This is a genomic window from Roseovarius gaetbuli, assembly GCF_900172365.1.
Lineage (GTDB): Bacteria > Pseudomonadota > Alphaproteobacteria > Rhodobacterales > Rhodobacteraceae > Roseovarius > Roseovarius gaetbuli.
Map to the genome: position 1 here is coordinate 57,672 of NZ_FWFJ01000004.1, position 56,428 is coordinate 114,099.

At 60.9% G+C, this 56,428-nt stretch carries 58 protein-coding genes (2 of these 58 only partly in view); 31 read left to right on the forward strand and 27 right to left on the reverse strand.

The genetic code is table 11. The features are described 5' to 3' along the window. The 11 genes from ROG8370_RS03420 to ROG8370_RS03470 all read left to right on the forward strand — a co-directional run. Positions 1-710 carry the 3' portion of an SLC26A/SulP transporter family protein gene (locus ROG8370_RS03420; protein ID WP_085825678.1) on the forward strand. It extends 1,486 nt beyond the left edge of the window, so only the last 710 of its 2,196 coding nucleotides appear in the window; its start codon lies beyond the left edge, outside the window; its stop codon occupies positions 708-710. Between the two features lie 163 nt (positions 711-873). After that, positions 874-2,442, forward strand: coding sequence for an NAD(P)-binding protein (locus tag ROG8370_RS03425; protein ID WP_085825679.1), 1,569 nt, complete (start codon positions 874-876; stop codon positions 2,440-2,442). A 77-nt stretch (positions 2,443-2,519) separates the two neighbouring features. After that, complete coding sequence (locus ROG8370_RS03430) at positions 2,520-4,289, forward strand: adenylate/guanylate cyclase domain-containing protein (protein ID WP_245827194.1); 1,770 nt, start codon at positions 2,520-2,522, stop codon at positions 4,287-4,289. 15 nt (positions 4,290-4,304) lie between these two features. Further along, the gene (locus ROG8370_RS03435) at positions 4,305-4,658 is read left to right on the forward strand and encodes a CBU_0592 family membrane protein (RefSeq protein WP_212580051.1); all 354 of its coding nucleotides are present in this window, start codon (positions 4,305-4,307) and stop codon (positions 4,656-4,658) included. 21 nt (positions 4,659-4,679) lie between these two features. After that, the gene (locus ROG8370_RS03440) at positions 4,680-5,027 is read left to right on the forward strand and encodes a cyclic nucleotide-binding domain-containing protein (protein WP_281252690.1); all 348 of its coding nucleotides are present in this window, start codon (positions 4,680-4,682) and stop codon (positions 5,025-5,027) included. After that, the gene (locus ROG8370_RS03445) at positions 5,011-5,403 is read left to right on the forward strand and encodes a DUF3307 domain-containing protein (protein WP_085825682.1); all 393 of its coding nucleotides are present in this window, start codon (positions 5,011-5,013) and stop codon (positions 5,401-5,403) included. The genes ROG8370_RS03440 and ROG8370_RS03445 overlap by 17 nt, the downstream gene beginning before the upstream one ends. Before the next feature lie 42 nt (positions 5,404-5,445). Further along, entirely contained in the window at positions 5,446-6,342 is an 897-nt protein-coding gene (locus ROG8370_RS03450) for a LysR family transcriptional regulator (RefSeq protein ID WP_085825683.1), read from the forward strand. An 86-nt stretch (positions 6,343-6,428) separates the two neighbouring features. Then, on the forward strand, positions 6,429-7,241 hold the full coding sequence (locus tag ROG8370_RS03455; RefSeq protein ID WP_281252688.1) for a putative hydro-lyase: 813 nt from the start codon (positions 6,429-6,431) through the stop codon (positions 7,239-7,241). Between the two features lie 34 nt (positions 7,242-7,275). Further along, positions 7,276-8,313: a TRAP transporter substrate-binding protein gene (locus ROG8370_RS03460; protein ID WP_085825685.1), complete on the forward strand. Its 1,038-nt coding sequence runs from the start codon at positions 7,276-7,278 to the stop codon at positions 8,311-8,313. Positions 8,314-8,340: 27 nt separating this feature from the next. Then, positions 8,341-8,889, forward strand: coding sequence for a TRAP transporter small permease subunit (locus tag ROG8370_RS03465; protein ID WP_085825686.1), 549 nt, complete (start codon positions 8,341-8,343; stop codon positions 8,887-8,889). Continuing rightward, positions 8,886-10,169, forward strand: coding sequence for a TRAP transporter large permease (locus tag ROG8370_RS03470; protein ID WP_085825687.1), 1,284 nt, complete (start codon positions 8,886-8,888; stop codon positions 10,167-10,169). Before ROG8370_RS03465 ends, ROG8370_RS03470 begins: the two co-directional genes overlap by 4 nt. Here ROG8370_RS03470 and ROG8370_RS03475 read toward each other — a convergent pair. From ROG8370_RS03475 to ROG8370_RS03510, 8 genes are all read right to left on the reverse strand, one after another. Continuing rightward, positions 10,162-11,088 carry a hypothetical protein gene (locus ROG8370_RS03475; protein ID WP_085825688.1) on the reverse strand — a complete coding sequence of 309 codons (927 nt, stop codon included), beginning with the start codon at positions 11,086-11,088 and terminating at the stop codon, positions 10,162-10,164. The two genes, ROG8370_RS03470 and ROG8370_RS03475, sit on opposite strands and share 8 nt — an antisense overlap. A 5-nt stretch (positions 11,089-11,093) precedes the next feature. Next, on the reverse strand, positions 11,094-12,374 hold the full coding sequence (locus ROG8370_RS03480) for an amidohydrolase family protein (RefSeq protein WP_085825689.1): 1,281 nt from the start codon (positions 12,372-12,374) through the stop codon (positions 11,094-11,096). Further along, complete coding sequence (locus tag ROG8370_RS03485; RefSeq protein ID WP_085825690.1) at positions 12,374-13,318, reverse strand: ABC transporter permease; 945 nt, start codon at positions 13,316-13,318, stop codon at positions 12,374-12,376. The genes ROG8370_RS03480 and ROG8370_RS03485 overlap by 1 nt, the downstream gene beginning before the upstream one ends. 3 nt (positions 13,319-13,321) lie before the next feature. Then, the gene (locus ROG8370_RS03490) at positions 13,322-14,371 is read right to left on the reverse strand and encodes an ABC transporter permease (protein ID WP_085825691.1); all 1,050 of its coding nucleotides are present in this window, start codon (positions 14,369-14,371) and stop codon (positions 13,322-13,324) included. Next, positions 14,361-15,908 carry an ABC transporter ATP-binding protein gene (locus ROG8370_RS03495; RefSeq protein WP_085825692.1) on the reverse strand — a complete coding sequence of 516 codons (1,548 nt, stop codon included), beginning with the start codon at positions 15,906-15,908 and terminating at the stop codon, positions 14,361-14,363. Before ROG8370_RS03495 ends, ROG8370_RS03490 begins: the two co-directional genes overlap by 11 nt. Further along, a complete protein-coding gene (locus ROG8370_RS03500; protein ID WP_085825693.1) occupies positions 15,909-16,943 on the reverse strand; it encodes a BMP family protein in 1,035 nt (344 codons plus the stop codon). It abuts the gene before it with no gap. 195 nt (positions 16,944-17,138) lie between these two features. After that, on the reverse strand, positions 17,139-17,963 hold the full coding sequence (locus ROG8370_RS03505) for an HTD2 family dehydratase (protein WP_085825694.1): 825 nt from the start codon (positions 17,961-17,963) through the stop codon (positions 17,139-17,141). A 32-nt stretch (positions 17,964-17,995) separates the two neighbouring features. After that, entirely contained in the window at positions 17,996-19,177 is a 1,182-nt protein-coding gene (locus tag ROG8370_RS03510; RefSeq protein ID WP_085825695.1) for an acyl-CoA dehydrogenase family protein, read from the reverse strand. Positions 19,178-19,333: 156 nt separating this feature from the next. Between ROG8370_RS03510 and ROG8370_RS03515 the strand changes: the two genes are divergently transcribed. The 7 genes from ROG8370_RS03515 to ROG8370_RS03545 all read left to right on the forward strand — a co-directional run bounded on the left by ROG8370_RS03515 (position 19,334) and on the right by ROG8370_RS03545 (position 25,803). Next, the gene (locus ROG8370_RS03515) at positions 19,334-20,782 is read left to right on the forward strand and encodes an aldehyde dehydrogenase family protein (protein WP_085825767.1); all 1,449 of its coding nucleotides are present in this window, start codon (positions 19,334-19,336) and stop codon (positions 20,780-20,782) included. Positions 20,783-20,792: 10 nt separating this feature from the next. Continuing rightward, entirely contained in the window at positions 20,793-21,542 is a 750-nt protein-coding gene (locus ROG8370_RS03520; RefSeq protein ID WP_085825696.1) for an SDR family oxidoreductase, read from the forward strand. Positions 21,543-21,575: 33 nt separating this feature from the next. After that, positions 21,576-22,721, forward strand: coding sequence for a CaiB/BaiF CoA transferase family protein (locus ROG8370_RS03525; protein WP_085825697.1), 1,146 nt, complete (start codon positions 21,576-21,578; stop codon positions 22,719-22,721). Continuing rightward, entirely contained in the window at positions 22,714-23,403 is a 690-nt protein-coding gene (locus ROG8370_RS03530) for a class I SAM-dependent methyltransferase (RefSeq protein ID WP_085825698.1), read from the forward strand. The genes ROG8370_RS03525 and ROG8370_RS03530 overlap by 8 nt, the downstream gene beginning before the upstream one ends. 78 nt (positions 23,404-23,481) lie before the next feature. Next, complete coding sequence (locus ROG8370_RS03535) at positions 23,482-24,189, forward strand: ABC transporter permease (protein WP_085825699.1); 708 nt, start codon at positions 23,482-23,484, stop codon at positions 24,187-24,189. Beyond that, positions 24,182-24,946, forward strand: a complete 765-nt coding sequence (locus ROG8370_RS03540; protein ID WP_085825700.1) for an ATP-binding cassette domain-containing protein — start codon at positions 24,182-24,184, stop codon at positions 24,944-24,946. Before ROG8370_RS03535 ends, ROG8370_RS03540 begins: the two co-directional genes overlap by 8 nt. Before the next feature lie 32 nt (positions 24,947-24,978). Continuing rightward, the gene (locus ROG8370_RS03545) at positions 24,979-25,803 is read left to right on the forward strand and encodes an ABC transporter substrate-binding protein (protein WP_085825701.1); all 825 of its coding nucleotides are present in this window, start codon (positions 24,979-24,981) and stop codon (positions 25,801-25,803) included. A gap of 12 nt (positions 25,804-25,815) precedes the next feature. Here ROG8370_RS03545 and ROG8370_RS03550 read toward each other — a convergent pair whose 3' ends face one another. After that, positions 25,816-26,736, reverse strand: a complete 921-nt coding sequence (locus tag ROG8370_RS03550; protein ID WP_245827180.1) for a substrate-binding domain-containing protein — start codon at positions 26,734-26,736, stop codon at positions 25,816-25,818. A 124-nt stretch (positions 26,737-26,860) separates the two neighbouring features. On the opposite strand from ROG8370_RS03550, the gene ROG8370_RS03555 reads away from it, so the two are divergent. Both ROG8370_RS03555 and ROG8370_RS03560 read left to right on the forward strand, forming a co-directional pair. Beyond that, a complete protein-coding gene (locus ROG8370_RS03555; RefSeq protein ID WP_085825702.1) occupies positions 26,861-27,775 on the forward strand; it encodes an MBL fold metallo-hydrolase in 915 nt (304 codons plus the stop codon). Positions 27,776-27,779: 4 nt separating this feature from the next. Beyond that, entirely contained in the window at positions 27,780-28,724 is a 945-nt protein-coding gene (locus ROG8370_RS03560; protein ID WP_085825703.1) for an MBL fold metallo-hydrolase, read from the forward strand. Positions 28,725-28,843: 119 nt separating this feature from the next. On the opposite strand, the gene ROG8370_RS03565 is transcribed toward ROG8370_RS03560, so the two are convergent. From ROG8370_RS03565 to ROG8370_RS03625, 13 genes are all read right to left on the reverse strand, one after another. Next, entirely contained in the window at positions 28,844-29,908 is a 1,065-nt protein-coding gene (locus ROG8370_RS03565) for a YeeE/YedE family protein (RefSeq protein WP_085825704.1), read from the reverse strand. 102 nt (positions 29,909-30,010) lie between these two features. Beyond that, positions 30,011-30,439, reverse strand: coding sequence for a DUF302 domain-containing protein (locus tag ROG8370_RS03570; RefSeq protein ID WP_085825705.1), 429 nt, complete (start codon positions 30,437-30,439; stop codon positions 30,011-30,013). Between the two features lie 39 nt (positions 30,440-30,478). After that, on the reverse strand, positions 30,479-31,747 hold the full coding sequence (locus ROG8370_RS03575) for an NAD(P)/FAD-dependent oxidoreductase (protein ID WP_085825706.1): 1,269 nt from the start codon (positions 31,745-31,747) through the stop codon (positions 30,479-30,481). 28 nt (positions 31,748-31,775) lie between these two features. Next, the gene (locus ROG8370_RS03580) at positions 31,776-32,477 is read right to left on the reverse strand and encodes a c-type cytochrome (protein WP_085825707.1); all 702 of its coding nucleotides are present in this window, start codon (positions 32,475-32,477) and stop codon (positions 31,776-31,778) included. A gap of 9 nt (positions 32,478-32,486) precedes the next feature. Beyond that, entirely contained in the window at positions 32,487-33,524 is a 1,038-nt protein-coding gene (locus ROG8370_RS03585) for a c-type cytochrome (RefSeq protein WP_085825708.1), read from the reverse strand. Next, positions 33,508-34,779 (reverse strand): sulfite dehydrogenase, encoded by a 1,272-nt coding sequence (gene soxC / locus ROG8370_RS03590; protein WP_085825709.1) that lies wholly within the window; start codon positions 34,777-34,779, stop codon positions 33,508-33,510. Before soxC ends, ROG8370_RS03585 begins: the two co-directional genes overlap by 17 nt. Before the next feature lie 27 nt (positions 34,780-34,806). Further along, positions 34,807-36,504, reverse strand: a complete 1,698-nt coding sequence (soxB, locus tag ROG8370_RS03595) for a thiosulfohydrolase SoxB (RefSeq protein ID WP_085825769.1) — start codon at positions 36,502-36,504, stop codon at positions 34,807-34,809. Positions 36,505-36,605: 101 nt separating this feature from the next. Next, positions 36,606-37,463 (reverse strand): sulfur oxidation c-type cytochrome SoxA, encoded by an 858-nt coding sequence (gene soxA / locus ROG8370_RS03600; protein WP_085825710.1) that lies wholly within the window; start codon positions 37,461-37,463, stop codon positions 36,606-36,608. 25 nt (positions 37,464-37,488) lie between these two features. Beyond that, positions 37,489-37,818 carry a thiosulfate oxidation carrier complex protein SoxZ gene (gene soxZ / locus ROG8370_RS03605; RefSeq protein ID WP_085825711.1) on the reverse strand — a complete coding sequence of 110 codons (330 nt, stop codon included), beginning with the start codon at positions 37,816-37,818 and terminating at the stop codon, positions 37,489-37,491. A gap of 24 nt (positions 37,819-37,842) precedes the next feature. Further along, complete coding sequence (gene soxY / locus ROG8370_RS03610) at positions 37,843-38,259, reverse strand: thiosulfate oxidation carrier protein SoxY (RefSeq protein WP_085825712.1); 417 nt, start codon at positions 38,257-38,259, stop codon at positions 37,843-37,845. A gap of 40 nt (positions 38,260-38,299) precedes the next feature. Continuing rightward, a complete protein-coding gene (gene soxX / locus ROG8370_RS03615; RefSeq protein ID WP_085825713.1) occupies positions 38,300-38,770 on the reverse strand; it encodes a sulfur oxidation c-type cytochrome SoxX in 471 nt (156 codons plus the stop codon). 107 nt (positions 38,771-38,877) lie between these two features. Then, a complete protein-coding gene (locus ROG8370_RS03620) occupies positions 38,878-39,456 on the reverse strand; it encodes a thioredoxin family protein (protein ID WP_085825714.1) in 579 nt (192 codons plus the stop codon). A 15-nt stretch (positions 39,457-39,471) separates the two neighbouring features. Further along, positions 39,472-40,209 (reverse strand): cytochrome c biogenesis CcdA family protein, encoded by a 738-nt coding sequence (locus ROG8370_RS03625; protein WP_085825715.1) that lies wholly within the window; start codon positions 40,207-40,209, stop codon positions 39,472-39,474. 80 nt (positions 40,210-40,289) lie between these two features. Between ROG8370_RS03625 and ROG8370_RS03630 the strand changes: the two genes are divergently transcribed. From ROG8370_RS03630 to ROG8370_RS03640, 3 genes are read left to right on the forward strand one after another with little or no spacing between them, the layout of a single operon-like run. After that, the gene (locus tag ROG8370_RS03630) at positions 40,290-40,664 is read left to right on the forward strand and encodes a hypothetical protein (protein WP_085825716.1); all 375 of its coding nucleotides are present in this window, start codon (positions 40,290-40,292) and stop codon (positions 40,662-40,664) included. Between the two features lie 7 nt (positions 40,665-40,671). Continuing rightward, positions 40,672-41,013, forward strand: a complete 342-nt coding sequence (locus ROG8370_RS03635) for an ArsR/SmtB family transcription factor (protein ID WP_085825717.1) — start codon at positions 40,672-40,674, stop codon at positions 41,011-41,013. A gap of 27 nt (positions 41,014-41,040) precedes the next feature. Further along, the gene (locus ROG8370_RS03640; RefSeq protein WP_085825718.1) at positions 41,041-42,087 is read left to right on the forward strand and encodes a YeeE/YedE family protein; all 1,047 of its coding nucleotides are present in this window, start codon (positions 41,041-41,043) and stop codon (positions 42,085-42,087) included. Between the two features lie 30 nt (positions 42,088-42,117). On the opposite strand, the gene ROG8370_RS03645 is transcribed toward ROG8370_RS03640, so the two are convergent. The 3 genes from ROG8370_RS03645 to ROG8370_RS03655 form a co-directional block, all read right to left on the reverse strand. Continuing rightward, positions 42,118-42,534, reverse strand: coding sequence for a DUF6691 family protein (locus ROG8370_RS03645; RefSeq protein ID WP_085825719.1), 417 nt, complete (start codon positions 42,532-42,534; stop codon positions 42,118-42,120). A gap of 3 nt (positions 42,535-42,537) precedes the next feature. After that, entirely contained in the window at positions 42,538-42,978 is a 441-nt protein-coding gene (locus tag ROG8370_RS03650) for a YeeE/YedE family protein (protein WP_085825720.1), read from the reverse strand. Positions 42,979-43,112: 134 nt separating this feature from the next. After that, positions 43,113-43,898 carry an IclR family transcriptional regulator gene (locus ROG8370_RS03655; RefSeq protein WP_085825721.1) on the reverse strand — a complete coding sequence of 262 codons (786 nt, stop codon included), beginning with the start codon at positions 43,896-43,898 and terminating at the stop codon, positions 43,113-43,115. Positions 43,899-44,078: 180 nt separating this feature from the next. On the opposite strand from ROG8370_RS03655, the gene ROG8370_RS03660 reads away from it, so the two are divergent. From ROG8370_RS03660 to ROG8370_RS03695, 8 genes are all read left to right on the forward strand, one after another. After that, positions 44,079-45,596 carry an ABC transporter substrate-binding protein gene (locus ROG8370_RS03660; RefSeq protein ID WP_085825722.1) on the forward strand — a complete coding sequence of 506 codons (1,518 nt, stop codon included), beginning with the start codon at positions 44,079-44,081 and terminating at the stop codon, positions 45,594-45,596. Positions 45,597-45,728: 132 nt separating this feature from the next. Beyond that, positions 45,729-46,646, forward strand: a complete 918-nt coding sequence (locus tag ROG8370_RS03665; protein WP_085825723.1) for an ABC transporter permease — start codon at positions 45,729-45,731, stop codon at positions 46,644-46,646. Positions 46,647-46,653: 7 nt separating this feature from the next. Continuing rightward, positions 46,654-47,550: an ABC transporter permease gene (locus ROG8370_RS03670; protein WP_085825770.1), complete on the forward strand. Its 897-nt coding sequence runs from the start codon at positions 46,654-46,656 to the stop codon at positions 47,548-47,550. 3 nt (positions 47,551-47,553) lie between these two features. Continuing rightward, positions 47,554-48,549, forward strand: a complete 996-nt coding sequence (locus ROG8370_RS03675) for an ABC transporter ATP-binding protein (protein WP_085825724.1) — start codon at positions 47,554-47,556, stop codon at positions 48,547-48,549. After that, entirely contained in the window at positions 48,546-49,568 is a 1,023-nt protein-coding gene (locus ROG8370_RS03680; RefSeq protein ID WP_085825725.1) for an ABC transporter ATP-binding protein, read from the forward strand. The genes ROG8370_RS03675 and ROG8370_RS03680 overlap by 4 nt, the downstream gene beginning before the upstream one ends. A 2-nt stretch (positions 49,569-49,570) precedes the next feature. Then, positions 49,571-51,142 (forward strand): gamma-glutamyltransferase, encoded by a 1,572-nt coding sequence (locus ROG8370_RS03685; RefSeq protein ID WP_085825726.1) that lies wholly within the window; start codon positions 49,571-49,573, stop codon positions 51,140-51,142. Continuing rightward, the gene (locus tag ROG8370_RS03690; RefSeq protein WP_085825727.1) at positions 51,139-52,527 is read left to right on the forward strand and encodes a M20 family metallopeptidase; all 1,389 of its coding nucleotides are present in this window, start codon (positions 51,139-51,141) and stop codon (positions 52,525-52,527) included. The genes ROG8370_RS03685 and ROG8370_RS03690 overlap by 4 nt, the downstream gene beginning before the upstream one ends. A gap of 433 nt (positions 52,528-52,960) precedes the next feature. Continuing rightward, the gene (locus ROG8370_RS03695; RefSeq protein WP_085825728.1) at positions 52,961-54,154 is read left to right on the forward strand and encodes a Fic family protein; all 1,194 of its coding nucleotides are present in this window, start codon (positions 52,961-52,963) and stop codon (positions 54,152-54,154) included. A gap of 299 nt (positions 54,155-54,453) precedes the next feature. On the opposite strand, the gene repC is transcribed toward ROG8370_RS03695, so the two are convergent. Next, on the reverse strand, positions 54,454-55,509 hold the full coding sequence (repC, locus tag ROG8370_RS03700; protein ID WP_085825729.1) for a plasmid replication protein RepC: 1,056 nt from the start codon (positions 55,507-55,509) through the stop codon (positions 54,454-54,456). A gap of 238 nt (positions 55,510-55,747) precedes the next feature. Further along, positions 55,748-56,428, reverse strand: partial view of a plasmid partitioning protein RepB gene (gene repB, locus ROG8370_RS03705; RefSeq protein ID WP_245827182.1) — the 3' portion only. It continues 288 nt past the right edge of the window; only the last 681 of its 969 coding nucleotides appear in the window; its start codon lies beyond the right edge, outside the window; it ends in the stop codon at positions 55,748-55,750.

A 56,428-nucleotide genomic window follows, 5' to 3' on the forward strand; every position in this document is an offset into this window, starting at 1 on the left:
CGGTGATCCTTGATTTCAGCGCCGTGAACACCTTTGACAGTTCGGCCTGCGCCGCGCTTGAAAAGCTCGGGAACCTGATGCAGACCCAGAACATCGCCACCCATCTGACCGGCATGTCGCCCGCCTTGCTGGCGGTCTTTACCCGCTGGGGCCTGCCGATTTCCGAGACCGCAGAGGATGTGACGCCCGGCGGGTTTCGGCTCTGGCCGTCGCTTGACGCGGCGCTTGAGGCTTGTGAAACCGCGCTTCTGGCGGCGCTCGACGCCCCCGGCGAGACTTCCGATTTCGCAGAGCTTCTACGCCAGATGGGCCGTGATCATCCCCGGCTGTCCGATCTGATGGATCAGATGACGGCGCTTGATCTCTCCCCCGACGACACCCTGATTGCCGCCAACGACAGCCAGGCGGATATCTATTTTCTGGCCTCGGGCCGATTGGCCGTTTTGCTGCCACAGCGCGACGGCCCGGCGATCCGGGTGCGCTCGATGGGCCCCGGCGCGGTTGTGGGGGAGTTGGCAAGCCTGCTTGACACCCCGCGCAATGCAAATGTGATCTGCGAGGCCACGGCGCGCGTTTACCAGCTATCGGCCGATACGATCGCGCGGCTTGAACGCGAAGACCGCGATCTTGCCGCGCTTTTATGGCGGATTCTGGCGCGCTCGGTTGCGCTTAAAGTCATGCAGACAAACGCGTTGCTGACGCGCGGCTAGTCACGCAAAACCTTTCAGTTATTTGCTGATCACAGCCCGAGGCTGTGATATGGTTAACCTGTTCATGGCTCGCGCCATTGGTGTGTTGAGACCTGAAATCTCAATTCGTTTTGTCTCACGCGGTTTTAAACAGATATTTGACGACCACTAAAGGAGTTTCATTTTGAAAAATTCACCCACAAGCAATCCTGTTTCCCTTAGCGTTTCCATCGACGGCGGCGCGCAGGTGACCAAAACCTGCGACCTTCTGGTCGTGGCGTGCGAACCGCGCAACCTGATCGGCACCTGCGACTATACCCAGGCCGAGCTGGACCTGTTTTCAAAGTTCAAGAATTTCACCTTCCACACCACTTTGGTGAAAGTAAAAGTACCCGCCGTCAAACCGGAATTCGGCATCATCCTGTCGCCGCAGGAAATTTCGAACATGGCCGGCAATGTCAGCGGATACCGCAATGAAACGGCCAAGCAATTCTCGCTGGAAACCGCCAATGGCATGACCGAGAACCTTGTCACCGTCTATCAGCTAGAGGGCCCCGAAACCACGCCGATGACCGAGCAACAGTTTCTGGACAACCTGAATGCCACGCTGCCAACACTGTCTTGGTGGCCCTATCCCGAGTACGAGATCGTTACAGATCCAGCCAGCCTGCCGGTTGATCTGCGTACGCCCTATTTCGATCACTTCGACAATGCCGGTCTGCTTGCGGGCGGGCCATGGGATTACCTGGATCTTCAAGGCAAGAACAACACGATCTACGTCCATGGCTCGACCTGTTTTGAATCGGTTCTGCAATGCTGGCAATATGGCGGCATGCTGATTGAAAATCAGGGTCGGCTTGGCTGGTCTCTGCCCGAAGACAAGGACGCCTCGATCATCGTGCTTGGGGCGGGACCGTCCGGCATGATGTTTGCGCACCGCCTGAAAGAGCTGTGCTATACGAATGTTGAAATCCTCGAGTGCACGGACCGCTTTGGCGGCAAGACGCATACCGTCACCTATGACACACCCTCGCCGAACGGCGATCCGACCGCCTGCGAACTGGGCACCTGTTACCTTTCGCCAGCCTATGATGCCATGGCCAAGCATTTTGCCGCCTGCGACTTCATGCAGGGCAACATCCGCGAGGGCATGTTCCTGACCCCCTGCCATGATGACCCCAAAGGCAAAACCATCCGCGGCATGACCACCGCCGGTCAGTTTGACGGCGTTCCGATGACCAAGCCGATGATCGAATATACCGAATATACGCTGTTCAAGGGCTATTACGAGGCAAACCAACCCTTTGCCGAGCCAACCAAATGGCTGGATGGGTTTGATCCGGAAAAACTCACGCGTGATATGCTGCTCAAGCTTTTGGAATATGATGCCCTTTTGGCGCTTTATCGCGGGCTGACCCTGCCGATGCCGCTCAGCCCGCCGACCGAGTTGCTGCAATACGAAAGCTTCTACGATTTCCTTGAGAAAAACGACCTTCTGTTGCTGACCGGCATGCTTGAATATGCCTATTCCGTTCAGGGCTATGGGCCGTTGAAACAGATTCCGGCCTATTATGGATTGATCTGGATCTCGCTGCCGCTCACAGTTGGCATGATCTTTAGTGACAAACCGGCAGTCACGGTTCTGTCAAAGGGCTGGCTTGATATCTGGACACAGATGGCGCCGACGCTAGATATCACCCTGAATGCTCATGTTACGGGGATTGATCGGGGAGCGGTTGGCCAGGTGACATAAAGATACCCGCCCGCAGTTGGGGGGTCGCGGGCAGAGCATGCCAGCATGAACAGGCAAGGGAGAACCCTGTGAAGACGATGGAACGAAAAGCAACCACAATTGTTGCCGCTGACGTGGTGGGGTTCTCGCGTCTGGTTGCTCATGCCGAAGAAGAGGTTTTCTCGCGCCTGCATGATCTGCGCCACACTGTCATCGATCCCGCCGTGACCGCCGAGGGCGGGCGCGTGGTCAAGACCATGGGCGATGGCCTTTTGGTCGAGTTTCCCCAACCCGGCGCCGCCATTCGCGCCTCGACCGCCGTGCAACGCGCCGTGGCCGCGCATGAGGCCGACCGCCCTGAAGAGACCCGCATCCGATTTCGCGTCGGCATCAACCACGGCAGCGTTCTGGTTGATGGCGACGATGTGCTGGGCGATGTCGTCAACATTGCCGCGCGCCTTGAAACCCTGTCGCCGCCGGGCGGCATCTGCGTGTCGCGCAGCGTGCGGGATATGCTGATCAATGACGAGACCCTCACCATCACCGGGCAGGGCATGCAATACGTGCGCAACATCCCCACCCCGGTCGAGGTCTGGCAGGTCAGCACCGGCGTCGAGGGCGACAGCCCCGGCCAGGAACAACGCCGTAGCGACCGCCCGTCGGTGATCGTGCTGCCGTTTGACAATATGTCACCCTCGATCGAGGACGGGTTTCTGGCCGATGGCATTGCCGAAGACGTGATCAACGCCCTGTCGCGCTTTCGCTCGCTCTTCGTGATCGCCCGCGGGTCAAGCTTTGTCTACAAGGACCGCGCCAATGACGTGCGCCAGATCGCCCAGGACACCGGCGCACGCTATGTGGTCAAGGGCGCGGTGCGTCGCGCCGGGCAACGCCTGCGGGTCTCGGCGCAACTGATCGAGGCCGCCACCGGCCAGCAGATCTGGTCGGATAAATACGACCGCGACATCGAAGATATCTTTGAATTGCAGGATGACATCACCCGCTGTCTTGTGACCGGCCTAACGCCCGAAATCGGCGTGCACGAACGCAACATTTCCCGCAGCAAACCCACCGATAGCCTGTCGGCCTGGGAGCTGTGCCAAAAGGGTCTGACCGAGATCGACATGCGCACTGTCGGCAGCTTTCGCAACGCCTATGGCCTGTTCAAGGCCGCCGCCGAGGCCGATGTCACCTATGCGCTTCCACATGCCCTGTTGGGGCGGGTGCATGCCGTGCGGATATATTCCGGCCGAAGCACCGATCCCCAGAAGGACGTGGCAGAGGGCATGAAACACGCCACCCTCGCGGTGCAACTTGACGACCGCCTTGAACTTGGCCACGCCACCCTGGCCCAGCTCATGACCATTCAGGGCCGCGAGGCGGATGCCCGAGCGGCACTTGCCCGCGCCAAGGCGCTCAACGACAATGACGCCCTCGTCTATAGCGTCCAGACCTTTATCAACCTCTTTCAGCCAGAGCCCGACACCTACGAAATGGAAACCGCCGGGCTTGAGGCGGTGCGTCTTAGCCCGCAGGATCCGCTGGGCTGGTCGTTTCACTGGATGCTGGTGATGTCGATCTGGCTGCGCGATATGGAACTGGGCGAGAACGTGCGCCACTATCTTGATCCCGCCGCGCGCCTGCCGGGCGCGGAAACCTTTGTCCATATCGCCGTCGCAGTGACCGCTCTCAAGCGCGGCGATGAGGCGACGGCGCGCCTCGCGCTTGATGATGCCCTGAAGGTGCGGCCAAACCTTACGCTGCATACCATTCGGCACGCGTTTCACTTTCCCAAATGGCCCGCACTCGTGGCCGGTGTCGCCCCGCAGCTTGAAACCCTCGTTGAGATGGGATTGCCCAGCGAGTAAAGGATTTTTCCCAAGATGTTTTCCACGTTGCCGCCTTGGGTCTTCGACTGGTCCGGTCATCTGGGGGTGGCGCTTTATCTGGGGTCTTACGCGGCGCTTCAGGCCAGGCTGATCCGCGGCAGCAGCTATATCTACGCGCTCTTGAACCTTCTTGCGGCCACTTTTGTTCTGATAAGCCTGAGCTCGGCCTTCAACCTGTCTTCGGCCCTGATACAGGTGTTCTGGATCGCGATTAGTCTCGGCGGGCTTGCCCGGCTGATCTGGCTCAATAGCGGCCTGCGGTTTTCATCCGAAGACAAGGCTCTGATCGCACAGATCTTTGGCGTAATGCCCAAACCTCTGGCGCGTCAGTTTCTTGACAATGGCTAATGGCTGGATGGCGAGGCGGGCCTGGCCCTCACCACCCAGGGCGAACCGGTGAGCGCGCTTACCTTCATCCTGCGCGGTGAAGCCGAAGTGACAAGCGATGCGCGCCCGATCGGACGACTTGGGCAGGGCCTTGTCGGGGAAATGAACGTGCTTGACGGCGGGCCCGCCAGTGCCAGCGTCACCCTGACACGGCCCGCGCGCCTGTTCACCATCACCGGCGGCGCACTGAACCGCCTTATCCGGCGCGACAGCGATCTGCGCCTGCTGGTGGAAAACGCCATGTCGCGCGATACCCGCGCCAAGCTTGTCGCCGCCAATCAACGCCTTTCCACTGCGCAAAAAGGGGGCCACGATGATCACGAACCCTGAGATGATCGCTGTTCTGGTGCTTTTTCAGATCAAGCATTTCATCGGTGATTACCTCTGGCAAACCGATTGGATGCTGGCCAACAAGGGGCGTTATGGCCACCCCGGCGGGCTTGTGCATGCGGGGGTGCATGGCGCGCTTTCGGCACCGATCCTGATCTGGGCCGGGGTGCCGATTGGGCTGGCAGTCATGCTCGCGCTCGCCGAGGCCGCCGTGCATTACCACATTGACTGGGCCAAGGCCCGCGCGGTCAGACGGCGCGACCTCGATGCAGGCCAAACCGCCTCTTGGCGCTATCTGGGGGTGGATCAGGGGGTGGATCAGGGCGCGCATCAAGTGACCTATGTCGCGCTTTTCGCCGCCGCGCTTTACCTGTGAACCGGCCTTTCCTTTTGCCACGGCGCGCGCAATCATCGCGCGATGGCCAGAATCAACATCGAACAGCTTCGCACCTTTCTTGCCACGGTCCGCCTTGGCAGCGTCCGCAAGGCCGCGCTTGGCCTGAACATCACCCAACCCGCCGTCACCGCGCGGATCAAGAATCTTGAACACTCGCTGGCCGCCGACCTGTTTGATCGCACCGCAAGCGGTCTGCGCCTGACCAAACGCGGCGAGCGGCTGGTGAGTTATGCCGAACAGTTCGAGCACCTGTCGCAATTGGTCGAGGCCAATATCACCGACCCAGAGGGCATTGATTTCATCCTGCGCCTTGGCGTGTCGGAAACCATCGCGCAATGCTGGCTGCCCGAATTTGTCTCGGCACTGCACCGCGAATTTCCCAAAGTCGAGATCGAGATCAACGTCGATATCTCAACCAATCTGCGCGACGGGCTGCTGAACCGCGAGATTGATCTTGCCATTCTTCTGGGGCCGGTCTCGGAATATTCGGTCAATAATATCGAGCTGCCGGGCTTTGATCTTGCCTGGTACGCCGCCGCCGATATGCGGGGTGTGGGCGGCGACGACGCCACGCTTTTGGCCAGCAAGCCGATCATCACCTACGCCCGCAACACCCGCCCCTACCGCGAGCTGAAAACCGTTTTGTTTGAACGGGTCGGCCCCGGTGTGTCGCTGTTTCCCTCGTCGTCCCTGTCGGCCTGTTTTCGCCTCGTCGAGGCCGGGCTTGGCGTTGCCGCCCTGCCCCGCGCCCTTGGTGCGCCCTATCTCAAAGGCGGCACCCTGCGCGAGTTTGATCCCGGCTGGACCCCGGGACCGCTGCGCTTTTCGCTCTCTTATCTCGGTGATCCCAAAAGCCACGTGGTTGAATCCGCCGCCAAGATCGCGCTTGGCGTGGCGCGGGCCTCTGCAGATGCATAAATTTCCCTGATGCAAATGGGAAAAATATTTCGATTTGCCTTTATGCCCGTAACCCGTCAGCCTGTGCCCAACCGGGAGAGCCAGATTTGACAGCCGATTATCAATCCCTACGGACCATGCCCATTGAGGACCTGCGCGCCACCATTCGCGCCGGGGAATATACATCGCATACCGCCGGGCTTGGCGCGGGTCTTTTGCAGGCCAACCTTGCGATCATGCCAGAGCGCCATGCGCTCGATTTCATGCGGTTTTGCCAGAGAAACCCCAAGCCCTGCCCGCTGACGGGGGTGTCGGATACCGGCAATCCGATGATGGTCACCCTTGGCCGCGACATTGATATCCGCCGCGACGTACCCGCCTATAACATCTACCGCGACGGCCTGCTGAGTGAGAGCAAAACCGACATCACCGCCCTTTGGCAGGATGATTTCGTGGTCTTCGCCCTTGGCTGTTCCTTTACCTTTGAGAACGCGCTTGAACAGGCCGGCATCAGCCTTTGGCATATTCAGAATAACACCACCGTGCCGATGTATCGCACCAATATCGAAACCACCCCGGCCGGGCCGTTCTGTGGTCCGATGGTGGTCAGCATGCGGATGATCGATCCCGCGCGCCTTGAAGAGGTGCAAAACTTCTGCCGCCGCTATCCGCTGGCGCATGGCGCGCCGGTGCATTGGGGCGACCCCGCACAGATCGGCATCGCCAATATCGGCGCGCCCGATTGGGGCGATCCGGTGCCTGACGAGCCCGGCAAGATCCCGGTGTTCTGGGCCTGTGGCGTCACCCCGCAAGCGGCGGTGGCGCGCGCCAAGCTGCCGATTTGCATTACCCACAAGCCGGGTCATATGTTGATTACCGATATTGCCGAGGATGCCGAAGTACCGGTGTTCCGGCCCTGAAAAAGCAAAAAACAACCCAACAAGGAGAAGTCACATGAAAAAGACACTAAGCCTGCTTGCCACCACCGCGCTTGTTGCCGCCCCCGCCATGGCCGAGGATCTTTCGGTCGTCGGGAGCTGGTCGGGCCTGCCGCTGCACAAGCAATACGAGGCGCCGTTCTGGGGCGAGACCCTGCCCGCCGCTTCGGGCGGCGAGATCGCCACCGCCGTCACCACCCACGATCAGATGGGTCTGGGTGTCGGTGACATCTACCGCCTGCTTGGCGATGGCGTTTACGACGTTGCCATGACCGTGGCCGATTACGCCGTGGCCGACGCCCCCGAGCTTGAAGGCCTCGACGTGCCGCTTCTCGCGCTGACGGCGGATGAGGCCAAGGCGATGGTCGATGCCGCCCGCCCGATGGTCGAAGATATATATAACGCCCGCTTCAACAGCCATGTTCTTGCCATCGCGCCCTATCCGCCGCAGGTCGTGTTCTGTAACGCGCCGATTGCCGGTCTGGCCGACCTCAAGGGCCTCAAGGTGCGCGCCTCGGGTCGCATGACCGCCAAATTCCTTGACGCGCTTGGCGCCGAGGGCGTGAACGTGTCCTTCTCCGAAGTGCCGGGCGCCCTGCAAAAAGGCGTGGTCGATTGCGCCGTGACCGGTGCCGGCTCGGGCTATAGCGCCGGCTGGTGGGAAGTGTCCTCGCATCTTCTGACCCTGCCGCTTGGCGGCTGGGATTCGGTGGTAACGGCCATTAACCTCGACAAATGGAACAGCCTGAGTGGCGACATGCAAAGCCTGATCTCCTCCGAGATCAAGGCCAACTTCGAGGCCCCCGCATGGGCATCGGCCCAAGACGCGTTGGTCAATGACATTGCTTGCCTCACCGGCAATGGCGAATGCCCGGCGGGCGATGCGCGCTCGATGACCCTTGTCGAGGCAAGCGATGCCGATTTCGCCACCGCCCGCGAGATCCTTGAAACCGAAGTGCTGCCCGATTGGGCCGGTCGCGCCGGTGCGGATTGGGTTGCGCGCTGGAACGCATCTGTGGGCGAAGTTGTCGGCGTCAAAGTCACCGCCAACTGATCGCAAACGCTCCAGAGAGGGCCCCAAATGACCGATAGATTTCTGACAAGACTACGTGCGCTCAACCGGGTGGTGGCGGTGCTGATTGGCATCATGCTTCTGGCCTGCGCGGGCTTCGTTCTGCTTGATATCGTTCTGCGGCAAGTGGGGTCCTCTTTTGGCGGCACCGATGAGGTGTCTGGCTATGTCATGGCGATCGCCACCTCCTGGGGCATGGCCTATGCGATGCTTGAACTTGGCCATGTGCGCATCGACATCCTGCGGAGCCGCGCCGCCGGGCGCGGCCGATGCCTGTTTGATCTGGCCTCGCTGATGATCATGGCCGGCACGGTAAGCGTGATCGCCCTGCGCTGCTGGCCGGTGGTGGATCGCTCGATCTCCAATATGTCGCGCGCCAATACTGCGCTGGAAACGCCGCTCTGGCTGGTGCAACTGCCGTGGTTCGCCGGTTGGCTCTGGTTCGCCCTGATGGCATGGCTGACCTTTGTGACCGCGCTTGTGATGGTGCTTCAGGGCCGCTTTGATGCCTCTGAGGCAGCCATCGGCGTCTTTGGTGAAGAGGAGGCGTTTCAATGATCACCTATGTGTCGGTCGGCCTTCTCGCCCTGCTCAGCCTGTCGATCCCGGTCGGGATCGTGCTGTTCCTGCTCGGCTTTGGCATTGATGTGTTCTTTAGCCCCTTTCCCCTGATCAAGGGCTTGGGCCAGATGGTCTGGTCTTCGTCCAACAGCGCCACGCTTATCGCGATTCCGTTTTTTGTGCTTTTGGGCGAAATCCTTGTGCGAAGCGGCGTGGCCGCGCGCACCTATGAGGCGCTTGACCGGTGGGTGTCATGGCTTCCCGGCGGCTTGGTGCATGCCAATGTCGCCACCTCGACGATGTTCTCGGCGATCTCGGGCTCGTCCGTCGCCACCGCCGCGACCGTGGCCACCGTCGCCATGCCACAGGCCGAACGCCTCGGCTATGACCCCAAGCTGTTTTCCGGCGCGATTGCCGCTGGCGGCACGCTTGGCATCATGATCCCGCCGTCGATCAACCTGATCGTTTATGGCTTTCTCACCCAATCCTCTATTCCACAGCTGTTCCTTGCGGGGCTTTTGCCTGGTATCCTTCTGGCGGTCGGCTTTATCGTGATCACGGTGATCATCTGTCTCATCCGCCCCGATCTTGGCGGCGAGCGGCGGGTCTTTCCGCTGTCGCAAATGCTTGGTGCGCTTGTGCATCTTTTGCCGATCATCTTTTTGTTCACCATGATCATCGGCACCATCTACAAGGGCTGGGCCACCCCGACCGAGGCCGCCGCCGTCGGCGTTGCCGTGGCCTTTGTCATCGCCGGTTTCGCCAGCGGCATTTCTTTCAAGATGATCTCGGATAGCCTTTTGGGCACGATCAAGGTCACCTCGATGATCATGCTGGTGGTGATGGGTGCGTCCTTCCTCAACTTCACCCTGTCCTCGGCCGGGCTTGGCCGCGAGCTCAAGGACTTTCTTGAGGGGCTTGGCCTCTCGCCGCTCGCCTTTATCCTCGTGGTGGTGATGATCTATGTCGTGCTCGGCTTTTTCATCGAAACGCTGTCGCTGATGGTGGTGACGATCCCGATCATCGTGCCGCTGGTGGTGGCGCAGGGCTATGATCCGATCTGGTTCGGCATCCTGATGATCGTGCTGATCGAAATGGCGCTGATCACGCCGCCTGTGGGGCTTAACCTCTACGTGGTGCAGGGCGCGCGCAAATCCGGCAAGATGAGCGACGTAATGATCGGCTCGATCCCGTTCGTCTGTGTCATGCTGATCATGGCCGCCGCACTCATCGCCTTTCCGCAACTGGCGCTTTACCTGCCATCGGCGCTTAACTAGCGCGCCGCGTCAAAGGGCCGATAAGCATCGGCGTAAGATACATCGGCACCTGATAACAGCCGATAAACAACAGCATTGCCGCCCCAGTTTCAGGCGGCAATGCCCCGAGGAACAACGCAAGATTGCGATTGCCCGCGACAATCGCCAAGGCCGGGGCAGCCGTCACTTGACCGGCGCGGTGCATCAGCGCGAAAACCACGATCTGCGCGCCAAAGTTCAACCCGAAGACCACGGCCAAGGCCAGCCATAGCCCCGCATCCCCCGATAGGATCGCCGGACCAACCGCCGACATCAGCCCCACAACCACCACCGCCATCGCAAGCGTGATCACCCCGTCAACCGCGCCCTGCCCTTGCGGCCCGCGCAGCCACGGCACCGCCCGGCGCAGGATCATCGCCGCCCCACCGGCAAGCGCAATCACCGCCAAAAGCCTGAGCGCGGCAAGCGCCACAACCTCGGGCGCGCCAAAGACCGGCATCAGCCAGAACACCGGCAAGACCGTCAGCGGCAGGATCGCGGTGCCCACCACAAGCTGGCGCAGGGCCGGGCTTGGATCGGCGCCCGACAGGATCGCAAGACCGGGGCTTCCGGTCAGCGGCGCACCGGCCAGCACCAGAACCGCGCCGATCCCCAGGATCGAATTGAGCCCGCCAACCGCCCAAAGCACCGCGATTGCCAACACCGGCATGCCAACCTGCAAGGCCACGGCAAGCCCGACATAGCGCGGCAGATGCCGCCGATGCGGAAAGGCCGCAATCGGATCAACCCGAAGCGTGGCCAGAAACAGCAGGCAGACGATCATCGGAAAGATCAGCGGCGCAAGGAATTGGGCAAGCCCTGGTGCCGTAACCCCAACCACCAGCCCGGCAATCAGCACAAGCCGCCCATGCCGCGCAAGCCCCTGCAAAAGCGCGCTCATTGCGTTTAGCCGCCCTGCCGGTGCCGCCGCCTGATCGTTGCGGGGCGCCCCGGCAAGGCAAGGCTCGCATCCTGACGCGGGGTTTTGGCAATCACCCGGCCCTTGGAGACCACCGCAAGACGCGCCGGGCGCAGGCGCAGCGCCTCGATCGGATCGCCCGCATCGAGTACCACCAGTGACGCCTGCGCGCCGACGTGCAAGCCATAGCCCTCAAGCCCGAGAATGCGGGCGTTCTGGGTGGTGACCATGTCAAAGCAGCGCCGCATCTCGTCGGGGTGGGACATCTGCGCCACGTGCAGCCCCATGAAGGCCACGTCAAGCATGTCCGCCGTGCCAAGCGAATACCACGGATCAAGCACGCAATCCTGACCCCAGCCGACGGTGATACCCTGCGCCTGCATTTCCTTGACGCGGGTCAGGCCGCGCCGTTTCGGGAATGTGTCATGCCGCCCCTGCAACATGATATTGATCAGCGGATTGGGGATCGCCGCCACCCCGGCCTCGGCCATGAGCGGCAACAGTTTCGAGACATAGTAATTGTCCATCGAATGCATCGAGGTCAGGTGGCTTCCGGCGACCCGCCCCTGCAAGCCAAGGCGCTGCGCCTCAAAGGCGAGCGTTTCGATATGGCGGCTGTGAGGGTCGTCGGTCTCATCGCAATGCATATCGACGGGCACGCCACGCGCGGCGGCCAATTCACAGAGCTCGCGCACCGAGGCCGCGCCATCGGCCATGGTGCGTTCGAAATGCGGGATGCCGCCGGCCACATCCACCCCCATATCAAGCGCGCGAATGGTGTTGTCGCGCGCGGTCGGGTCGCGGTAAAACCCGTCTTGCGGAAAGGCCACCAATTGCAGGTCGATGTAACCCTTGACCTTATCGCGCACCTCCAGCATCGCCGCCACGCCAAGCAGGCGGTCATCGCAGGTGTCGACATGGCTGCGGATCGCCAAAAGGCCCATGCTCGCCGCCCAATCGCAATACTCCAGCGCGCGGCTGACCATCTCTTCCTGGGTCACGATCTCTTTCAATTCACCCCAAAGGCCAATCCCCTCAAGCAGGGTGCCGCTCGCGTTGACGCGCGGGGTGCCATAGCTAAGGGTCGCGTCCAGATGAAAATGCGGGTCGACAAACGGCGGGCTGACAAGATCGCCGGTGGCGTCAATCACCTCGCCCGCGTCCGCCTCTTGCAGGTTGCCGATCGCGGTGATCCTGGCGCCGGTGATGCCAATATCGGCCACCCGCCCATCGGGCAACGTTCCGCCCTTGACGATCAGATCGAACATCAGCGCTCTCCTTTGTTGAACGGCACCATCAACGCGCCCGGCACCTCGGCGCGTCGCGACATCACGATAAGCGCGAGGATCGACAGAACATAGGGCGTCATCAGGAAAATCTGATAGGGGATATCGGCGCCAAGCGGGGTCTGTTGCACCCGGATTTGCAGCGCATCGAACGCCGCGAACAAGACCGCCCCCAACAGGGCCTTGCCCGGCTTCCACGCGCCAAACACCACCAGCGCGATACAGATCCAGCCGCGCCCGTTGACCATCTCGAAGAAGAAGGAATCAAACGCCGACATGGTCAGGAACGCACCTCCCATCGCCATGAAGCCGCTGCCGACAATCACCGCGCCCATGCGAATACCGGTAACCGAAAGCCCCTGCGCCTCCACCGCCGAGGGGTTTTCCCCCGCCGCGCGCAACGCCAGCCCAAGCGGCGTGCGGTAAAGAACAATCGACACGAGCCCGACAAGCACAAAGGCCAGATAAGTCATCGGCGTTTGTGCAAAAAGCGCCGGGCCGATGAGAGGGATATCCGACAGGATCGGTATTTCGAACGGCTGAAACGCGGTGATCTTGGGCGGGCTTGTCACCTCTGGCAGGGCAAGGCGATAGGCGTAATAGGTGCTTGAGGTCGCCAATAGGGTCACCCCCAATCCGACCACATGCTGCGACAATCCAAAGGGCACGGTCAGCACGCTATGGATCAAGCCGAACGCCATGCCGACCACCATCGCCACCATGACACCAGTCCAGAGGCCGGTACCGGAATAGACCGCCATCCAGCCGGCAAAGGCCCCGGCAACCATGATCCCCTCGATGCCGAGGTTCAGCACGCCGGCACGCTCACAAATCAATTCGCCCAGGGTGGCAAAGATAAGCGGGCTCGCGATGCGGATCGCGGCGGCCCAAAAGCTGGCGGACAGAAGGATGTCGAGCATGTCCATGATCTATTCCCTCACCACCCGGAACCGGGTGAGCAATATCGCCAACACCATGAGCAAAAGCGCCGTCGCCAGCATGATATCGGCAAGATATGTGGGCACGCCAACCGCGCGGCTCATGCTGTCTGCGCCCACGAAAATACCCGCCACGAAAAGCGCGGCGGCGACCACCGCCAGCGGGTTGAGCAGCGCCAGCATAGCCACGATGATACCGGTGTAGCCAAAACCGGGCGACAGATCGAGCGTCAGGCTCCCCTTGACGCCGGCCACCTCGGAAAAGCCCGCCAGTGCCGCCAATCCACCCGACAAAAGCGCCGTCTTGATCAGCACGCCATTGACCGGAATGCCGACAAAGCGCGCCGCATCACGGTTTAGACCGACGGCGCGCATTTCATAGCCAAGGGTCGTGCGCCGCTGAATAACCCAGACTAGAGCGGCGGATATGATCGCAAGCCCGAACCCCCAGTGCAGGCGTAGCCCCTCCGCCATTCGCGGCAGGCGCGCCTCGGCAATCAGGCGCTCGGATTTCGGCCATCCCATGCCCATCGGATCCTTGAGCGGCCCTTCCAGAAGCATCGAGATGAACAGCAGAAAGATGAAGTTGAACAAAAGCGTCGTGACAACCTCGTCGACGCCAAAGCGCACCTTCAACAGCGCCGGCACCAAAAGCACAAGCGCCCCGGCCAGCATCGCGCCAAGCGCCAGCGTGGGCAAAAGCGCCCCCGCGCCCCAAGGCAGCGCGCCGGTGCCAAGCACGACGGTGATCAACGCCCCGGCGTATAACTGTGCCTCGGCCCCGATATTCCAGAGCCGCGCGCGAAACGCCACCGCGACCGAGAGGCCGGTAAAGATCAGCGGCGTGGCGCGGTTAAGCGTCTCTAACGCGGCGAATTTCGAGCCAAACGCGCCCTTGAGGATCAGCCCCAGAACCGAAAACGGATTGGCCCCGGCCAGCATCGCCAAAAGGGAGGCCACCACAACCGTCGTCATGATCGCGATCAGTGGCGGCAGGGTTGTGCGCGCAAGGCTCGGGTTGGCAATCGGCTCAAGACGCATGCGCCATCCCCTCATCAAACCCATGCCCGGCCATCCACACGCCAAGATCGGCGGGGGCCATGCTGCCACGGGCAAATTCGGGCGACAGCCGCCCCTCGGAAATCACGTGGATCACATCCGACAGGGCCATGATCTCATCCAGATCCTCGGAAATCAACAACACCGCCGCGCCGCGCGCCCGCGCCGCGAGAAGTTGCGAATGCACATAATTGACCGCGCCTATATCAAGCCCGCGCACCGGCTGATTGGCGAGAATGATGCGCGGTGCGGCCTCAAGCACCCGACCAAGGATAAGCTTTTGCATATTGCCGCCCGACAACAGCCTGATCCGCGCCTCTGGCCCCGGACAGCGCACGTCATAGCGCGCGATGATCTCTTGGGTCGCGGCCTCGGCGCGGGGCCAGTTCATCCAGCCGTGCTTGCTCATCGGGGCCGTGTGATAGCTTTCGAGAATGGCGTTTTCGGTCAGGTTGAAATCGGCGATCGTGCCGGTTTTATGCCTGTCTTCGGGAATGCGCGCGATGCCGCTTTGCACGGCGGTGCGCGGCGACCACTGCGCAACATTGGCCCCGTCAAGATCAAGCTGCCCGCTTTGCGGCGCACACAGCCCGCCGATCAGATCGGCAAGCGCCGCCTGTCCGTTGCCCGACACGCCGGCAAGCCCGGTAATCTGACCCGCGCGCAGATCAAGCGAGACGGATTTGAGCCCCGGCGCATTGCCCTGATCGGGCGTGCTCACATCGCCAAGCCGCAAAAGCGCCGCACCGGGGGCGGCGGGGACAACCTTGGGGGCGCTCACCTCGGCACCGACCATGGCGGTGGCAAGGGCGTGGCGATCCGTGTCGCGGGTGGCCATTTCGCCCACAAGCCGCCCATGGCGCAGGATCACCACACGATCCGAGATATCCATCACCTCGTGCAATTTGTGACTGATGAAGACAATCGACAGGCCAAGTGCCACCGCCTTGCGCAGGGTGGCGAAAAGATCGTCGGTTTCCTGCGGGGTCAGCACCGCCGTCGGCTCGTCGAGAATAAGGATCCTGGCCTCGCGGTAGAGCGCCTTGAGGATCTCGACCCGCTGACGCTCGCCCACGGTAAGGCTTCCGACACGGGCATCCGGATCGACCGCAAGGCGGAAATCATCGGCCAGCTTGGTGATCTCGGCACGCACCGCCCCGCGATCAAGCCGGGGCTGCCAGAGCGGCACCGTGCCAAGGGTGACGTTTTCCAGCACGGTCATATTGTCGGCCAGCGTAAAATGCTGATGCACCATGCCGACGCCCGCATCGAGCGCCGCGCGCGGATTGCCGGGCGGCAGGGCACGCCCGAACACCTCAACCGCGCCACTGTCGGCGGTGTACTGGCCAAACAGGATGTTCATCAGCGTGGTCTTGCCCGCGCCGTTCTCGCCCAAAAGCGCGATCACCTCGCCGCGATGCAAGGACAAGCTGACCGCGTCATTCGCGACCAGCTTGCCAAAGGTCTTGGTAATGCGATCAAGGCGCAGAACGACCTGCGCCGCCTCTGCGCCCGTCATTTATGACGACTTCGGTTCTTCGTCGTTGATCTCGACCGTGAAGGTGCCCGCCTTGATTGCCGCGCTGCGCTCTTTGACAAGCGCCATGGCGGCCTCGGGCACTTTGCCCTCGAACGTGCCAAGCGGTGCCAGCGATGAACCGCCCTCGCTCATGAAGGAATAGACCCCATAATCGGCGGCCTTGAAGGTGCCGGCGTTCACTTCGGCAATCGCCTTGTCCAAGGTCGGCTCGAAATGCCAGATCGCCGAGGCGACAACCGTGTCGGGATAATCGGCCTGCGTGTCGATCACGTTGCCAATCGCAAGAATGCCCTTTTCCGCCGCTGCATCCGACACGCCAAAGCGCTCGGCATACAAGAGATCGGCGCCGTTCTCGATCATCGCAAAGGCGGTTTCCTTGGCCTTGGGCGGATCGAACCACGAACCGATAAAGCTGACCTGGAACTTGATATCCGGGTTCATCTCTTTGGCACCGGCCATGAAGGCATGCATCAAACGGTTCACCTCGGGGATCGGAAAACCACCGACCATGCCGATATTGCCGCTCTTGGTCATCGACCCGGCGATGATCCCCGAAAGGTAGGACGCATCCTGAATATAGTTGTCGAACACCGCGAAATTGGGCAACGCCTCGTCGGGCTTAAAGCTTGAACCGAGAAGGAAGGCGATATCGGGATACTCCGCCGCCACTTCGCGCGCTTCCTGTTCCACAGCAAAGGCCTCGCCGATGATAAGCTTGTAGCCCTGCTCGGCATATTCGCGCATCACGCGGGCATAATCGGTGTTGCTCACATTCTCCGAGAACACATAATCCACATCGCCGCGCTCCTGCGCGGTCATGGCGGCCTTGTGAATGCGGCTCACCCATTGCTGCTCGACCGGCACTGTGTAAATCCCGGCGGTCTTGATCGGCTCGGCAGCACGCAGCGGCGTGGCCAGCGTCGAGGCCCCGGCAACAAGCGCCACAGCGGCGGTGCTGGCCATGAACTGGCGGCGCGAGAGGGGCGCAGTGGTCCGTGTTTTGAGGGTGGTCATGGGTCTCTCCTTGTTGGGCAGCTTTTTTGTTTTACCAATTGGTAAAATTATTTTTGCGTATTGTCAGCAAATTTGTGCGCCGCCCGGTGAGAAACCGCAAGCTCTGCCTGCGAAATGGGCAAAGCTCATCTGCCGGTGTAAACTAGCGCGCCCAAAATTCGGTCACAAGCCGCAAAGCCCCTGAAAACCGGGGGGTCAGGGCGCGATGGCTGTCGCTTCCATCGTGGTGACTTGATCCGTTTCACACCGCACACGCAGGGCGAGAGAGCCCTCGCTTGCCCTCGCCTCGATCCGCACCGGAATGCCGCAGATCAACGGCGACAGCCCGCGATAGCTAAACCGCGCGGGCAGATGGCCGAACACCTCGCTCGCAAGGTTCATCATCCAGATCGCCTGAAGCGGGCCATGCACCACAAGGCCGACATAGCCCTCGACCTCGGTGGCATAGGGGTAATCGTAATGGATGCGATGGCCGTTGAAGGTCAGCGCTGAATAGCGAAACAACAGGGTCGAATCCGGCGTGATCGACCAGCTTTGCGCGCCGGGCCACTCCTCGGACGCGGCGGGCATGCGCATGCTGCCGGGCTTGGGGTCTTCGCGGTAAACGATATCCTGCCGTTCGCTCAGGCAAGGCCCGCCATCAACGCTATACTCATGGCGTTGCGTGACAAACCCAAGCGCGCCGCTGCGCCCCTGTTTGAAGGTCACATCATCAATCGTGCTCGTGCGGGTCACATGCTCGCCCGGCGCAAACGCGCGGTGAAATTCCAACGCGCCCCCCGCCCACATCCGGCGCGGCAATGGTAGAGCGGGTAGGAAAATCCCGGTCTTGGGGTGGCAATCGCGGCCAAGATCCGACGGCTCGACCACATCCGGCCCAAGGCACCAGTGAAAGCCGGGCGGCACCGCGCCGGGGCCAAGCGTGCCCGCAAGCGTGGCGCGATATTGCGCCAGCAAGCGATCCGAAATCGGCTCTGACCGGGTAAAGCTGCGCCCGATCCAATCGTCATACTCACCCATTCAAACGCCCCCGCCCATATCGACCCCCTGATTTATCCGCGACCGGACCCATAGGATTTAGGCAGGCCAAGCACCTGTTCGGCAATATAACACAGGATAAGGTTGGTCGAGATCGGCGCCACCTGATAAAGCCGCGCCTCGCGAAACTTGCGCTCGACGTCATATTCCTCGGCAAAGGCAAAACCGCCATGCGTCTGCATACAGGCCTCTGCCGCTTCCCAGCTTGCATCGGCGGCGAGCATCTTGGCGGTATTGGCCTCAACACCGGGGTTATGCCCCGCATCATACATGGCCGCCGCGCGATAGACGATCGCCTCGGCCGCCATCATATGGGCCTGCGCGCGCGCAAGCGGGAACTGAATCCCCTGATTGGCGCCGATCGGATCGCCGAACACCACCCGCTCGCGGGCATAGGCGGCGCCGGTCTTGAGAAACCACTTGGCATCGCCAATGCATTCGGCGGCAATCAGGATGCGCTCGGAATTCATCCCCGACAGGATATAGCGAAACCCCTTGCCCTCTTCGCCGATAAGGCTGTCGGCGGGAATGCGCAGGTTGTCAAAGAACACCTCGGTGGTGGCGTGGTTGATCATCGTGCGGATCGGGCGGATTTCGATGCCATTGCCGACCTTCTCGCGCAGATCGACAAGAAACACCGACAACCCGTCGGTCTTGGATGTGACCTGATCGCGCGGCGTGGTGCGCGCCAAGAGCACCATCAAATCGGAATGCTCGACCCGCGAGGTCCAGATTTTCTGGCCGTTGATCATATACTCGTCGCCCTCGCGCCGCGCCGTGGTCTTGAGCGCAAGCGTATCGGTGCCGCTGGTCGGCTCGGTCACGCCAAAGGCCTGAAGCCGCAGCGTGCCATCGGCGATCCGCGGCAGGTAGCGTTCCTTTTGGGCCTCGCTGCCGTGGCGCAACACCGTGCCCATCGTATACATCTGCGCATGACACGCCGCCGCATTGCAGCCCTGCCGGTGAATTTCCTCCAAGATCGCCGCCGAGGCGGTCAGGTTGAGCCCCGAACCGCCATAGCTTTCGGGGATCATCGCCGCCAGATATCCCTCGCGGATAAGCGCATCCACGAAGTCCTTGGGATAGGCCCTGCGCGCATCGAGATCGCGCCAATAGGCCCCTGGAAACCCGGCGCAAACCTTGGCCACGCCATCACGAATTGCACTATACTCCGCCGTCGGATCGAAAGAGGTCATCTGTTTCTCATTCTGTCTAGGGTCGCCCTTCTTTCGCAGATTTGGGCCGGGCAAGGAACCGGAAAACCGATCCTGAACCCTGCCGCTTGTCAAACACGCCCAATCCCCTGTTATATGCGCGGACACATCGCACCGGCCAAAAGGGACACCTCCGAGATGACAAGTTTTGCCATTCCCAAACCTCTCAACCTGATTGGCGGCCAATGGGTGCCTGCCCTTTCGGGGGCCGAGCTTGACGTGCGCTCGCCGATTGATGGCGAGGTGTTTACCTCTATCGCCGATTCCGGGCCTGCCGATATCGACGCCGCCGTCGCCGCCGCGCGCGCCGCGTTTGAAACCGGCGAGTGGGGCGTCCTGCCCGCCGCCGAACGGGGCCGCCTTATGCTGCGCCTCAGCCTGCGCATTCTTGAGGATGTCGAAACCCTCGCCCAGCTTGAAACCCGCGACAACGGCAAGCCGATCAAGCAATCGCGCGCCGATATGATCGCCGCCGCGCGCTATTTCGAATTTTACGGCGGCGGGGCCGATAAGGTCCATGGCGAGGTGATCCCCTTCATGGCGGGCTATAACGTGCAGGTGCTGCGCGAGCCCCACGGCGTGACCGGCCATATCATCCCGTGGAATTACCCCGCCCAGATGTTCGGCCGCTCGGTGGCCGCCGCCCTGGCCATGGGCAATGCCGCCGTTCTCAAACCCGCAGAAGATGCCTGTTTGACCTCGCTGCGCCTTGGCGAGCTGGCGCAAGAGGTCGGCTTTCCGCCCGGCGCGATCAACATCGTCACCGGGCGTGGCGATACGGCGGGCAAGGCCCTGTCCGAGCACCCTGATGTCGATTTCATGTCCTTCACCGGCTCGCCCGAGGTGGGCGTGATGATTCAGATTGCCGCCGCACGCAATCACATCAACTGTACCCTCGAACTTGGCGGCAAATCCCCGCAGATCGTGTTTGATGACGCCGATCTTGACGCCGTGATGCCGGTGCTGGTCAATGCCATCATTCAAAACGGCGGCCAGACCTGTTCGGCCGGCTCTCGCGTTCTGATCCAGCGCGGGATCTACGACAGGGTAATGGCCCAACTCGCCGAGCGGTTCAGCGCCGTCACCGCCTCTGCTTCGGGCGAGGATGCGGTGCTTGGACCGCTGATTTCGGCGAAACAGAAAAAGCGCGTCGAGACCTATATCACGCAGGCCGACGCCCCGCTTGTGGCGCGCGGCACCATCGACCCCGACGCCCCCGAGGGCGGCTATTACGTGGCCCCTGCCCTCTTTGGGCCGGTCGATCCGAAATCCAAAATCGCCCAGGAAGAGGTGTTCGGTCCGGTGCTCTGCGCCATTCCATTTGCGGACGAGGCCGAGGCGATCCAGATCGCAAACGACACCGACTATGGCCTTGTCGCCGGCATCTGGACACGCGATGGTGGCCGCCAGATGCGGGTTGCCAAGGCGATGCGCTGTGGTCAGGTGTTCATCAACGGCTATGGCGCGGGCGGCGGGATCGAACTGCCGTTTGGCGGCATCCGCAAATCCGGCCATGGCCGTGAAAAGGGCTTTGCCGCCCTTTTTGAGTTTTCGCAAATCAAAACCATCATCAACAATCACGGCTAAGGAACACAGCATGCGCTTGAACGGAAAAACAGCCCTTGTAACAGGCGCGGCCTCGGGCTTTGGCAAGGGCATCGCCGAGACCTTTGCCCGCGAGGGCGCCAAGGTGGCAATCCTTGACCTTAACCTTGAGGGCGCGCGCGCGGTCGCCGAGGAAATCGGCAACGGCGCGATTGCCATTCGCTGTGACGTCTCGGATGGTGCCGATGTCGCCGCTGCCGTGGCCGAGGTAAACACCGCCTTTGGCCGCCTTGATGTCGTGGTAAACAACGCCGGCTGGTCAAACGCCAACCGCCCGCTGATGGAAACCGACGAGGCGACCTTTCGCAAGCTTTACGACGTCAATGTCACCTCGATCTTTCACATGACCAAGACCTGTGTTCCGCTCTGGCGCGCACAGGGAAGTGGCGTGATGATCAATATCGGCTCGACCGCCGGCATTCGCCCGCGCCCCGGCCTGACCTGGTACAATTCGACCAAGGGCGCGGTCAACCTGATGTCGCGTAGCCTTGCCGCAGAGCTTGCCCCCGATGGCATCCGCGTCAATTGCATCGCCCCGGTGATCGGCGCCACCGCCCTTCTGGAACAGTTCATGGGCATGCCCGATACCCCCGAAAACCGCGCCACCTTTATCGCGGGCATTCCCCTGGGGCGCATGTCGACGCCGCGTGACATTGCCAATGCCGCGCTTTATCTGGCCTCGGACGAGGCCGATTTCATCACCGGCGTCGTGCTTGAGGTCGATGGCGGGCGCACGATCTGACCCCCCCGCAACCCTGCGTGAAATGAGGCCCGCATGACCCCTGATCTCTCTGGTCTTTTCGTTGTTTCCGTCGAACAGGCGGTCGCGGCGCCCTATGTCTCTGGCCGTCTCGCCGAGGCCGGTGCGCGGGTGATCAAGGTCGAGCGCCCCGAGGGCGATTTCGCCCGTGGTTATGATCACCTCGTACACGGCGAAAGCGCCTATTTTGTCTGGCTCAACCGGGGCAAGGAATCGATCTGTCTTGACCTGCGTCAAGACCCGGATCGCGCAGTGATGGAAGCGATGCTGGCGCGCGCGGATGTGTTTATTCAAAACCTTGCGCCGGGCGCGATTGACCGGCTTGGCTTTTCCGCCGACGATTTGCGCGCCCGCTATCCCCGCCTCATTACCGTGTCGATCTCGGGCTATGGCGAAGAGGGCCCGTTGCGCGATCTCAAGGCCTATGACCTTTTGGTGCAGGCCGAAAGCGGGCTGTCGTCGATCACCGGCAACGCCCATGGCTCTGCGCGCACCGGGGTGTCGGTCTGTGATATCGCGGCCGGCATGACGGCCTTTCAATCGGTGCTTTTGGCGGTGATCGGGCGCGAAAAAACCGGCGAGGGGCGGCATATCGCAGTGTCCTTGTTTCACGCACTCAGCGACTGGATGAACGTGCCCTATCTGCAATATGCCTATGGCGGCAAAACCCCGCCGCGCAGCGGGCTGAACCATCCCACGATTGCGCCCTATGGCACCTATATGGGCAGCGACGACAAAGAGGTGCTTGTCTCGATCCAGAACGAACGCGAATGGGCGATTTTCTGCGCCGATATCCTCGGCCAGCCCGATCTTGCAACCGATCCGCGCTTTGACAGCAATTCCAACCGGGTCGCCAATCGCGCCGCGCTTGATGCGATCATCGCGCCGGTCTTTGCCGCCAGCCCCCGTGACGACATGGCCGAGCGGTTGCGCGCCGCACGCATCGCCTATGGCCGCGTCAGCACGATGGAGGATCTCGCCCAGCACCCCCAGAACCGCTATGTCGAGGTCGAGACCCCGAGCGGCCCGGTGCGCATGCTTGCCCCCGGTGCTCTGGTCGATGCCACCCTGCCCGATCTGGGCGCGGTGCCGGGGCTTGGCGCGCATACAGAGGCGCTGTTTGCAGAGTTTGGCCCAGAATTAGGGCCAGAGGATGAGTAACCCCGCCGACACCCGCGCGCGAATCGTGGCCATCCTGCAAGAGATTGGCGCGCGCGATGTGCTGGATATCGGCTGTGGCCATGGCGCGCTTGCCAAGAGCCTTTCACGCGACGGGTTTCGCGTGACCGGCATTGACCCAAGTGCCGAGGCAACAGCGACCGCCACCGCGCGCGTCCCCGACGCAACCTTCGTCACCGCCGGGGCCGAGGCAATTCCCTTTGCCCCAGCCAGCTTTGACGCGGCGATTTTCCTCAATTCCCTGCATCACGTGCCCACGCCCGCCATGCCTGCCGCCCTGCAAGAGGCGCTGCGCGTCTTGCGCCCGGCTGGCGAGGTGATCGTGGTCGAACCGCTGGCAAAGGGCTCGTTCTTCGAGGTCATGCGCCCGGTCGAGGATGAAACGACGATTCGCGAGGCTGCGCAGCACGCGATTGATGACCTTCTGGCCCAAGGCCTCGCCACCGGCCCCGCGCCGGTTGTTTATGAGCGCGCGACGCCGATGCCGGACCTTGAGGCCTTCATCGACTATCTCGCCGCGGTCGATCCCGCCCGCCGTGCCGTGGCCGATGCGCTGCGCCCGAGGCTTGCCCGGCTTTTCGCCAAAAACGTGGTCAACGGCCCGGACGGTCAACAGCTTGTCCAACCCCTCAAAATCTGGCGGCTGCTGGCCAAGACCGAATAAATCATCCCGCCTTTTCGCTTTGGACTGGATTGATATGCATAATTGTGTATTTTTTCCCATCAAGGGGAGAAAACGCACGTGTTCAGCCTGACTGACATCCTGAGCGAAGCGCTTGGCCTGATCCTGACGTGGGATCGGGGCCTGAGCGAAATCGTCATGCTGTCACTGCGCGTGACCCTCACGGCGGTGGTGATTTCCTGCCTGATCGGCCTGCCGCTTGGTGCGGTGGTTGGCGCGTTCCGCTTTCCGGGCCGTGGCGTGCTCACCGTTTTGCTGAACGCTCTGATGGGCCTGCCGCCGGTTGTGGTCGGGCTTGTGGTTTACCTGATGCTCTCGGCCTCGGGGCCGCTTGGGGTGTTGCAACTGCTCTATACGCCCACCGCGATGATCATCGCGCAGACCATCCTTGTGACACCGATCATAGCAGCGCTCACCAAGCAGGTGGTCGAGGATCTGCATGTTGAATACCGCGAGCAATTCGCCTCGCTTGGCGTCGGCGCGTTTGATCGCATCACCGCGCTGCTCTGGGATGCGCGCTATAGCCTTCTGACGGTCGCCCTCGCCGGGTTTGGCCGCGCCGTGGCCGAGGTTGGCGCGGTGCTTATCGTGGGGGGCAACATCAACCACGTGACCCGCGTGATGACCACGACCATCGCGCTTGAAACCTCGAAGGGAAACCTTGAACTCGCCCTCGCGCTCGGGCTCTTGCTGTTGGCGATTGCGGTGATCGTGAACGCCCTTGTGATGGCGCTCCGGGCCTCTGCGGTGCGGGCGGCCTATGCGTGACATGACCCTTGATATGACCATCCCCGATGGCGCCACAGCGCCCGCCTTGCTTGCCTGTCAGGGGCTGTCGTTTGATGCGGGCGGGAAACGGCTGATTAATGATCTGACGCTTGAAATCCGCCCCGGTCGGCGCACCCTGGTGATGGGCCCGAATGGCGCCGGCAAAAGCGTTCTGCTGCGCCTTTTGCACGGGCTTATCGCGCCCACGGTCGGCGCGGTTCTCTGGCAGGGTGACCCGCTTGACCGCGCTGCGCGCGACGCACAGGCGATGGTGTTTCAGCGCCCTGTCATGCTGCGCCGCTCGGTTCTGGCCAACCTCAAATTCGCCCTCACAGTGCGCGGCGTCACCGGGGCCGCGCGCGCCGCAAAGGCCGCCGAGGCGCTTGAGCTTGCCCGCCTCACCGATTTGGCGCGCCGCCCCGCGCGGGTCTTGTCGGGGGGTGAACAACAACGCCTTGCACTCGCCCGCGCCCTTGTCGGCGAGCCTCGGCTTTTGTTCCTTGATGAGCCAACCTCAAGCCTAGATCCGGCCTCGACCCACGCGATCGAGGATCTGATCAACGCCGCCCATGCGCGTGGCGTCAGCATCGTGATGGTCACCCATGACCTCGGACAGGCGCGGCGCATGGGCGATGATGTGATCTTTCTTCAGAACGGCACCCTGGCCGAGGACGGCACCCTGCAAGACGTTCTGGCCGCGCCACAGGCGCCCTCTACCAAGGCCTGGCTTGAAGGCCGACTTTACACCGCGCCCTAATCTCAAATTCCAACAGGTCACGGAGTTTTTCAATGATCAGATGTCACCTTCTTTCGCTTGCCGCATCCACCTTTCTGGCCCTTGGTCTTAGCGGCGCGGCACAGGCCGGGGACAGCTTTATCGTGGTGCAATCGACCACCTCGACCCAAAATTCCGGCCTGTTCGATCATATCCTGCCGATCTTTACCGAAAAGACCGGGATCGAGGTGCGCGTCGTGGCCGTCGGCACCGGGCAGGCGATCCAGAACGCCGCCAATGGCGATGGTGATGTCCTGTTCGTGCATGCCAAGCCCGCCGAGGAGAAATTCGTCGCCCAAGGCCACGGTGTTGCCCGCTTTGACGTGATGTACAACGACTTTGTCATCGTCGGCCCGCCCGCCGACCCCGCCGGTGTGGCGGGCATCACCGATGTGGTGGACGCCCTCACGCGCATCGCCGAGGCCGAGGCGCCCTTTGCCTCGCGCGGCGATGACAGCGGCACCAACAAGGCCGAGCTGCGGCTTTGGGCCGAGACGGGCATCGACGTGCGTGCCGTATCGGGCGATTGGTATCGCGAAACCGGCTCGGGCATGGGCGCGACGCTCAACACCGGCACCGCCATGGGCGCCTATATCATGACCGACCGCGCCACCTGGATCGCCTTTGGCAACAAGGGCAGCTACAAGATCGCGGTCGCGGGCGATGCGAAGATGTTCAACCAATATGGCATCATCCTCGTGAACCCCGAGATGCATGAAAACGTCAAGGCCGAGGCCGGTCAGACCTTTATCGACTGGGTTCTGTCCGACGAGGGCCAGGCCGCGATTGCCGACTACAAGGTCGACGGCCAACAGCTGTTCTTCCCGAACGCGGGCTAGGCCAAAGAGGCCCTATTTCGAGATCCAGCGCACGCGCCCGAGATCGCCGATATCATAGCCGCCAAGCGCCCCGGCCTTGGCGGCAAAGGCCTCGCTTTGGGCAAAGTGCAACAAGCTTTGCACCGGCTCGGTGAAATAGGACCGCCGATCAATCAGCAGATCAAACCGCTCGTCCACAAGCGGCACGAAGGGCAGGTGAAACTGCTGCGCCATCGCCCTGATGCCAAGGGTCGCGTCGGCCTCGCCAGCGGCAATCGCGGCGGCGGCATCGCTTTCGGTATGGGCCAACCCACCGGCCACGACGATATCGGCCTCATCCAATCCCGCCTCGGTCATCAGACGCTGAAACAGCGCCGCCGCCCCGGCACCGGGCTGGCGCAGGATCACCCGCTTGCCGCGCAAATCGCCAACGCCGCGCACGTCGCTGGCCGCACCCTCCGACAAGATAAGACCGCGCGCCCGCAGCGCCCAACCGATCAGCACGCAATTGCCCAAACCAGCGGCCTCAACCGCCGCGATGTTCCATCCTTCGGCGTCGGGGATATGCAGGCCGGCCACCGCCGCCTGACCCTGCACGAAACAGGCTAGACCGTCGCGGCTTCCGTTCAAAAGCGTCGCGAGCCCCGCCCCGCATTCACGCAGCGCCCAATCCAGAAGCGGATCATGCGAGCCGGTCACAAGCGCCGGGCGCTCGGCACTCCCAGCCGCGCCAGAGCCCTCGATCCAGGCCGTCAACTCGGCCGCCGGAAACAACAGCTTGCCGGTGATCTTGCGATGCGGGATCTCTTCGGCGGCGACCAGATCGTAAACCTTGCGCTCTTTCACACGCAAAAGATCGGCCACCTCCTTGGTCGTCAAATAGGCGGGCTGTTGGGTATCCATGTTGCGAAAGGTGCCTTTTGAAATCTCTGTGCTCTGGCCAAGGTAACCCATCACAATCCGGAAATCAGCAGGAAACAGAGCCGCATTTCAACCAAGACCCCCCGCAAAATAATCCTTGTCTTTCGGCCCCTGCCTGTGGTCATATTCATAAATTCGAATAGATGGGGGAAAGCGGATGACACCGACCAGACGACAGGTTCTTTGCGGCCTTGGGGCAACGGCGATCCTTGGTGCGCCTCGCATGACATTTGCTGCCGACCGGATGACGCTTGGCACGGCCACGATCACCACCGTAAGCGACGGTCACCTCGTGCTGCCGAAAGAGTTTCTGCTTGGCAATCTGCCCAGTGACGAAACCGCACCCCTGCTCGCAAAATACGGCATCACCGGCGATGTGATGCACCCGCCCTGCAACGTCACCCTGCTTCAGGATGGCGATCGCACCGTTCTGTTTGATGCCGGATCGGGCAACGGATTCATGCCAAGTGCGGGCGATCTGGTCGACACACTTGATGCCCTCGGCGTCGCGCCTGACGATGTGACTGATTTGGTCTTTACCCATGGCCATCCCGATCACCTCTGGGGGGTGCTGGATGATTTCGACGATCTGGTCTTTGCCAATGCAAGTTACATGATCGGCCAACGGGAATGGGACTATTGGACCGATCCCGACACCGTCAACACCATCGGCGAAGAACGCGCGAGCTTTGCCGTCGGCGCCGCCCGCCGCCTCGCCGCGATCGAGGATCAGGTCAACTTTTTCAAAGATGGCCAAGAGGTGCTTCCCGGTGTGATGGCGCATGCCACCTTCGGGCATACGCCGGGGCATATGTCGTTCGAAATCCGTCAGGGAAGCGATGCGGTGATGGTCATCGGCGATGCCATCGGAAACGGCCATATCGCCTTTGAGCGCCCCGATTGGGCCAGCGGCTCGGATCAGGACGCCGAGGGCGGCATCAAGACCCGAAAGCGGCTCTTGGATCAGCTGGCACAGGATAAAATGGCGATGATCGGCTTCCATTTGCCCGACGGTGGCCTTGGCCGGGTCGAGCGCAGCGGCGACAGCTATCGCTTTGTGAGCGAGGTTTGAGACGATGAAACACCTGCTTCTTGCCCTCGCCCTTGTCACCACTCCGGCCCTCGCCAGCGAGAATATCGCCGATAAATACCCCGGTTCGCTGCTTTACGACGAACCGGTCGAGGTGATCCCCGGCGTCTGGTCCGCCATCGGCGCCACGGCGCCGCCCTCTTATGAAAACTCGGGCCATAACAACAACCTGAGCTTTATCGTCACCGGCGACGGCGTTGTCGTGATCAACGGCAGCGCCGCCTATGCCCTGGCAAAGGCGCTGCATGACGAGATCAAGCGCATCACCGATCAGCCGGTCAAGCTTGTGTTCAACGAAAATGGTCAGGGCCACGCCACGCTTGGCAATTCCTATTGGGCCGAACAGGGCGTGCCGATTGTCGCGCATGTCGATGCCGCCCATGAGGTCGAGAAAAACGGCGGCCCCAACCTTCAAGCGATGAAGGGCTATAACCGCGACAAGGCCGAGGGCACCACCGTGCAGGTCCCGACCGAAACCTTCAGCGACGAATATATCGTCGAAATGGGTGATTTCCGCATCGAGGCGCGCCACCTTGGCCCCGCCCACAGCCCCGGCGATATCGTGGTCTGGCTACCCGAACAAAGCCTGGTGATCTCGGGGGATATGGCGTTTCACGAACGCATGCTGCCGATCTTTGCCGATACCATCACCGCCGATTGGCTAGAGACTTGGGACAACGAATTCGAGGCGCTCAACGCCACCTATGTGATCCCCGGCCACGGCCACCCCACCAATGTGGCGCAGGTCCGCCGATATACCAAAGGCTACCTCGAACACCTGCGCGCCCAGATCCGGGCGCATATTGACGAGGGCGGTGACCTGAGCGATGCCTATTACGTCGACCAGTCGGCCTATTCCCACCTCGACACGTTCGAAGAACTCGCCACCAAGAACGCCGGTCGGGTCTATGAACAGATGGAGTGGGAATAAGCCCCGAATTCTCCTTGATCCGTAGGCTGGGTGAGACCCACACACCCTTTGGGATTGAACGAGAGCAAACGTGGGTTTCATCCACCCTACGGGCTATCTCGATCCCGGTTATTTGTCGCTCAGGTCGTCACAACCCGAACCGCGCCCCGACCCATCACAAGATGCGTGGCTATCGCGCCAATCCACATGCAGAACACCGCGACCCACGCTGTGAGCGCAAAAATCGCGCCGCCCGACATGCCCGCGCCCACGGCACAGCCGCCCGCAAGCATACTACCAAACCCCATCAGGGCCGCGCCGACAAGGTAACGCTCCATCGGGGTATCGGGGCCAAAGCGTTCGATTTTCCATTCACGCGTCGCGATGGCCATGCCCGCCGCACCGACAAACACCCCCGGCACAAGCCCGACTCCGAACCCAAGCGGCAAGCTCGTGCTGTTGACCAGCCCCATCAAGGTATCCGCCGACGGGCCGGTAAAGGTGATCGAGGAAATAGCCACCACCTCGAATGAAGTCTGCGCAATCATATAGGTCGCCAACCAGCCAAAGCCGACAGCAAGCCCGACAAAGACCCCGGCAATCGCATGGCTGGCGCGCACACCGCGCATATGCGCAAGCCACAGAGCCGCCAGCAGAACCAGCCCGGCAATGGCCGCCGCAAGGCCCGGACCCATACCAAGATGCGACAAGATATTGCGCGCCTCGCCACCCGGCACCAGCCAGAGCGCGCCAAGCGCCTCGCGCACCGGGGCCAGAACCCCGCGCAGGGCCGATTGCGCGACCAGCGTCAGAACAAGACCGGTGACAATGGCGCGCAGATTGCCGGTGGCCGACAAGACCAACAACCGGCTGGCACAGCCGCGCGCAAGGATCATGCCGGTGCCAAACATCAGCCCGCCGATGATCGCGCCAGACATGCTTCCGGTCGCGGCAAGCGGGCGCGCCTCACTGACGTCAAGCAGGCCAAACGCGATCATGCCCTGCACCACCATCACCCCGGCAGAAAACGCAATCAGCCAGATCGACAGACGCGGCCCAAAGCCACCCGTCGCCACCTCGATCGAGGCCGCGCGCAGACAAAACCGCGAGTGTTGCGCCGCCGCGCCAAAGATCAGCCCGACAAGCGCCCCGGCCATCATCAGAACCGCGCCGTCGCCAAACCTGTCAATCAAGCCTTCAAGCATCCGAGGCCCCTTTTGCCACCCCCGTTATCGGATAGCCGGATTCGGGCGCAAAAACTTTGACCTGCGTCAAGCAACACGCCCGAACCCCGCGCAGAACAGACCCTATTCCAGCGCGCTTTGCACGATCCCGTCCAAAAGCGCCTGGACCTTCTGCATCTCGCCTTGCGGATAGGTGCGATGGCCAATCACCACCTCGCCGCCCTGATCCGCCACGAAGATGCTATAGGGGCAGTGGGCGATATTCATCGGGTTTACCTCCATCACTTCGCGCGACACCTGCGCCGAGCAGAACAGAAAAATATCGGCGGCATCGAATATCTTGACGTCACTGCCCACATCGGCGCCGGTCCGGTTCAGCATCTCACCGACATGGCTTGTGAAATCAATCACAAGCCCCTCGCCGACAATGGCGTTTTCCACCGCAAAGGTGGCATCCTCAAAGCTGCCGTTAAAGGGCGTGGTCACAACCTCTTGCGCCATGGCCGACACAGCCATCATTCCGAATATCGCGGCAAATACTGTCTGTTTCATGGTCTCTCTCCTTGGGTGAAAATCGGCGCCCACAGGCGCCTAGCCGAACATGTCGGCGGTGATGCCTGCATACCAGCCGATCGATTCCTGATAGGTTGCCTTGCGCGTCGCGGCATCCTCGCCGGTTTGTGAAATGAACCCGTCGACCTTGGCGATCTTGTCGGCCGTCGCCTCATAGGTGGCGCCCACCTTGACCCCATCATCGGAATCAATCAGCGACCAGCAGGTATTGGTAAACTTGGCCGGGAACACCTTGGACCCGGTCAGCGCACCGCGCACCGCCATGGCACAAACCTTGGCCTGGCTGTTGGCGGCAAAGCCCGATTTCGGCATGTCGCCCTGCGCGGCCGCATCGCCAAGCACATGCACATCCGGGTCAACCTTGCTCGACAGATCGGCGGCATTGACCGGCACCCAATTGCCATCGGTGACACCGGCGATGTCGGCAATCCGCCCGGCCTTTTGCGCCGGGATAACGTTGCAGACGTCAACCTTTTCGACCATCCCGTCGATGTCAATCGTCATGTCATCGGGATTGACCGACACGTTGGTGCCGCCAAAATCCGGGCCGATCCGCTCGATCATGCCGGTATAGTGACTTTGCCAGCCTTCCTCGAACAGCCCCTGCTTGGAGAACTTTTCCTTCGGGTCGATCACGAGAATTTTGGCGCTCGGGTTGATCTGCTTGAGAACATGCGCCACCATCGACACCCGCTCGTAAGGGCCCGGCGGACAGCGATAGGGGTTGGGCGGCGCGACAAGAGCAAAGGTGCCGCCCTCGGGCATCGCCATGACCTGCGCCTTGAGCAATTCGCTCTGCGATCCGGCCTTATAGGCATGCGGCATGGCGTTTTGCGCGGCCACACTCCACCCCGGAACGGCATCCTCGACGAAATCAATGCCGGGGCTGAGGATAAGCTTGTCATAAGACAATTGCGCACCCCCCGCGAGGGTCACGGTCTTGGCCGCGCGATCCACGTCAATCGCCCAGTCATGCACCACGTTGATCCCGTATTTGGCCGCCAGCGTGCCATAGGTATGCGAGATATCCTCAAGATCGGTGAACCCGGCGATATAGAGGTTGGAAAAGAAACAGGTGAAATAGCTGCGCGACGGCTCGACAAGGGTAACGTCGATCGCACCCTTGGAATCTTTGGCGAGATAGCGCGCCACCGTGGCCCCCCCGGCCCCGCCGCCGATTACCACCACGCGGGGTTTACCATGGCCGTCGGCCAGAACCGCAGGGGCCGACAACGCCGCAGCGGCAGCCGCTCCGGTTCCGATAAACTTTCGACGGTTCAATGTCATCTTGGTCTCCTCCCTAATACCCTGCGATTCAATCGAGGGCCCCGAAATACGTTGCAAGCGCGGCAATCTCTTCGTTTGAAAGCCGCCCCGCCATCATCTGCATCACCGGATGCGAGCGTAGTTTCGCCTTATAGGCGTGCATGGCAACCACGAAATCATCTTCTGGCCAATGTGTGATCGACGGAATGCCGTTGGCGCTGCCGTCAATCTGATGACAACTCACGCATTCGCTGCTTAGGTATTCGCCATATTCCGGGTCGCCCTGAAGCGCGAGAATTTCGGGTGCAACTGAATGATCCGTGCCGCGCGCAGTTGGCGCCGCCTCGGGGATATTCTGCGGATTGTCGGAAAACCGGCGCAGATAGGCGAGAAGATCGGCGCGTTCTTGCGCATCCTCCAACCCGCCAAAGCTCATCCGGGTTTTCGACACCAATGCGCGCGGATTGGCTATATAGGCATCAAGCCGCGACAAATCCCAGACCAGCCCGTCAACGCCTGCGCGCTTCATCGAGGCGGAATAGGCAAAACCGTCGTGCGCGGCGGCGGGCCGTCCGAACAACCCGTTAAGATGCGGCCCGATGGCGTCTTGCGCGCCCTTGCCGATCTCATGACAGCCGCTGCACATTTCAAAAACGTCGGCCCCGGCCTCGGCGTCACCGATGGCCTCTGACCGCGCTGTCCCTGCCGCGAAAATCACGGCAAGGACGAAGGGTAGAAACCGTTGGGGCATGATCAGCCCCTAGTCGGCGAAGCTGGACAGATAAGCGGCAATGGCGGCCTGATCTTCCTCGGATTTAAGCCCTGCAAAACCCATTTTCGTGCCTTTCATATAACCGCGCGGATTGGCCAGGAACGCCGAAATAGTCTCTTCGTTCCACACCAGCCCCTCGTCGGCCCTGGCCATGAGCGCCTTTGAGTACTTGAACCCTTCAACAGACCCGGCCGCACGACCCATGACACCGTTAAGCTGTGGCCCGGCCCGATCCTTGGCACCTTCGCCAACCTGATGGCAAGCCTTGCATTTCTTGAACACCTTTTCACCGGCTTCAATCAACGCCGGATCGACGGCGGCAACTTCGGGCTCCGGCGCGGGCTCCGGTTCTGCAACCGCAACCGCAACCGGCTCTGCCTCAGCGGCCTCCGCCTCTTCCACATCCGGGGTCACGTCAAGCACGCGGGCGCGCATGGTGATCTTGACCTCATCCTTGCAGTTTTCCATGCAAGGCTCGCCCGTCCACTTGGCATATTCGGTTTCGGCGCGGTCATCGACGATAAAGCCCCCGGCATTGGGCATCTCGACCTCGGCGAAGTTCTCGTGGCTCAGGGTGAAATCCTCGTCCACGAGATTGTTGGAATAAAGGATATAGGCCGTGATGGCGTAAACCTCGTCATTGCTCAGGCTCTGCGCATTGCCAAACGGCATCGAGCGGTTGACGTAATCCCAGACCGTCGAAAGATAGGGCCAGTATGACCCGACCGTCTTGAGCGGATCTTCGTGGTCAAGCGTATCCCAGCCCCCGGCCAGCTTGGGCCAATTGCCGACACCTTCGGCGAAATCCCCGTGACAGACGGCGCAATTCTCGGCGAACACCTCATCCCCGGTCCAGACATCGCCCGAGCCTTCGGGCAAACCGCGCCCATCGGGCATGATCTTGACATCCCAAGCGGCAATTTCCTCGGGCAGCGCGGGGCGGCCAAGGCCGAAGTCCCCGGCAAAAACGGCGGTGGCGCTGATGGCAAAGCCGGCGGCAAGGGTGAATTTAAGAAACTTCGACATTCTCTGCCTCCCCGTTGGGCTTGACCCACCACGTCTGAATGCAATTGTTGTGATAGATTGAGTTGAGTCCACGCACTTCGCGCAGCTGTGTCTTGGTCGGCTGAACATAGCCGGTCTCGTCCATGGCGCGGCTCTGCAACAGCATCTCTGTCCCGTCCCACGTGGTATCAAGATAGAACCGCGTCAGCGCCATACGCTCGCCGGGCTTGGCAAGGCGGGCGGTTTCCCATGTCTTGCCACCGTCCTTGGATACGTCCACCCGTGTGATGGCTCCCCGACCTGACCAAGCCAGGCCGGAGATCACCAAAGGCCCGGTTCCGTGAGTGATGGGCGCTTGCGGGCTGGGCGATGTCACGACAGATTTTGCATCCATCTCCCATGTCCATTTGCGGCTGGTGCCGTCTTCCAATGTATCGGTGTATTTGCTGGTCTCTTCGCGGCTTTGCACGGCGGCATCGGTCACCTCGATCCGGCGCAGCCATTTGACCCACATATTGCCTTCCCAACCGGGCACGACAAGACGCACAGGATATCCGTGTTCCTTGCGCAACGCCTCGCCATTGGCCTTGAACGCGACAAGCACGTCATCAAGCGCCTTTTCCATCGGGATCGAACGCCCGTTCGACGACGCATCGGCGCCCTCGACGTAAACCCATTTACCCTCGGTCTTGACGCCCGCCTCTTCCAGGATCGTGCGCAGCGGCACGCCGGTATATTCCATGTTGTGGATCATGCCGTGGGTGAACTGCGCGCCGTTCAACTGTGCGCCGGCCCATTCCATCCCGGTATTGGCCGCACATTCACAGAAATAGACGTGGTTCTCGCGCGGAAAGCGTTCAAGATCGGCGTATGTAAAGACCAGCGGCGTATCGACAAGACCGTTGATCATCAGGCGATAATCGTCCTTGGCAAGCTCGATCGCGCCGGAATGGTGCCGCTCGAACGCACAGCCCTGCGGCGTGATCGTGCCGTCAAGCGCATGGATCGGCGTAAAGTTGATCGAGCTGATCGTATCCGCCGTCAGCCAGTCAACATTGCGCCGCACCACGTCGTTTTCAAACTGGATCGGCAGGCCATAGGGCGTGACGTCAACGCCTTCGCCAAGACCCTGCGCCCAGGGCTGTGGCTCGACTATCAGCGGATCGGGCGTTGCCGCCTTGGCCGCGCCCGCCGCAAGCGCACCGGCCCCCGCCGCTGCCGCTCCGCGCAGAAACCCGCGCCGTGATGTGGATTTGCCTTTGAAGGTCTCGGACATGTTAAATGCCTCCTTTCAGCATGAACTTCACGCGCCAATCACTTTGACGCTGTTATTGGGTTCAACGCGCACAGTGCCCTGTTTGCGGATATGGCTTTCGACGACATCCCAGATCTGCGGCCCTTCGGTGCCCTCGTTGACCGAGGCCCAGCCGGCGACCTGATAGGTCTTGGAGGCATCAAGCGCCTCGCCGGTTTTCAACAGGGTCATATCGGTGATCCGGCTGCCCTGCGGCTTGGTGATATCAATCCGATAGCCAAGCCCGCCAAGCCGCACCATATCGCCGCCCTGCTGGTAATAGGGGTCGGGATTGAACAGGTTGTCCGCGACATCCTCAAGGATGACATGGATAAACTCGCCGGTCATTTCGGTGCGATACGCCCGGCCATAGGTCATCGAGGTCACGTTCCAAATATCCTCTCGGGTGATATCCTGCCCCGGCAGGATCGACGGCCCCCACCGCACACCGGGCGACATGGCGATATCGGCCTCGCGCTCGCTGATCAGGGCGTCACAGATAAGATCATCCCAGGTGCCGTTGAAGTTGCCGCGTCGGTACAAAAGGCTCTCGCTCTGGCCGATCACCTCACTCAGCTCTGCCATATAAGGCGCGCGCTGTGCGTCGATCACCTCGGTGACCGCCTTGTCCGGCTCGATCACATCGCTGAAAATCGGGATAAGCTTGTGGCGGAAGCCCATCATCCGGCCGTCGCGCACATCAAGATCGACGCGGCTGACGAATTTGCCGTTCGACCCGCTGGCGACGATGATCGTCTCGCCAACCAAAACCGGCTCGGGCAAGGCATCATGGGTGTGCCCCGACAGGATGACGTCAATGCCGGTGACCTTACCGGCCATCTTCTTGTCGACGTCAAAACCGTTATGGCTGAGCACGACGACCAACTCGGCGCCCTTGGCGCGCACTTCGTCAACCATCGCCTGCATGTTCTCGTCGCGGATACCAAAGCTGTATTCCGGGAACATCCAGCCGGGATTGGCAATCGGCATGTAAGGAAAAGCCTGACCGATCACGGCAACATTGACGCCGCCGCGCTCGAAGAACTTGTAAGGCGGGAAGATATCAACCGGCTCGTCCCATTCCGCGTCAAAGATATTCTGGCCAAGGGCGGCAAAGGGCAATCCCTCGACAATCTCCTGCACGCGCTCTGACCCGAGCGTGAATTCCCAGTGAAAGGTCATCGCATCCGGCTTCAATGCGTTCATCACGTTGACCATGTCCTGACCTTCGGTCTGGTAACAGGTGTAAGATCCGTGCCATGTGTCGCCGCCATCCAGCAGGATCGCATCAGGGCGGTCGGCGCGAATCGCGTTGATCACGGTCGACACCCGGTCAAGCCCGCCAACCCGGCCATAGGCCTGCGCAAGCGCCGAAAAATCGCCCGAGCTCAGTGCGTAATGCGAGGGGCTACCGTCGTCGATGCCATACATCTTGCGGAAATCGGCGCCGGTGACATGCGGCACCTGCCCCTTGTTGTCGCCCACGCCGATATTGATCGACGGCTCGCGGAAATAGATCGGCTTTAGCTGCGCGTGAATGTCGGTGATATGGATCAGCGACACATTGCCAAAGGTATCAAACTGCAAGAGCTGATCCTGCGTCAGCGCCTGTTGCGCCGCAACCCTCGACCACTGGCCAAAGGATGACGCGCCCAGAATGGCCGAAGCCGCCATGCTCGTCTGAAGAAAATCACGCCGCGAGATCATATCGGACCCTTCCACATCCCGCATAGGTTACATGCGGTTTTTTGAATGTTTTCCACTGAAGAAAACCCCGCCCGACGAAACGCCAGGCGGGGCCTTTTGATTTAGTTTCTGATCGACGGTCCTTCGACCGAAAGACCGTTGCCGCGCGAAGCAACATAAAGCTCAAGCGCGATGAACTCGGGGCTGCCTGGCTTGAAGGTCTCGGCGCGGGTATCGCGCACGCAGCCCTTGAAGCGCGCATGGACCGCGTTCAGCTTGGTGTTCTTGAGACGATAGGTCGGAAAGCCGTTGATCTGGCCCTGGCTCAGGTGATCCGCGCGGATCATCTTGCCATAGCTGTTCTCGTGGCAATTCGCACAAGACAACTCAAGCTGACCGGTACGGGTATAGTAGAGCTCTTTGCCCTGCTCCCAAGTCGACTGGACTGGGCCGTCGATCGCCACATTCACCGGCATGCCACGCGAGACCGAAGCCAGAAGCGCGGTCATGTTGACCATGTCCCCGCCAGTGTACTTCCACTTTTCGGCACCCATGCGGTTTTCACGGCAATCGTTGATCTGCATCTCCAGAGTGCGAACTTCGCCAGCGGCCTCGTTCCACTTGGGATAGACCGCGCGCACGCCCTTCATGCTTTCGTCGGCGGCACCGTGACAGCTTGAACAAGACTTGCCCTCACTGCCATCCGCCGTCTCCCAGGTCTCTTGTGCCTGTTCGACAAAGATCATGCCAGGATTGTCGAAATCATCGGCCTGCATAGCGCGGGTCTCTGTGCCGCGGAAATGCCAGCCGGAATAGATCTCGTCCATCGCATCCGAAAGATGCGCCGGGGCCGCCGTGCGGGTGACCATCTCGATCTCTTCGTTGACGATCAGCGTGTCTTCGACCGGATCGGCAAATGCCGATCCCGCCGCAATCACGCCGACGCTCATCAGAGCCGTCCAAAGATTTGTTTTTCTCATTCTCATCCCTCCCTGACGAGTGACCTTATTTCAGCGCGATTTTCTTGGCTTCCTCGTAGACAGAGCCATCATCGTCATACCAGGTGAACTTGAACTCACCGGCCTCGGGCACGGTGGCCTCGAATTCGAAATAAGGGTTGGTGGAAATCGCGGGCTCCATCTTCACATCAAGAACGCTCTCACCGTTGAATTCACAGGTGAAGCGGTTGATGATCGAGCGCGGGATAATGTTGCCGTCCGCGTCTTTGCGCTGACCGGATTCCATCGCGTGGTTGATCAGGGTCTTGATCGTCACTGCATCGCCAGCAGCGGCAGATTTCGGAACCTTGACGCGGGGTTTGACGTCTTGTGCCATTGTCGTGTCTCCTTGAGATATGCCTTAGCCGCCGCAGCCGCCGATTGTGACCTTGACGTTGCTCGACGCCTGAACGAACGAGCCGTCCGCCATCTTGGCAATCGCCACCACGTCCTGCGTGCCGGCAAGGCGGATGCGTGTCGACGCCGCCTGCGACGCCGCAAGTGCGCCAAAGGCAAAGGTCGCAACGCCCGGTGTCGGGTTGCCGGTGGCCAGCACCATGATCTGGCTTGCGCCGGGGGCCGAAACTTCGATCGGAACGGTGTTGCCGTTTTCCGCGATCTCGGGCGCAGTCAGGGTGATGCCACCCTCGCCAATCGCCGCGCCGCCGGTGAAGGCCGCGATAGCGTCCTCGGCGGCTGCCGTGGCCCGCAGGGGCAGACCAAAGGCCACGAACGCCCCTGCCCCCATAACCATAACTTTCCGTCTGGTCAGTGTCATTGTGTCAAACTCCTGATCTCATTCATCCCGCAGGGGACGGTCATTCCTTAAGGGTCACCAGGTAGGCAACCACGTCTTCAATCTGCTGCGCCGACAAAAGCGGGCCGAACGTGTCGTCGGGGGCCTCGCCGGTATAGGCGTTGCCCGGACGGATAAAGCCTTCGGTCTTGTAGAAAGACGGCATCATCGAGTCGGGGAACATCATCTTGGCGTTGGCAACGATGCCACGCAGTTCCTCTTCGCTCCAGCGTTCGCCGACCCCGTCAAGCGACGGTCCGATCTCGCCCTGGAACGGCACATCGCTCAGGTCGCTGACCTGATGGCAGGCCACACAGTTGCCCAGGGATTTGTTGCCAACCACCTCGCGACCGCCGACCGCATCGCCGGGTGCACCGGACAGGGATTGGCTTACGCTGCCATCTTCGAATTTAACATCCGAAGGGGCCACCTCGGCGGCGGATACCGCAAAGCCTGTAAAGACCAGCGCCATCGTCATAATTGATCGTTTCATGCATCCTCCCTCAACACATTCAGATTTCCGTATATCATAGGACACAATTCCGTGACCAAACAACAATAAATTCGTCTTTTTGAATTTAAAGCTATTTGAATGACCCCTCAATCGCCCAGATCGACCGTGCGTTCCCTGATCCGACGGGCGTGGTAACGTTGAAAATCTTCTTCAGAATCAAGTGCGTACCGTTCTTCGTTTACCCAGGTCAACAGATCGAGCGTGGTGCCCGCCTCGAATGCGCCCGGCATCACCGCCACAGCCGCCTGCGCGGCGGTTTTGCCCTCGGGCACCTCTTGCGGCATGAACAGAATCGATGGGGTGAACATCATTCCCCATTTGCGCATGGCATCGCGCTGTGACAATTCCTCGCCGTCAAAGTCGATCAGCTCGGCAGCGCCGTAAAGGTCAAGCTGCACCACAAAGAAATTCTCGCGGATATAGCTATCGATCACCGGCAGCGGAAAAACATCCCTGTGCATCCGCTCGCAATAGATACAGCCACGTTGCTCGATCAGGATCATGAGGCGCTTGCCTTCGGCGTTGGCCTCGTCCAGATCCTCGCGCAGATCCTTGAAGGTCTCGCGCATCCAATCGGCCTTGTGCAGCCCGTCATCGCCAAGCTCGGCCGCCATCACCGGCACCGCCAGACAAAGCGCCGCCAACATCGTAAGAACCCGTTTCATAGCTCCCTCCTCAGCTTAAATATTCTGGAATACCGGAAAGGCCTCAAGCATCCATTGGGCAATGTAATTCACACTATCGGTGGCAATCAGCCCTGCAAAGACCAGCATCAAAAGCCCCATCGCCTTTTCCACCTTGGGCAGATGCCGCCGGAACTTTGACGCGAACCGCAAAAACGGACCGATGAACAACGAAGCCACCATGAACGGCGTCGTCATCGCAAAGCCGAACACAAGCAAAAGGCCAAGCCCCTTAAGCGCTGTCGCCTCGGAACTCGCGGTGAACACCACCGCCGTGAGAACGCCGCCAACGCAAGGCGTCCAACCGGCGGCAAAGGCGAACCCCACCACATAGGCGCCCAGTACCGACATGTTCCTGGTGTCACCCGCATCCATCTGGAACACCCGGTTCAGAAACCCGATCCGCAGCACACCAAGAAAATGCAGTCCCATGACCAAGACCACCAGCGCGGCAAACAGCCGAAACTCGGTCTGAAACCCGCGAAACGCCTGGCTAAGCCCAAAGGCCGCCGCGCCGAGCAGGACAAACACCGTGATGATTCCCGCCGAGAACATCACCGAGGCCGCAAAGGCCCGGCGCCGCACACCGGGCGCAAGCTTGCCCTCGGCGCTTATCTCGGAAATCGAGGCCCCCGCCATATAGCTCAGGTAAAACGGCACAATCGGCAAAACGCAGGGCGAGAAAAAGACGATCAGACCGCCCAGAAACGCACTTAGAATCGAGACGTCAAACATCGGGGGCCCCTCAGACTGCTTGCTTGGCAAACACATTCAAACTATCATATGTTTTAGAGTACCCGTCAATCGGAACCCACATGCGCCAATTGCTTGCCACGACCCTCATTCTGCTGGCACTCGCCCTGCCCGGCGTGGCGCGGGCGGTCGATCTTGTGATGGTCGAGCGCGCGGGCTGTCACTGGTGCGAACGCTGGAACACCGAGATCGCGCATATCTATCCCAAGACCCGCGAAGGCAAACTTGCCCCGCTGCGCCGCGCCGACATTCACGACCTTCCCGAGGACGTGACCTTCAAAAGCCCGCCGGTGTTTACCCCCACTTTCGTGCTGGTCAAGGACGGGGTCGAACTTGGACGTATCGAGGGCTACGCCAGCGAAGATTTCTTCTGGTTTCATGTCGAACAGCTTTTGGCGGCGCACCCCGAGGCCTTTGGCGCAACGGCCCAGCCATGAGCACGCCATGCTGACCCCCAACAATCGGCGCGGGCCTGACCTTAGCCCGCAATCGCTTGATGCCATGCTCGCAAGCGCCCATAATGCCGCCGAGTTCCTCAAGGCCATTAGCCATGAAGGCAGACTGATGATCCTCTGTCACCTCTCGACCGGCGAGAAATCCGTGACCGAGCTCGAAGAGCTGTTGTCTGCCCGCCAGGCCGCCGTGTCGCAACAGCTTTCGCGCCTGCGGGTTGAGGGCCTTGTGACGCCGCGCCGCGAGGGCAAGGCGATTTATTACAGCCTGACAGATCGCCGTGCGGTCAAAATGCTCGAAATGGTGTATGATCTGTTTTGCAAACAGCCCTGATCCCGCCCACGATAATCGGAGATTCGCATGCTACACGGCATTCCTGAACCCCTGCTGATTGCCCTGATCGGCTTTGGCGGTGGCGCATTGCTTGGGCTTGCGGCGCGGCTTGGCCGGTTCTGCACCCTCGGCGCGATCGAGGATTACCTCTATCAGCAAAGCGACACCCGCCTGCGCATGTGGGTGCTGGCGATCGGCGTGGCCGGGATGCTGACCTTTGGCCTTGCCGGGCTTGGCCTCGTCAATCTTGCGGGCAATATCTATTACATCACCCCCTGGTCCCCGCTGATCACGGTTCTGGGCGGGCTGATGTTTGGCTATGGCATGTCACTGGCGGGCAATTGCGGCTTTGGCGCCCTGGCGCGCTTTGGCGGCGGCGACCTGCGGTCTTTCGTGATCGTCATCGTCATGGGCATCGCCGCCTATGTGATGATGTCCGGCCCGCTCGCGCGCCTGCGCCTTGCGGCAACAGAGGCAACAACCCCAAAGTTAGAGACAGATAGCTACGCCCAGTTCCTGTCCCAGGCGACCGGCCTCTCGGTGGTCACGGCCGGGCTTGCCCTCTCCCTCCTGATCGCCCTCGCGGCGCTCGGCTCGCGCAGGTTCCTTCAGGACCGCAAGGCGGTGTTCTGGTCGCTGATCGTCGGGGTCGCGGTTGCCTCTGGCTGGGCCGGAAGCACTTGGCTCGCGACCCACGGATTTTCGCCCCAACCGATCCAGTCTCATACCTTCTCGGCCCCGCTTGGTGAAACCATCCTGTTCCTCATGACCGCAAGCGGCGGCGGGCTGAGCTTTGGCGTCGGCTCGGTCTTTGGCGTTTTGGCGGGCGCCTTCTGCGGCAGCCTGATCAAGGGCCATTTCCGCTGGGAGGCCTGCGAAGACCCGCGCGAATTGCGCCGCCAGATCCTTGGCGCGGTCTGCATGGGCTTTGGCGCGGTGCTGGCCTTTGGCTGTACCATCGGCCAGGGCGTCTCGGCCTTTTCGGTGCTGGCGCTCAGCGCGCCAATCACCTTTGTCGCGATCTTCATCGGCGCCGCCATCGGGTTGCGCCAATTGATAACCGGATTCGCCTGATCCGCGCCAAAGCCTGCCCCGACCTTGGCCCTAGCCCTGCCGTGCCAGGACCGCGCGCGCCACCCAGATGCCCGCCAGCAAGGCGGCCACAAAGGCGAACACGCCGCTCTGCCCGGTGCCAAGCGCCGGAAGCGCCGCACCGGGGCAAAACCCGGCAATGCCCCAGCCAAGCCCGAACACCGCCGCGCCACCGATAAGACGCGCATCAAGCTTGGTGTTGGTGGGCAATTGAAACGCCCCCTCAAGCATCGGCGCGGGCCTGCGCCAGACGATCCGATAGCCGATGAACGTCGTCACCAAGGCCCCGCCCATCACGAAGACAAGGCTCGGGTCCCAGGTGCCGAACAGATCGAAAAAGTTCAACACCTTAGCCGGGTTGATCATCCCCGAAATCGCGATCCCAAGACCAAATACAAGCCCGACGATATATCCAGACAACAACCGCATCTCTTACACCCCAATCACGTGACGAATGACATAGACCGTCGCGAAACAGACCACCATGAAGGTCGCCGTCGCCACGAATGACCGCTTGGACAGACGCGCCATCCCACAGACCCCGTGCCCCGAGGTACAGCCAGACCCAAAGGTCACGCCGATCCCGACGATGAAGCCGCCGATCAAAACCATCGGCATCGACACCGGCACCTCAACCACCGGCATTTCACCCGACAGGGCAAAGATCAACAGCGGCCCGCTTATCATCCCCGCGACCATCGCCGCGCGCCAGCCCTTGTCGCCCACCGTGCCCGCGGTGATCAGCCCCGACAAAATCCCCGTCGCACCCATGATCCGGCCCTGCGCCAGCATAAGCAAAACCGCCGACACCCCGATAAGAATGCCGCCCACCAGTGACAAAAGCGGCGTAAACGCCGTTTCAACGCCTGTCATAGTCTCTTTCCCTTCCCCTCACCTGCCCCGGTCCACGGACAGGGGCTGTATTACATTTCTTGAATATATGCAGGACCTGCGGAAATTCACACTCTAAACGCCAGAACGTCACGGAAATCTTACCGCCCTATCGCCTAAAGCGCGCGCTGCGACTGGAACAAGGGCGAAATCGCGTTGGCGGTATCCTGAAGCTTTGGCAAAATCTCGCCGACGATCTTTTCCTTGCTCCAGGTATGCGCCGAAACCGAACATTGCACCGCCGCAAAGGCGCGCCCGTCGGGGCCGATGATCGGCGTGGCAACGGCAAGCTCGTTCAGGATCATCTGCCCCTGCGAGATCGCATAGCCATCATGCACCGCCTCTTCGATCATGCTCGCGATCCTGTCGCGATCCAACGTTGTGCTCGGGGTAAAAACCTTGATCGGCCAATCCTTCACTGCCGCGCGCCGTTCGTCCTCGGGATAGGTCGCAAGCATCACGCGCCCCGCCGAAGTGGACAGCGCCGGCAACCGCCGCCCGATCACCGTCGCGGCGAAATAGGTGCGCTTGCACGGCAGACGGCTGACGTAAATGATGTGATCGCCGGACATCTCCGCAAGGTTGACGGTCTCTCCCAGTTCCTGGCTGAGGTTGATCAGCTTGGGCATCGCCTGCCCGACAAGCGGATCGGACCAGTAATAGGCATAGGCCATTTCAAGCCAGGCATGCGAGGGGCGAAACCGCCGCGTGCCGGGGTCTTTATCCAGCATCCCCTCGACATAAAGCGTGTTGGCAAGGCGCTGCGTGGCGCTTTTATCAAGCCCGGTGCGCGCCGCCAGCTCCGATAGCGACAACTCGCTGTGGCTTTCATCAAACGCCCGCAAAAGCCGCAGCCCCTTGGCCAGTGATCCGACAAAAAGCGTATTCTGCTTTGTTTTCATGCGCCTCTCACAAAATCCGGGGTCCGCATCGATACAGTGGGTTGACGGATGCAAATGTCATTGCCTTAATAGATCATATGGCAACACTTGGTATCATAATGTAATATTTGCAGCAAGGACCAAAAAATGACGCGGGGCCATAATCGCGCGCCACAAGACATACCAACAAGGGAGATTCCAATGAAACAATCCTGGTTCAAAACCACAATCGCCAGTGTCGCGCTGATCGCGGCCTGCGGCGGAGCATGGGCCGAAAAGGCAAATGACACCCTGCGCGTCGGCTTTACCAAAGAGCTTGAGAACGTCGACAGCTTTTTCAATTCCTCGCGCGAAGGCGTCGTTCTGCAACGCGCGATCTGGGATGGCCTGATCTATCGCGATCCGATCACCAACGAATATTCCGGCAACCTGGCCACCGCGTGGGAATGGATCGACGATGTGACCCTCGAATTCAAACTGCGCGAGGGCGTGACCTTTCACAACGGCGAGGCGTTCAACGCCGATGACGTGGTCTATACCGTCAATTTCGTGTCCAAGGAAGAAAACGGCGTCAAGACTCAGCGCAACGTGAACTGGATGAAATCCGCCGAGAAGATCGACGATTACACCGTGCGCATTCACCTTAAAGAGGCCTTTCCCGCCGCGGTCGAATTCCTGTCCGGCCCGGTCTCGATGTACCCCAACGAATATTACGCCGAAGTCGGCCCGAGCGGCATGGGCCTCAACCCCGTCGGCACCGGCCCCTACAAGGTGGTGTCGGTCGTTCCCGGCCAGCATTTCGTTTTGCAAAAGAACGACGGCTATCACGACAGCCCCAAGGGCAAGGCCAGCATCACCAACGTCGATATCCGCACCATCCCGGATGTGAACACCCAGATGGCCGAGCTGTTCAGCGGCTCGCTTGATCTGATCTGGCAGGTGCCCGCCGATCAGGCAGAAAAGCTCGCCCAGATGGATCAGTTCACCGTCTCCAACGAATCAACCATGCGGGTCGGTTACCTTTCGATGGATGCCGCCGGGCGGTCCGGTGACACGCCGTTTACCGATGTGCGCGTGCGCCGCGCCGTGAACCACGCCATCAACCGTCAGGAGCTGGTGGATGCGCTCCTCAAGGGCAAATCCAAAGTGGTCTGGACCCCTTGTTTCCCAAGCCAGTTCGGCTGTGTTCAGGACACCGCGACCGAGTATGAATACAACCCCGAAAAGGCCAAGGCGCTTTTGGCCGAAGCCGGTTATCCCGATGGCTTCACCACCGAGTTCTACGCCTATCGCAACCGCGAATACGCCGAGGCGATCCTGAGCTATCTCAACGCCGTAGGCATCAAGGCCGATTTCAAATACCTGCAATATTCGGCCCTGCGCGAGCTTAACATGACCGGCGACGTGCCGCTTGCCTTCCTCACCTGGGGCAGCTTCTCGATCAACGATGCCTCGGCCATGGTCAGCCAGTTCTTCAAGCACGGTTCGCTTGACGATGCGCGCGACGATCAGGTTCTCGCCGATCTCACCATCGCCGATAGCGCGACCGACGATGCCACCCGGATCGAGCATTACGGCAAAGCCATCGCCCGAATCACCGATCAGGCCTATTGGGCGCCGATGTTCTCGTACAACACCAACTATGTCTCGACCAAAGAGGTAGAGTATACGCCCACCGCCGACGAGGTGCTGCGCTTTACCACGATGACCTGGAACTAAGCGATCCGGTCTTCTGCGGGGGCGGCATGCCTGCCCCCGCGCCCTACCCTGCCTTGATCCGGGTGCCATGACGGCACCAAATCCCGCCGCCCGCGCGCATTTCTGCCCGCGCCAACCAAAGGGGCTGCCGCCGTGCTCAATTTCATCCTGAAACGCCTTGGCCTTGCCATTCTGGTGGCCTTCACCGTGTCATTCATAAGCTTTAGCCTGCTGTTCATGGCCGGCGATCCCGCCGTCGCGCTTGCCGGTGAAACCGCCAGCGGCGAAGATATCGAGGCCCTGCGTACCCTTTACGGCTTTGACCGCCCGATGCTGGTGCAATACGGCGAATGGCTGTTTTCCGCCCTGCGCGGCGATTTCGGCGAAAGCTATTATTTCCGCCTTCCTGTTGCCTCCCTGATCGTCGACCGCCTTGGCGTGACCATGACCCTCGGAGTCTGCGGCATCACCTTCGCCCTGCTCACCGCCGTCCCCCTCGGCGTCGCCGCCGCGATCAGGCCCAATTCGATCATCGACCGCGTGGCGCTGTTCCTGTCGGTCGCGGGCCAAGCGATGCCAAGCTTCTGGTTCGGCCTGATCCTGATCGTGCTTTTCGCGATCAAGCTCGGCTGGCTCCCGCCCTCGGGCGCCTCGACCCCGGCGCATTTCATCATGCCGACGATTGTCCTGGGCTATTACGCCATGCCCGCGATCATGCGCCTCACGCGGGCGGGCATGCTTGACGTACTCTCGTCGGATTATATCCGCACCGCGCGTGCCAAGGGCGCGCCCGAAATGCGCGTTCTCTTCCGCCACGCCCTGCGCAACGCGATCATCCCGGTGGTCTCGCTGGCGGCGGTGCAGATGGGCTTTATGCTCGGCGGTTCGATCGTGGTTGAATCGATCTTCGCGCTGCACGGCGCCGGCTACCTCGCCTGGGAAAGCATCGCGCGCAACGATCTGCCCACGGTTCAGGCCCTGATCCTCGTCTTTTCGATGTTCTACATCGTCTTCACCTTTCTCGCCGATGTGCTGAACGCCTGGCTTGACCCCCGCATGCGGAGCAGTTGAGATGACCATGACCGATACCCCCGATCCCCTCCTCAAGGACATCATCGGACCGACCCCCTCCCAGATGCTGCGCAAACGCGTCTTTGGCCACCAGGGCCTGTTGATCGGCGCCTCTGTGGTGGGCCTCTTGCTGCTGGTCGCGATCTTCGCGCCGCTGCTTGCCCCGCATGATCCCTATGCCCAGAGCCTGATGACCCGCATGCAACCCCCCGTATTCCTTGGCGGCGATTGGGAGCATCCGCTTGGCACCGACCACTTGGGGCGCGATTACCTCTCCCGGCTGATCTATGGCGCGCGGGTGTCCTTGATGATCGGCGTGATCGCCGCGCTGATTTCCGGCGTGATTGGCACCGCCATGGGCGTCGCTGCGGGTTATTTCGGCGGGCGCGTCGATATGGTGGTGACCTTCCTGATCAACGTACGCCTCGCCATGCCGGTGGTGCTTGTGGCGCTTGCCGTGGTGGCGATCCTCGGCGGCTCGCTTCAGGTGGTGATCATGGTGCTTGGCTTCCTGCTCTGGGATCGCTTTGCCGTGGTCATGCGCGCCTCGACGCTTCAGGTCCGCGGCCGCGAATATGTCGCCGCCGCCCGTGCCATCGGCGCCTCGACCCCGCGGGTGATCCTGTCGGAAATCATGCCCAATATCGCCAATAACCTGATCGTGGTGGTCACCCTTGAAATGGCCCACGCCATCCTGCTTGAGGCGGCCTTGTCCTTCCTTGGCCTCGGGGTGCAACCCCCGACCCCAAGCTGGGGCCTGATGGTCTCGGAAGGCAAGAACATGATGCTGTTCGAGCCGTGGATGGTGCTTATCCCCGGCGCGGTGCTGTTTGTTCTGGTGCTGGCGATCAATCTCATGGGCGACGGTCTTCGCGACGTCACCGCCCCCGAAAACCGGAGCTGAGCCATGGATAACCCCCTTCTGAGCGTCCGCAACCTGACCCTTGATATCCCGGTTGGCGGCGGCACGCTCCACGCCGTGCGCGGCATCGATTTCGATCTCAAGCGCGGCGAGACCCTCTGTATCGTCGGTGAGAGTGGCTCTGGCAAGTCGCTCACCTCGCTGGCGTTGATGGGCCTTTTGGGCAAAACCATCAAACGCAGCGCCGATGAGATGACGTTTGACGGCATCGACCTGACCCGCGCCAACGCCCGCACCATGAGATCGTTGCGCGGCGCACGCATGGCGATGATCTTTCAGGAACCGATGACCTCGCTCAACCCGGCCTATACCATCGGCGATCAGCTGACTGAGGCTCTGTTACTGCACAAACCTGTCGGAAAAGAGGCCGCGCGCGCCCGTGCCATCGAGCTTTTGGAAAAGGTCGGCATCACCGCCGCCGCAAGCCGTCTCTCGCAATATCCCCACCAATTGTCCGGCGGGCTTCGCCAGCGGGTGATGATCGCCATGGCCCTGATGTGCGAACCCGAACTGATCATCGCCGATGAGCCCACAACCGCGCTTGATGTCACTATTCAGGCCCAAATCCTGCGCCTGCTTTATGATCTTGGCCGCGAAATGAATATGGCGATGATCCTGATCACCCATGACCTTGGCGTTGTGGCCCGCGTCGCCGATAAGGTCGCGGTGATGTATGCCGGCGAGCTGGTCGAAACCGGCTCGGCGACCGAGGTGTTCAACACCCCCTCGCATCCCTACACCCGTGGGCTTTTGCGCTGTATCCCGCTGCCCGGCAAGACCGAACGCGGAAGCACCCTTGGCACCATTCCCGGCATCGTGCCCTCGCTGATCGGCGATGTGACGGGCTGTGCATTCCGCACCCGCTGTCCGCATGCCACGCTTGAATGCCGCGGCGATATCCCGCGCCATACCAGCGGCGGCCATGCCTTTCGCTGCATCCACGCCGACGGCAAGCTTCACGCAGAGGAGGCCACCACATGACCCCCGCCACCGCAACATCGCCAAAACCCGAAACCGCCGCACCCGTTCTTGAACTGCGCGGCGTGACCAAGACATACCGCGTGAAACAGGGCCTCTTTGGCAAGGCGCGCCCTCTGACGGCGGTCAACGATGTGTCCATTTCCCTGCCGCGCGGCGAGGTGCTTGGCCTTGTCGGTGAATCCGGCTGTGGCAAATCCACCCTCGCCAAGATTCTGCTTGGTCTGGAAAGCCCAACGGCGGGTCAGGTTCTGGTCGACGGGCAGGAAATTGGCGCACAGGATCGCATGACCCTAGCGCGCCGGATTCAGCCGATCTTTCAGGACCCCTATTCGTCTCTAAACCCGCGCAAAAGCATCTTTGACATCGTTTCGTTGCCGCTTCGGGTGCATCGCATCGGCGACGCGGCAAGCTGGGATAAAGAGGTACGCAAGATCCTCGATATCGTCGGCCTTCCCGCCCGCGTGATGAACACCTTCCCAAGCCAGATGTCGGGCGGTCAGCGTCAGCGTGTCGCCATCGCCCGTGCCCTGATCATGAAGCCCGAAATCGTGATATGCGACGAACCCACCTCGGCGCTTGATGTCTCTGTGCAAAGCCAGATTCTCAACCTCTTGGGCGACCTGCGCCGCGAATTCGGTCTCACCTATCTTTTCATCAGCCACGATCTGGCGGTGGTCGAACACCTCGCGACCCGCGTCGCGGTGATGTACCTTGGCCGCATCGTCGAAGAGGCCGAGGTAGGCGGTTTGTTCGACCACGCCCGCCACCCCTATACGCAGGCGCTTCTGAAATCCGTCCTCACGCCGGAACCGGGTCTTGGCGTGCCCGATACGCAACTTGGCATGGCCTATCCCAACCCGATTGATCCGCCCTCTGGCTGTCATTTTCATCCGCGCTGCCCCAAGGCGACCGAGTTCTGCAAAGCCACAGCCCCGCGCGCCCTTCCCACGCCCTTGGGTCACGTCGAATGCCACCTGCACGACCCGACCGGCCCGATGTTCATAGGCAAGGAGGGCTAAAAATGTCCGACAACCTCTCGCGCAGCATGCTCACCCGCAAAACCGTCATTGAAACCGAATACGGCGTCGTCGCCGCCCAGCATCGCCTCGCCGCCCAGGCCGGGGCCGATGTTCTGGCCGCCGGGGGCGATGCGGTTGATGCCGCCGTCGCCGTGTCCTTCGCCATCGGTGTGCTAGAGCCCTGGATGAGTGGTCCCGCCGGTGGTGGCGCCCTCATGCTCTGGCGCGCCGAAACCGGCACCGCGCAGGCCCTCAACTACGGCATGCGCTCGCCCGCCTCGCTTGATCCCGCCAATTACCCGCTGACCGGCAAGGGCATCGCCGGTGATCTCTTTCCTTGGGAAGAGGTGCTCGATGATCGCAACGTTCAAGGCGCCACCGCCGTCGCCGTGCCCGGCCTTGTCGATGGCATGGGCCAGATGCACGACCGTTTTGGCCGCCTGCCCTGGGCCGATCTTCTCGCGCCCTCGATCGCCTTCGCCAAACAGGGGCTGCTGGTCGACTGGTACGCCGCCCTCGTCATCGCCTCAAGCACCCGCGCGCTTGCCCAAGACCGCGACGCCGCCGCGCTATTTCTTGAGGACGGACAATGGCCGACCATCAGCGGCTGGACCGCTTTGGCCGAAAAACGCCTGGATCAGAGCCGCATGGCCGACAGCCTCGACCAGATCGCCCGCCACGGCGCGCGCACGCTCTATGACGGCGATCTCGGCGCCGCCATGGCCGGCGACATTCAGGCCAAGGGCGGCTGCCTTACGGTCGACGACCTGCACGCCTACCGCGCCCAAATGCTCGACCCGCTTAGCTTTGACTATCGCAAAACCCGCTTTCATGTCCCCCCCGGCCTGACCGCCGGGCCGACCTTCCAACAGGCTCTCGCCCTGATGGAAACCCGCGACATGCGCACCAAGCCAGAGGCCTTCGCCGCCTATGCCGAGGGCCTGAAATCTGCCTATGCCGCCCGTCTTGGCAAAATGGGCGACACCGGCGAAACCGAGCATGCCCCCGGCTGCACCACGCATTTCTCAGTGGTGGATCGCGCCGGCAACATGGTCTCGCAAACCCAGACCCTTCTGTCGATCTTCGGCTCTCGCGTGGTCTCTCCCTCTACCGGTTTCCTGATGAACAACGGCATCATGTGGTTTGACCCAGTTCAGGAGCGCCCCAACTCGCTTGGCCCGAACAAGGCCTGCCTGATGAATGTCTGCCCGATCCTTGGCGAAACGGGCGAGACCCGCTTTGCCTTTGGCGCCTCAGGTGGGCGTAAAATAGTCTCTGCCATGGCCCAAATGGCGTCTTTTGTCGCCGATTTCGACATGGATATCTCCGACGCCTTTCACCACCCCCGGATTGATGTCTCGGGCGGCGATACAATCGTCGCCGACGACACCCTGCCGTCCGAGGTTATCGAGCGCCTGCGCGCCGATCACCCTGTTCACACCACCCGGCGAAGCCCCTTCCCCTATGCCTTCGCCTGCCCTGCCGGCGTGATGCGGCTCGGCACGGCCAACTCGGGCTGTACCGAAATCATGTCGCCTTGGGGCGACGCCATAAACCAAGAGACACCGCAATGACCCGCAGCACAGCAATCGACACTATTTCGGCCTATTTCGACGAAAATCGCTTCCAGTCAGAGCTTGCCGAGCTGGTCACTTACGAGACCGAAAGCCAAAATCCCGATCAGGCCCCTGAACTGACCCGCTACCTGAACCAGGCGATGCTGCCCCGCCTCACGGCGATGGGATTCACCTGCAAGACCTATCCCAACCCCGTTGCCAATGCCGGCCCCTTCCTGATCGCCGAGCGGCACGAGGGCGATGACCTGCCGACCGTGCTTAGCTATGGCCATGGCGACGTGATCCGCGCCCAGACCGATCAATGGCGCGCGGGTCTGCATCCCTTCAAGGTCATTGAGGAAGGCGACCGCCTTTACGGGCGCGGCACCGCTGATAACAAGGGCCAGCACCTGATCAATATCGCCGCTCTCGACGCGGTTCTGAAAACCCGTGGCGCGCTTGGCTTCAATTGTCGCATAGTGATCGAAACGGGCGAAGAAACCGGCTCGCCCGGCCTTGCCGAATTCTTTGCCGCGCATAAGGAACAGCTCAGCGCCGATGTGCTGATCGCCTCTGACGGCCCTCGCCTGCAACCCGAAACGCCGACCATGTTCATGGGCTCGCGTGGCGGGGTCACCTTTGATCTGATCGTCAATCTGCGGAACGGCGCGCATCACTCGGGCAACTGGGGCGGCCTTCTCGCTGATCCGGCGATGATCCTGGCGCAGGCGCTGTCTTGCATCACCGATGCCCGTGGCCAGATCCAGATCCCCGAATGGCGCCCCGATAGCCTGACCGATGATGTGCGCGCCGCTCTGCGTGGCCTGCCGATCGAGGGCGGCGATGGCCCGGCGATCAACCCTGATTGGGGCGAAGAAAGCCTGACCCCGGTCGAGCGCGCCTATGGTTGGAACAGCTTTGCCATCCTTGCGATGAAAAGCGGCGTGCCCGACGCCCCGGTCAACGCGATTTCCGCCCATGCCCGCGCCACCTGTCAGTTGCGCTATGTGGTCGGCACCACACCCGAAGACATCCTGCCCGCCCTGCGCCGTCACCTTGACACGCATGGCTTTGACATGGTGCGCATTGAACCGCATGATCGCGGGTTTTTCCGCGCCACGCGGCTTGATCCGGGTCACCCTTGGGTCAAATTTGTTGCCGCTTCGCTTGAACAAACCTCGGGGCAAGCGCCCCATATCCTGCCCAATCTGGCTGGGTCGCTGCCCAATGACTGTTTCACCGATATTCTTGGCCTGCCCACGGTCTGGGTGCCGCATTCCTATCGCGGCTGTTCGCAACATGCCCCTGATGAGCACGTTCTCAAACCGGTCTGTCGCGACGCGCTGCGCCTTATGGCGGGTCTATTCTGGGATATAGGCGAGGGTGGCACGCCTGCGGGCTGAGGACCACTTCGCGTGGTTTACCCTCAAGGGCGCTCAGAGGGACCCTCTGGCGCCCTTAGAGGTGATTTATCCTCGCTCCTGAAAGTTGATTAGGTTCATAAGGGTAGAAATCTTAACGCGCATTATTTGGCTATTTTGCACATTACTCTGACATACGTGATTTCACGGTCAAAAAGCGGTCCTCAAATCAGCTCGGCAGGTCCGGGATATTGCGCGGGGATTGTCAGGAAAAGCTGATCGGAACCCGACCCGAGCCCGTCAAAAGCATCCCAAAGATCCCTCTTCTGCCTGCTACAAACCCCGGAGGAGGCTTTCACATTCCTTGGAACCGCAAGGTCTGGGCTGATCGGCACGCAAGATCGGCATAAACTTGCTTTCGACCCGAAATTATCTAGTTTTACCAACTACTTTCCTTAATTGAAGACCGGCAAGAATGTTGGAAACGCCGACCAGAATAAAACCCTGCTTCTTTGAGGAGCATATTCCCACAGAATTGGCAGACCTTTCGGTCGACATTCAGAGGGAGGCCACTGGATTGGGACTGGGGCTGCACCCGGATAGCGCAGCCGAGCTTGCGGATCTCGTCCGCGTGATGAACTGCTATTACTCTAACCTGATCGAGGGCCACAACACGCGACCTCGCGACATCGAACGGGCGCTTGCCGACGCTGAGCTTGAAGAAGAAATCCGCCCCCTCGCCCTGGAGGCCCGGGCTCATGTCATCGTTCAACGCGCCATTGACGAGATGCACCGCAAAGGCACCCTGCCCTGCCCCACCTCCGTCGAATTCCTGACCTGGGTTCATAAGAGCTTCTACGATGAGATGCCTGACGAGTTTCGGATGATCGAACATCCCGATGGGACGCAAGAGCCGATCGTTCCTGGACGCATGCGCCAGGACAACGATCGTGACGTCGCGGTGGGGCGCCACCTGCCCCCTTCATCATCTCGCGTCGCGGCGTTCATGGATCATTTCGACAAGAGATTTCAGGTTGCGGCACGATCATCCAGCGGGCGCATTATTGCGATCGCCTCGGCCCACCATCGGCTGAACTATATCCACCCCTTCCCAGATGGAAACGGGCGTGTCAGCAGATTGATGTCGCATGCCATGGCTTTCACCGCCGGAATTGGCGGCCAAGGGTCGTGGTCTGTGTCCCGTGGCCTGGCGCGCGGTTTGACGGATCGCGGTGAGTACAAGCGGATGATGGATTTGGCGGACAGTCCACGACGTGGAGACGGCGGGAATCTGTCACAGGCGGCACTCAAGACGTTCAGTGAATGGTTTCTTAACGTGACGCTCGACCAGATCATGTTCTCGACTAAGCTGTTCGACCTCGGAGGGCTGGACAAACGCTACCGACGTCTCGTTTTGGATACCATCGACGACAAGGGTGCGCCCGATCTGATTTCTGCCGTCCTTCGGTATGGCGCTCTGGATCGTGGGGACGCGCAAGTCGTTCTCAAGACGTCCGAGCGTACGGCACGCAATACACTCAGCAAATTGACGGCCGCCGGATACCTGAAATCTGTTTCTCCGAAGACGCCGGTGCGGCTGGCGTTCCCATTGGACTATCGAGAGCGCCTCTTCCCTAATCTCTTTGGCGATGTTGATCTGGCCGGGTGATGCGAGCTCGCGCCGAATTGGCTATGAGAGAGCCCTTATTGGTCGGGGATTGTGACGGATTTCTCGGTATGTTTATAGAGACTGGTTAGCTTTAGGTGTTGTGACGTCCACCGTGGTGGACGTTCTCTGTTTCTATCTGGAGAGATTGCACCGAACGTTTGATCTAATTGTGAACTTTCATCCTGGCCTCTAGATTGAGTTATGTTATCGAGCTTACGCTTGATTTTCAAAGGCGCCACAATGCTTGCCGAATACCAGGCCGAGTGGGTTTGCACGATATGTGTCCACCGCGGTGGACGTTAAGTCGCGCGCGTTTCGGCTTTTGACAGACGTCTGATCAGGGACGCAGGATCGAACTGATCTTGCCTTTGGCCCAAAGTAATACTGTGGAAATATGCTCCAAAGTCTCTGATGCGCTTACCAAGCTGAAGTATGATAAAGATTGCACATGATGCTTTGCGTGCTCCTATGGCATTCTTTGCTTTTTCGAATGTTTCTGGGTGAATACCCATCATTGGTGCGAGAGTTCGAGCATGGCTTTCGATGTCAAGCCAACTTCTTAGCTCACTGGTTGTGAAGGATGTCGCTTGATCGCAAACCGTTGTTAGCAGTCGTGGTTCGAACGTTTCAACATCTTGAGCGCCTTCTAAATCTTTTTTTACTTTTACAGACCTAGATTGATGCCGGACAGTTTGTCCGTCATTGACGGGCAGTATCACCGTTTCGGGGGTGTCTGCCGCGGTGGACAAACGCCGACATTCTTCATCCGCAGCGGCGAGTAGCGCACGATATTCAGGGAGACTCAGCTTTCTGCGTAACGCTTTGCGAACGCGCTGGATGAATGGGTTCTCAGGATATTGTTCTTCGAGATGAGCCAGCTTTGTCAGGATCTGTTTGCGAACAAAGATCTGGTCGCGTCGATTATGCTCTATCTCCTGTGCGAGGGTTAAAAGCTCGCTGGCACGTTGGAGCAGGGGGGCCAGTGACAAGCCGTAGCTGATACACTCACCACCAGATGAGCGAACGCGGTAGCGCTTGCGGTTCGAGCTATCATTGCGCTTGATGAAGCCAAGTTCAACAAATCGGTTGATGTGCCTACGAAGTGTACGTTCGTCGATCCCGCCAACGCGTTGGCAGATCGAGTTGTTGGAGGCGAAAACTGTTTCGCCGTGACCCGGCTTCAGGAAGCTGAGCATTGCTTGGAGTGTATGAATGTGACCTGGGCGAAGGCCAAATAGGCTGCGGGCGTCTCTGAGAGCTCTGAAGATGCTCCAGATGTCTGTCTCGGATGACGTCGTTGATTTGGGTGCTGCTATAGCACCAGCGGTTTCGATCGATAGTTGTGTGAATGCCATGTTATGTGAACAAGGACCATTGGGCCCAATACTTCCCCGGCTCTTCCCACGATTTTATGTGAGAAAAGGCAATAAAAAGAGGTCCACCGAATCGGTGGCACTTGACCGTTTTGTTGGAGGTTGCTACATCATAGATGCTAATCAGACGATGAGGGCTCTCCAGGGGAAACTTTGGGGGGCTCTTTTCTTTATGGTCTTCGCTGCTCTCCTCTGTTCGTGTTTTTCATTATGGCCAGGGTCAGGACCCCGTGCCATGCTCATTCCGCCATTCTTCGAAGAGCTGCTTGAGCGTCGCCTCTGCGCGCTTTTCGAACCACTGGCTGAATTCCGGATTGTCCTTTCGGGCGACTTTGACGGCTATCGCCTTGTCATCGATGGCAAGTGTCCCGACGTAGCTGCCGTTCTCATCATTGACGACGGTCGTTGTGCCGCGACTCGTCGACTTTGCAGCGCCTCGGACTTTGCTTGAGCATGCCGCGTACACCGCGTTGAACTTTTCGGAGCTAGGCGTATCGCCGGGCAGGGTGGCGATTGTTTCACCAGCTATTTCCACTAGGTTCGCCTTCTCAGAGAAAGCGGCCAAGTCACCCCACTGTCGCCGCCCGATACCGTGGGCTGGTCCGATGAGATGAATGAGCTGAGCGGGCAACTGCTCGATGACAACACGGTGGTTCGATACACCTTGCCGCGTCAACCCAAGAGCATCCTGGATAACGCCCGGTTTGTACCCGGCTTCTTGCATCTCTTTGATAAACAATGATTTTTCAATGAATGATGGATCCAAACGAAGGTTGTTTTCCTGGCCTTGCGCAATCAACGAGGCATCGTCGTCCAATGTCCGCACGATTGCCTTGACCGCCCCGCCAACCTTTCGGATCGCGGCAAGCCTGCGCCGACCGTAGACAATGCGGTATCGGTC

What these genes read in the sequence shown, in the direction of transcription:
- ROG8370_RS03430 (WP_245827194.1), top strand. Translation starts at nt 2,520, where the DNA reads ATGGAACGAAAAGCAACCACAATTGTTGCCGCTGACGTGGTGGGGTTC.
- ROG8370_RS03435 (WP_212580051.1), top strand. Translation starts at nt 4,305, where the DNA reads ATGTTTTCCACGTTGCCGCCTTGGGTCTTCGACTGGTCCGGTCATCTG.
- ROG8370_RS03445 (WP_085825682.1), top strand. Translation starts at nt 5,011, where the DNA reads ATGATCACGAACCCTGAGATGATCGCTGTTCTGGTGCTTTTTCAGATC.
- ROG8370_RS03450 (WP_085825683.1), top strand. Translation starts at nt 5,446, where the DNA reads ATGGCCAGAATCAACATCGAACAGCTTCGCACCTTTCTTGCCACGGTC.
- ROG8370_RS03460 (WP_085825685.1), top strand. Translation starts at nt 7,276, where the DNA reads ATGAAAAAGACACTAAGCCTGCTTGCCACCACCGCGCTTGTTGCCGCC.
- ROG8370_RS03465 (WP_085825686.1), top strand. Translation starts at nt 8,341, where the DNA reads ATGACCGATAGATTTCTGACAAGACTACGTGCGCTCAACCGGGTGGTG.
- ROG8370_RS03470 (WP_085825687.1), top strand. Translation starts at nt 8,886, where the DNA reads ATGATCACCTATGTGTCGGTCGGCCTTCTCGCCCTGCTCAGCCTGTCG.
- ROG8370_RS03475 (WP_085825688.1), bottom strand. Translation starts at nt 11,088, where the DNA reads ATGAGCGCGCTTTTGCAGGGGCTTGCGCGGCATGGGCGGCTTGTGCTG.
- ROG8370_RS03480 (WP_085825689.1), bottom strand. Translation starts at nt 12,374, where the DNA reads ATGTTCGATCTGATCGTCAAGGGCGGAACGTTGCCCGATGGGCGGGTG.
- ROG8370_RS03485 (WP_085825690.1), bottom strand. Translation starts at nt 13,318, where the DNA reads ATGGACATGCTCGACATCCTTCTGTCCGCCAGCTTTTGGGCCGCCGCG.
- ROG8370_RS03490 (WP_085825691.1), bottom strand. Translation starts at nt 14,371, where the DNA reads ATGCGTCTTGAGCCGATTGCCAACCCGAGCCTTGCGCGCACAACCCTG.
- ROG8370_RS03495 (WP_085825692.1), bottom strand. Translation starts at nt 15,908, where the DNA reads ATGACGGGCGCAGAGGCGGCGCAGGTCGTTCTGCGCCTTGATCGCATT.
- ROG8370_RS03500 (WP_085825693.1), bottom strand. Translation starts at nt 16,943, where the DNA reads ATGACCACCCTCAAAACACGGACCACTGCGCCCCTCTCGCGCCGCCAG.
- ROG8370_RS03505 (WP_085825694.1), bottom strand. Translation starts at nt 17,963, where the DNA reads ATGGGTGAGTATGACGATTGGATCGGGCGCAGCTTTACCCGGTCAGAG.
- ROG8370_RS03510 (WP_085825695.1), bottom strand. Translation starts at nt 19,177, where the DNA reads ATGACCTCTTTCGATCCGACGGCGGAGTATAGTGCAATTCGTGATGGC.
- ROG8370_RS03515 (WP_085825767.1), top strand. Translation starts at nt 19,334, where the DNA reads ATGACAAGTTTTGCCATTCCCAAACCTCTCAACCTGATTGGCGGCCAA.
- ROG8370_RS03520 (WP_085825696.1), top strand. Translation starts at nt 20,793, where the DNA reads ATGCGCTTGAACGGAAAAACAGCCCTTGTAACAGGCGCGGCCTCGGGC.
- ROG8370_RS03525 (WP_085825697.1), top strand. Translation starts at nt 21,576, where the DNA reads ATGACCCCTGATCTCTCTGGTCTTTTCGTTGTTTCCGTCGAACAGGCG.
- ROG8370_RS03530 (WP_085825698.1), top strand. Translation starts at nt 22,714, where the DNA reads ATGAGTAACCCCGCCGACACCCGCGCGCGAATCGTGGCCATCCTGCAA.
- ROG8370_RS03540 (WP_085825700.1), top strand. Translation starts at nt 24,182, where the DNA reads ATGCGTGACATGACCCTTGATATGACCATCCCCGATGGCGCCACAGCG.
- ROG8370_RS03545 (WP_085825701.1), top strand. Translation starts at nt 24,979, where the DNA reads ATGATCAGATGTCACCTTCTTTCGCTTGCCGCATCCACCTTTCTGGCC.
- ROG8370_RS03550 (WP_245827180.1), bottom strand. Translation starts at nt 26,736, where the DNA reads ATGGGTTACCTTGGCCAGAGCACAGAGATTTCAAAAGGCACCTTTCGC.
- ROG8370_RS03555 (WP_085825702.1), top strand. Translation starts at nt 26,861, where the DNA reads ATGACACCGACCAGACGACAGGTTCTTTGCGGCCTTGGGGCAACGGCG.
- ROG8370_RS03560 (WP_085825703.1), top strand. Translation starts at nt 27,780, where the DNA reads ATGAAACACCTGCTTCTTGCCCTCGCCCTTGTCACCACTCCGGCCCTC.
- ROG8370_RS03565 (WP_085825704.1), bottom strand. Translation starts at nt 29,908, where the DNA reads ATGCTTGAAGGCTTGATTGACAGGTTTGGCGACGGCGCGGTTCTGATG.
- ROG8370_RS03570 (WP_085825705.1), bottom strand. Translation starts at nt 30,439, where the DNA reads ATGAAACAGACAGTATTTGCCGCGATATTCGGAATGATGGCTGTGTCG.
- ROG8370_RS03575 (WP_085825706.1), bottom strand. Translation starts at nt 31,747, where the DNA reads ATGACATTGAACCGTCGAAAGTTTATCGGAACCGGAGCGGCTGCCGCT.
- ROG8370_RS03580 (WP_085825707.1), bottom strand. Translation starts at nt 32,477, where the DNA reads ATGCCCCAACGGTTTCTACCCTTCGTCCTTGCCGTGATTTTCGCGGCA.
- ROG8370_RS03585 (WP_085825708.1), bottom strand. Translation starts at nt 33,524, where the DNA reads ATGTCGAAGTTTCTTAAATTCACCCTTGCCGCCGGCTTTGCCATCAGC.
- soxC (WP_085825709.1), bottom strand. Translation starts at nt 34,779, where the DNA reads ATGTCCGAGACCTTCAAAGGCAAATCCACATCACGGCGCGGGTTTCTG.
- soxB (WP_085825769.1), bottom strand. Translation starts at nt 36,504, where the DNA reads ATGATCTCGCGGCGTGATTTTCTTCAGACGAGCATGGCGGCTTCGGCC.
- soxA (WP_085825710.1), bottom strand. Translation starts at nt 37,463, where the DNA reads ATGAGAAAAACAAATCTTTGGACGGCTCTGATGAGCGTCGGCGTGATT.
- soxZ (WP_085825711.1), bottom strand. Translation starts at nt 37,818, where the DNA reads ATGGCACAAGACGTCAAACCCCGCGTCAAGGTTCCGAAATCTGCCGCT.
- soxY (WP_085825712.1), bottom strand. Translation starts at nt 38,259, where the DNA reads ATGACACTGACCAGACGGAAAGTTATGGTTATGGGGGCAGGGGCGTTC.
- soxX (WP_085825713.1), bottom strand. Translation starts at nt 38,770, where the DNA reads ATGAAACGATCAATTATGACGATGGCGCTGGTCTTTACAGGCTTTGCG.
- ROG8370_RS03620 (WP_085825714.1), bottom strand. Translation starts at nt 39,456, where the DNA reads ATGAAACGGGTTCTTACGATGTTGGCGGCGCTTTGTCTGGCGGTGCCG.
- ROG8370_RS03625 (WP_085825715.1), bottom strand. Translation starts at nt 40,209, where the DNA reads ATGTTTGACGTCTCGATTCTAAGTGCGTTTCTGGGCGGTCTGATCGTC.
- ROG8370_RS03630 (WP_085825716.1), top strand. Translation starts at nt 40,290, where the DNA reads ATGCGCCAATTGCTTGCCACGACCCTCATTCTGCTGGCACTCGCCCTG.
- ROG8370_RS03635 (WP_085825717.1), top strand. Translation starts at nt 40,672, where the DNA reads ATGCTGACCCCCAACAATCGGCGCGGGCCTGACCTTAGCCCGCAATCG.
- ROG8370_RS03640 (WP_085825718.1), top strand. Translation starts at nt 41,041, where the DNA reads ATGCTACACGGCATTCCTGAACCCCTGCTGATTGCCCTGATCGGCTTT.
- ROG8370_RS03645 (WP_085825719.1), bottom strand. Translation starts at nt 42,534, where the DNA reads ATGCGGTTGTTGTCTGGATATATCGTCGGGCTTGTATTTGGTCTTGGG.
- ROG8370_RS03650 (WP_085825720.1), bottom strand. Translation starts at nt 42,978, where the DNA reads ATGACAGGCGTTGAAACGGCGTTTACGCCGCTTTTGTCACTGGTGGGC.
- ROG8370_RS03655 (WP_085825721.1), bottom strand. Translation starts at nt 43,898, where the DNA reads ATGAAAACAAAGCAGAATACGCTTTTTGTCGGATCACTGGCCAAGGGG.
- ROG8370_RS03660 (WP_085825722.1), top strand. Translation starts at nt 44,079, where the DNA reads ATGAAACAATCCTGGTTCAAAACCACAATCGCCAGTGTCGCGCTGATC.
- ROG8370_RS03670 (WP_085825770.1), top strand. Translation starts at nt 46,654, where the DNA reads ATGACCGATACCCCCGATCCCCTCCTCAAGGACATCATCGGACCGACC.
- ROG8370_RS03675 (WP_085825724.1), top strand. Translation starts at nt 47,554, where the DNA reads ATGGATAACCCCCTTCTGAGCGTCCGCAACCTGACCCTTGATATCCCG.
- ROG8370_RS03680 (WP_085825725.1), top strand. Translation starts at nt 48,546, where the DNA reads ATGACCCCCGCCACCGCAACATCGCCAAAACCCGAAACCGCCGCACCC.
- ROG8370_RS03685 (WP_085825726.1), top strand. Translation starts at nt 49,571, where the DNA reads ATGTCCGACAACCTCTCGCGCAGCATGCTCACCCGCAAAACCGTCATT.
- ROG8370_RS03690 (WP_085825727.1), top strand. Translation starts at nt 51,139, where the DNA reads ATGACCCGCAGCACAGCAATCGACACTATTTCGGCCTATTTCGACGAA.
- ROG8370_RS03695 (WP_085825728.1), top strand. Translation starts at nt 52,961, where the DNA reads ATGTTGGAAACGCCGACCAGAATAAAACCCTGCTTCTTTGAGGAGCAT.
- repC (WP_085825729.1), bottom strand. Translation starts at nt 55,509, where the DNA reads ATGGCATTCACACAACTATCGATCGAAACCGCTGGTGCTATAGCAGCA.